Origin of the sequence: Paenibacillus sp. FSL R7-0345 (genome assembly GCF_038595055.1) — a bacterium.
In the GTDB taxonomy this organism is placed as follows: Bacteria; Bacillota; Bacilli; order Paenibacillales; family Paenibacillaceae; genus Paenibacillus_AQ.
The window spans coordinates 5,005,827-5,063,497 of sequence record NZ_CP152002.1; the positions used below are offsets into that span (position 1 = coordinate 5,005,827).

Genomic DNA, 57,671 nt, shown 5'->3' on the forward strand with positions numbered 1-57,671 from the left:
CACTCACAATTATCCAAAATAAATTATATATAAAAGAAGTCTTCTTTAAAGACATCGCACAAGTTGTGCACAATAAAATAATTGGACCAAGATAGGCTATTATTAATTCATTTAGTTTCACTGATTCTTCCAATTTTATTTTTAAAAGCCAAACAACAATTAAATGGAAAACTACAATTAATGCTACTTGAACTGCGACTCTTCCTTTTATATTTTTTCTCTGCAAGTTATCACCACTTTTAATTTTTCTATTTTCACTCTCTTTCTATGCTAATCATTTTAATTTGTATGATATATTTTATTTGCTAATCCCCCACTTTTCTTTAAGAATTGTTTCTCACACGTAATATATCAGAATATTTTTACAGTAATTTAATATCATTATTGTAAATTATTCTCTCTCAATTTTCATTTAAACCTTTTCTCTAAGTATTTGTTATTTAACTATCCTTTAATAGTGATTTTGTTCATCCCTGAAATTGATTTAGCCCTTGACGTTTTTTTGGATTTCGCTATGTTCAGATCTCAAATCCATTTCGTGCCACTTGTATATTCCTTACCTCCGAACATAACGTCGTAGTTAGCAGTTATTCCTTGGATAACGGTAAGCCGCTAGCACCCGTTCAGAACTTTCACTATGTCGATAAACACCTATGTGAAAGTGTTAATACAAAAGCGACTCATCCTAAGATAAGTCGCTCTTAAAAACTATCTTTTCGCTTTATAAAACTCGTGATACAGCTTCATCAGCGCCCTTTTCTCAATTCGCGACACATAACTCCGCGAAATCCCCAGATCCTTCGCAATCTCCCGCTGCGTCCTTTCTTCCCCGCCGGTGTCCAACCCCAACCTCCCTACCACGACTTCCTTCTCACGTTCGTCCAAGTTATCGAGGTTTCGATGACTGAAGCAACTATCCATGTCATAAATGATAGTGATCCCGAGGTTATTTTCAAGGCATTCCATAATCACTCTGCGGGTTTTTGATGAAGAAATGAATTGGGGAGGCTGGATGGTCATAAACAAAGCAGCCGACGGTGTGATCGGCTGCTTTGTTTCATTGGTCGGTCAGGATTGAAATTTACAATTATCAGGAGTATTGTGTGAATCAAGAAGGGGGATGCGATGCTGCCTAATTTCAAGGCAACCAGGGAACCTTCATGCGCTTATTTTATATTCACTCGAATTGGAACTGCAATATTCGCATTCATTGGTCTTGTATTGTTACTCCAACCCTATTTGCATTGAAAGGTTAAGCTAAAGAATGCCATCCTGATGAAGGAAGACGGTACTATTGAAAATAATATCTCGGATACTTGTGATCATTGGTTGTGTTCTTATTTTTGCCGGATGTTCAGACCGAAAACCTGAAGGAGCCCCTCTAGGAGGCGCTGATCCAAAGCTGACTCTTGAACAAATTGTTGAATATATGCAAAATAAGGAAATAATTAAAATTAACATTTTCAAGTCTGAGAGTCACGGCTCCGTCGGCAGTACATTACTCAAAAAGCTGTCCGACGCCGAAGAATTCTCTGTTGTGCTGAATTCTCTGTCCACGGCAAGCCAGATGCTGGGGATACGGGATACAAGCATTCCCGATTATGATTTCGTTATTGTGCTGGATAATAATGAAACGATCACCTTTCATTATTGGCTCAGTTTGGATGATATGCAGGGTATGCTCGCAGACATAAACGATACAGGGACCGTCTACTCGCTACCGCAGGATTCTGTCCAGAATCTGCTTCAGCTGATAGAGTGAGTTAAGATCTCATAAGATTAGCTGCACAACAACAGCGGCAGCCCAAGACTTCATTTACTGAGTCTTGTTCTGCCGCTGCTTAGTTTACTGGAGAGCCTAATACTCATATTTTCACAAAACCCGCATAACTGGAATGTCTATAATCACACTGGTCCCTTTACCCTCTGCACTTATGAACGTTATCTCCCTGGCTTCACCGCCAAAAAACAGACTCAGCCGCTTGTTGATATTCTCAACCCCGTACCCGCTTCCCTGGTAGCCCGAATGCCGCTCCTCCCGTTCGCTTAAGCCGGCCCCGTCGTCTTCAACGGTGATCCGCAGCCTGTCCTGTTCAATCCGGCCTGTAATCCGGATCGTTCCTCTGCGCTCTTCCGTTTCCATAATGCCGTGCACAATCGCGTTCTCCACCAGCGGCTGCAGGGTAATCTTGGGCAGCATGCAGCTAAGCGCATCGTCCTCTACGCTGATCTCCAGCTTGATCCTGTCTTTGTACCGGTTCTTCTGAATGTCCATATAGATGCTGCACAGCCTGACCTCGTCACCCACGCTCACAAAATCCTTGCCTTTATTCAGCACCAGCTTGTAATAATCCGACAGGGCGTGAATCACCCGCTGGATATTGTCTACCTCATCCTTCTGGGCCATCCAGTTCACCATATCCAGCGTGTTATACAAAAAATGCGGATTGATCTGGGACTGCAGTGCCTTCAGCTCTGCCCCCTTCTTCTCCTGCCCCAGCCTGAACTGCTCCTCCATCAGTTCCTGCACACTGTTGATCATATAATTGTAGCTGGAGATCAGATGGCCCAGCTCATCCGTGCGCGGCTCCAGGTCCAGCGTATTCAGCCTCCCCTGCCGCACCTGGCTCATCTTATTCATCAGCAGGAAGATACGCTGTGTTATCGACCTTGTAATCGGGAAAATAAACACAAAAATCAGCAGCCCGATCACGGCATAGATGCCCAGCATCTGAACACGGATCTTCTGGATAATCGACATGGCGGCACTGGACGGAATCACCGATACCAGATACAGGCCGGTCGAATCAATCTGGTTGCCTCGGGCCAGGTAGGTGCCGCTCTCCAGATGAATTTCTGAATAGCTGGGCCCGCTGTTCAGCTTGCCCGGCAGGCGCATCTTCGCCAGCTCTTCTTCAGTCCCGCTGCTGGCAACAAGCTCGCCGTCTGCTGTTTCCACGTAGACCAGCTGCCCGGGTACCGACTGCCGCAGCGCTCCGGTGATCTCCTCCAGGTCAATGTTGATCATCACGAAGCCGACGGATTCCATATAGTCATTCTCATTCCACAATGCCCGGCCCAGCGTAAGATACTTCTTCGGGGTCAAAAAGTTGAATTTGTCCTCGAAGATCAGCCATGTAGATCTCCCCTTTGCAGCCAAAAAGGACTCGGTCCACTTTTGGCCCTGAACCTGGCTGAGCGGCCGGTACAGCGAGGTTTTGCCGGCGGTTACGAATCCGTCGTTGATAAAATACATAATATTGCTGAACTGCGAGTCCGACTCCAAAATTTGTGTGTAGGAGGTAATTTCCTCGAACATCGAGAGCTGCTGCCAGATTTCAAGTCTCTCGGGCTTCAGCGAGAAGATGGACGTAATCTTTTTATTGATCACAATCATGGAGGAAATCTCTTCAATATGTGACATCCGGCTGGTCAGTACGGACAGGGTCTGCTCATACGTCTGATTGTTGGCATAGCTTTGCCGGTCCAGCGCGTATTTGCGGATTTCATGCTGGGATACAAAAAAGGTAATGATCAGCGGGATAATCCCGACCATGACGAACAGCAGGATCAGCTTTTTGCGGATGGACAGATTGCGGAACGGGACAGTAATCCTCATCGCAGCTTGAGCTTTCTGTATTCAACCGGCGTGACGGAGGTGCAGAGCCTGAATACCTTGGCAAAATAGCTCGGACTGGCAAAGCCGCACAGCTCCGAGATTGCGTTCATTTTATAGTGCTCATTCATGATCAGCTTCTTGGCCAGCTCAATCCGGTAATCCCTGATGTACTGGGTAATCGTCATCCCTGTCTCCTGCTTGAACAGCACGTTCAGATGAGCGGAGGACATGAACATATGCTGGCCGATTTCCGGCAGATCCAGCTCCGCCTTGCTGACATGGGCAGCTACATAATCCATCACGCTGATTACCGTATGCGAGTACGCGGCCTCCTTGGCTTTTTCGGCACAATAGCTACTGCAGATGGCCAACATATATTCCTTGAGCTCCGATAATGTATAGAACGCGGATATCCGGGTGTCGATGTCCTTCATCTCATAGACTCCGTCCAGTCCGGCGAGCAGCGCCCCTTTCTCCTGCAGCATCGCCTTGCCCATGGAGGCAAATAACGAATAGACCTGCTCGCGCGGAGGACGCTCCTCCGAGACAAGACGGTGACATAGCGCTTCAATCCATCCGGTCAGCTCGCGCGGCTGGCTTTTCATCAGCATATAGAAGTCCACAAACAGCTGCGGGCTGATCCCGGCTGACGTCACTGCAAACTCCGAATACAGACTGAAACGGGCCTCCGGCTCATAGAAAAAGCTGTTCAGCGCTGTACGCGCCCCGGTATAGCTCCCGCTTACCTCAAACATATCAGCCACCCTGCTGCCTGCTGCAATGCGGAGGCTGTCATGGCTTAGAAGCAGCTGCTTCGCCAGCGCGTGGACCCGCTCCAGCTTCAACCCGTTCAGCGGAAGCACGAATACAAGCTCTCCTCTGCCGGTCACGTTACCGGCAGCCTGCACCCCCTGCCTGTGCCAGAAGGCATGCAGCTCCTCCAGCAGCTCCGGCTCACCGCCAGACTGCCCGCTACTGGACACAATCACACATACATATCCGGCGTTCAGCGGAAATCCGGCCTCCTCACATTGCTTCAGGATCGCTTCACGGCCGGCTGTCCCTTCAATCAGCAGCTGTGCCAGCTTTTGCTGCTGCAGGTTTTTTTTGATGCTCAGCTCATCGGTCAGACGCCTGCTCTTCTGCACGGACTCGACTGTTTTGGAGATGGCCTCCTTCAAATCAGGAATTTTGATCGGCTTTTCTATATAATCGACTGCGGCCAGCCGGATGGCGCTTTTCAGATATTCCACATCCAGATACCCGCTCATGAACAGCAACTTGCAGTCCGGACACTGCTCTCCCAGCTTTTCGGCAAAAGCAATTCCGTTCAGCTTCGGCATCCGGATATCCGTCAGCACGATTTCCGGCTTATGCTGTGCAGCCAGCCGCAGCGCCTGTGCCCCGTCTCTCGCCTCGATAATCTGTTCAATGCCGTACTGGCTCCATTCGACCGCATCAATCAGACCTTCTCTTGTATAATCATCATCATCTGCAATTAGCATCAGCATCGGAATGTTCTCCTTAACCGAGATTTCAAGTGATTCATGTAAGCGCTTGTATAGCAATTCTAGTGTACTACAATTTATTTATTCATAAGCATATTAATTAGCTCCGGTCTGTAACGGCCTGCAAATTTACCAGAAATCTTGTTTTTTTGCTAGGTGGTTGAGATCAGGCTTTTGTTTATGGCTATGTTAAATTCTAATGCTGATATTTGACCATAAGAAAACCGCCTTCGTTGAAAAGGCGGTTTATTGCTATCGTGTCCCGTTAGCGCAACGAAATAATGAGCCTAATCCGATAGTGCCCGCATGATGTTGGATTTCGCCTCTGCCGCAATCGCTTCATTCCCGTCATCGACCGCTTGCATTAAGATCAGCATGGGGATGTATACCGCGATCAGACGCGCCAGCAGCTTTGTTTCCTTGTCCGCTCCTCCGTACGTTTCGAAAAACACGCCGCGGGCGTAAGGTGGTAAAAAGCTATAAGCAACGCTCAAATCGCAAGCCGGATGGCCTACGCTCAGATCGCCCCAATCAATGATGCCGGAAACGATTCCGTTCTCATTCACAAGCATATTTTTGAAATGAAGATCGCCATGCAGCAGTGCATTCACCGGCTCGACACGGTCCTTTTGCAGCCTGCTAATATATGCTTCGATCACACCGGACTCCTCCGGCGACAAGTGTTCAACCACCTTCGATAGAAAGCCCTCCAATTTCACTTTGCGCGATGCTATGTCCGTCAATTTTCGATGATCTTGCTGAACTCCGCACTTCAGCGCCGCCTGCACCGGAAACTCATGCAATCTCCGCAAAAATTTCGCCAGCGTCTCTGCCGATAAAGCCCGGCATTCTTCCGTCAAACCGATTGGGAAATCTCCTGGCATGTAGGCATAACCAAGAAATGGTGCCGGGTATTCGTCACTTGCTTCGCCATAAAACAACGGTTTCGGATAGGGGATGGTCATATATGCCTCCAGCTTCGGCAGCAGCTTCCCTTCCATACGAATCGAGCCAACTGCAAACGTTCTTCTTGGAAACCGGAACACGTACTCGTCACCGATGAGAAAAACCGTATTGTCCCAGCCCCAGCCCAATCGCTTCACTTGCTTCGATGACAGTTGAGGGAATTGTCTGCCGATCAGCGTTCGCGCCTGCTCTTCGTTAACCTCCCACTCCGCATCCCATACATTCGTTCCTCCCATGAATTTTCTGCCTCCTCGTTCCTTACATTATTTAGGGGTATTCGTAAGATTCGCTCATTTATAAGAGAAGAGCAGCCTCTCCACCCTGAAGAAGAATTGCTGCTCTCTATAGAGCCGTCTTTAGCTTGCCGTCCCCGACACAAACTGGTTCTGGTACATCTCATAATAGAAGCCCCGTCGGTCCATCAGCTCCTCATGGGTTCCGCGCTCGCTGATCTGTCCCTCCTGAATGACCAGAATGGCGTCTGCCTCGCGGATGGTGCTCAGCCGGTGGGCGATGACAAAGCTGGTCCGGCCCTGCATCAGCTTCCGCATCGCCTCCTGGATATGCAGCTCTGTCCGCGTATCCACGTTACTCGTCGCCTCATCTAGAATCAGAATCGACGGATTGGACAGCACGGCACGGGCAATGGTCAGCAGCTGCCGCTGCCCCTGGCTCAGGTTGCCGCCTTCGGCACTCAGATACGTATCGTAGCCGTTCGGCAGCTTCCGGATGAACACATCGGCATTGGCGAGCTTAGCCGCTTCCTCAACCTCCTGATCCGTAGCTTCCATCCGGCCGTACCGGATGTTGTCCCGGATCGTCCCCGAGAAAACGTAAGCATCCTGCAGCACAAGGCCGATCTGTGACCGGAGCGTCTGCTTATCCAGATCACGGATATTGTCACCATCAATCAGAATCCGGCCGGACTGGATTTCATAGAAGCGGGTCAGCAGATTGATAATCGTTGTTTTACCTGCCCCGGTCGGGCCGACCAGCGCCAGCATCTGGCCAGGCTCGGCGTGCAGGGAGAGGTTTTTCAGCACCGGCACCTCAGGCTTATAGCTGAAGCCCACCTGATCGAATACCACCTCGCCTCTGATCCGTTTGGATTTCTTGTCCTCCTGCTCCCGGGCCATTTCCGGCTCCAGGTCAAGCACCTCAAACACCCGCTCCGCCCCGGCAACCGCCGACTGGAACAGATTGTACTGGTTGGCGAGCTGATTAAGCGGCTGGCTGAACTGGTTGGAATAATTAAGAAAGCTGACAATAATACCGATCGTGATCATTTCATGGTAAGCAAAAATACCGCCTGACACCGCGATAACGAGGAAGGTCAGGTTGCGCATAGCGTTCATCATCGGGCCCATGGAGCCGGAGAGGGTCTGCGCCTTCACTCCGACGGCCCGCAGCCGTTCATTGATCTGCCGGAATTGGCGGACTGCCTCTTCCTCCCGGCCGAATACCTTGACGACCTTCAGTCCGGAGATATTTTCCTGGACGAAGCTGTTCACCTCGCCGAGATGCTGCTGCTGCTCCGAGAAGTAGCGGCGGGTATGGACGGAGATTTTTTTAATAATAAACGTAATAAGCGGAACGGTCAGTATAGTAATGAGCGTCATCCACACACTCAGACTGAGCATCATAACCAGACAGCCGGCCAGCATCAGCACACTGGCAATCAGCTGGACCACCGTCTGATTCAGCGTATTGGAGACGTTGGCAATATCGTTAACGGCCCGGCTCATCAGCTCACCGTGGGTACGCTGGTCGAAGAACGATACAGGCAGCCGCTGATACTGTTCGAACAGATCCTGGCGCATATTGCGGACCGTGTTCTGGGACAGGCTGGAGGCTGTATATTGCTGAACCCAGGTGAAGAACGCGCTCAAGGCATATACGCCCAGCAAGATCATTCCCATCCGGAACATCCCATCAAACCGGCCGGGCACGATATAGTTATCGAACAGCTTGCCGATCAGATAAGGCCCTGCGAGCGAAAGAGCAGTAATCAGCACGGTACATACAATAACCCAGGTGAGTGCCCCGCGCTCCTGCTTCAGGTAGCCCCAAATCCGCCGCAGTGTGCCCAGCGTATCCTTGGATCTTACCTTCGGCACGCCTCCGTGCATATGGCCCGGACCCTGGCGGAAGCCCATCTGGTCGAACTTTTGCGGCGTTTTGCCCTGATTAGAATGACTGGATGGCTGGTTCGCTGACATAAGGCACCTCCTCTGAGCCGAACTGCGACCGGTAGATCTCCTGATATACCTTGCAGCTCTGCATTAATTCCTCATGGGAGCCGCTGCCTGCGATCTCCCCGTCATCGAGTACAATGACCGTGTCCGCTTCCGTAACGGACGATATTTTCTGGGCGATCAGGAAGGTCACGGCCTCTGCCGTAATATCCTTGAGCGCCCCCCGCAGCTGCCGCTCCGTCCGGGCATCCAGGGCGCTCATGCTGTCGTCCATGATCAGCACCGGCGGCTTGACGAGCAGCGCCCGGGCAATGGACAGCCGCTGCTTTTGCCCGCCGGACAGGTTGACGCCCTTCTGTCCGAGCTTGGTATCATAGCCTTCCGGCAGCCTGCTGATAAAATCATGCGCTTGGGCCATTCGCGCCGCAGCTTCCACTTCGGCCTGCTCTGCACCAGGCTTGCCGAAGGCGATATTGTCGCGGATCGTGCCGGTGAACAGGAAGGATTCCTGCAGAATCATCCCGATCCGCCGCCGCAGCTCCAGCAGCGGAAGCTCACGGATGTCCTGTCCGTCCAGCTTAATCGAGCCTGACGTAACATCATACAGCCGGGGAATCAGCTGGACGAGCGTGGTTTTGCCGGAGCCGGTTGCCCCGATTATGGCCACGGTCTCGCCGCGCTCAGCTTCGATATTAATCCCTTGCAGTACCAGATCCTTCGGATCGGACGAACCGTTATAGGAGAAGGATACATTCTCGAGCTTGACACTGCGGCCTGGCAGAGACCATTCGCTTTTTGCTTCAGTATCCCGGATATGCGGCTGTGCAGCCAGCACCTCCTGAATCCGGTCAGCCGACACCTTGGCCTGTGACACGTTCATCAGCAGACTGCTGACCATCAGCAGGGACGATAATACCTGGACTACATAGTTTACAAAAGCGACCAGATCGCCTGCCTTAACCGAGCCGAATGATACCTGGTTGCCGCCGTACAGCAGCACGGTTACAAGGCAGGCGTTCATAATCAGTGTGACAATCGGCGAGTTCAGCGCAATAAAGCGGGCCGCCCGGATCGAGACCCGGGTATAATCCCCGTTAACCTCACGGAACCGACCTGTTTCATAGCCGGTGCGGACAAACGCCTTGACGACCCGGATCCCGGCCAGATTTTCCTGAATCCGCGTATTCACAGTATCCAGCTTCCCTTGTACCGCCGAGAAAATCGGAGTCGAAAAACGGATTAGCAGCGCGACTACGGCAATCAGGACAATCAGCGTGCCCAGCAGAATCAGCCCGAGCTGACGGTTGATAATCAGCGCCATGACCACACTGCCGACCAGCAGGCTGGGCGCACGGACAAGACCCTGCAGACCCATCTGCACCAGATTCTGCACCTGCACGACATCGCTGGTCATCCGGGTCATCAGCGAGCCGGACTTGAAGGTATCCACATTTTCAAAGGAGAAGGTCTGCACCTTCGTGAACAGCGCTTCACGGATATCGGCGCCAAAATTCTGCGAGGCCCGGCTGGCAAAAAAGTTGCACAGCACCCCGGTAACAAGCCCCAGCAGAGCAACACCCAGCATCAGAAACCCGGTCCGCTCAATGACACTGAAGTTGCGGCTCACAATGCCGTTGTCAACGATATGTGCAGCCAGTGTAGGCTGAAGCAGGTCAAAAAAGACCTCCATCATCATGAACATCGGGGCCAAAATCATAAATTTTAGATACGGCTTCAAATAACGTCTTAATTCCCACATCATTGATCCCCTTCTGCTGTCTGAGACTCATCCGCTTCCCTGCGGCGGAGCTCAAAATGCCGGGTATACTCGTCAATTACCATCTCAATTGCTTTAAGCTCACCGAGCAGTACCTGCTTAATTTCCTGATACTCCGGCGCTTCAACCTGCTGCTTCAGCGTTGCTCTTTTCACCTCAAGCACATTCAAAAACTCCAGCGCCCGCCCGCGGCGGAACGTCTTGGCTCCGTCATGATGCCTGCCTTTATGCCGGCCTTCGCAATTATGGTCACCATGCCCGCCGTGCTCCCACTGTTCTTTCATGCTCGAATCCCTCCTTCGCCAAACCTATATGTATACAAATGTATACATATAGTTGCGAATTGTCAATCAGGATGACAAAAAAAGCCGCACCTCCTGTTAAGGAGAACGCAGCCGTGTTAACATTACTCTTTTCCAAGTGAAAAATCCCCGATCAGTTCCTCTACCGTTTCATCCCCCTGCCCTCCGGAAACCCAGCAGTCTGCCTTAGGCCTGCAAAAGCTGTAAATGTTATATTCATGTTCCTGCTTTTCATCTATATCCTGTAGTGCCGCTTCAATATTGTTATAATCTTCAGTGTTCATAAAAAAGACTGCGCTGAGGAATTTCGCTATGCCAGAGTCCTTTAATTCCTGATTCAGCTGCCTGATCCGCGTGGCTTGTAACGGTTTGTCAAGTGCACCTTCATGTGCCATGAACACATTAATGCCTGCTGAATACGGGTAATCCTTCACTTCTGCTTCGGGAGTGTAGCTGCTGTCCGGGAGTGAGCCAAACGGCCCTTCAAAATAGTCGACATCCAGCTTGGCCGGCGCCTTCCAGATTGACTGAACTTTTTGTTGGACCAGCTCGGCGAGCTTATCGGACATTATCAGATTGATATAGCCGTCTTCAATGACATTTTCCTTCTCCCAATACTCCACCCTGAACTCCGTCTCCGGTTTCCCGGCAGGGTAAGCTGCAGCCTGGACTCCGGCAACCTCTCCGCTTGTGAACGCGCCTACCCGGTGATAACGCAGCTCCTCCACCTTTTCTATAATAAAAGCTTCAGCATACTTCTCTTCCAGGTACTCTTGCATTTCAGAGGCCTTCTGCTTCTTCTCGGATTCGGAGTATCCGCTGCTGCAGGAAGTTACCATTAAGGCTGCTAGAGCTGCTGCTGATATTAAAAACCATTTGAAAGGCTTCATGTGTCCCCTCCAACGTGTCTATGTAGATTGAGCATATGCTTTCTGGTGCTGGTATTGGTTCAATCCAACTAGTTGGATTTTCGCTACTAAGTTTCAGCATTTTCCGATATTTACTACTATTAGTTGGAAAAACGTCACCTATTTCAGTCCATTAGCCGGATTAGGGGTAATTTCGGTGATATTAAGTGACGTTTTTCCAATTAGTTTTCTGATAGCGGCTTTTGCTGGAGAATTAGATAGCGAATTTCCACTTAGTTCGGATGTAACAACAACCAGCTTCACATACACCTGCGACATTTTCTCGCACGGATAGCTGTGACAACAGTTGAAATGAGCGGACGCTGTCCGCCTTATTTCAGCTTTGCTACGATTTTGCCCCGGATATGCCGCTCGGACAGGCGTTCCAATGCAGCCGGAACCTGCTCTAGCGGGATGACTTCCTCCAGCAGTGAGGAGATCTTACCTGCAGCCAGCAGCGCGAGCATTTCGTCTCCGATAACGGACAATTGCCGCAGGGCCTGCGGGTCGCCGGACTGATGTGCGGCACCCAGCGCAACCTCGTGGACGGAAAAAGCTTTGGTGAACGGCTTCACCGACGCATAATCCGGCGCCCCGGCAATATGCACTACGTGACCGAAAAAGGCTATCAGCTCCAGCCCCTGGGTTGCACTCTGTCTGCTGATCGAATCAATTACCGCATCCACGCCTCTGCCGTCTGTCAGACGGAGCACCTCTGCGGCTACGTCTGCTTTGCGGTAGTCGATCACATAGTCCGCGCCCAGGCTTTTCACGTACTCATGATTGTGACGCGATGCGGTGGAAATTACCCGCTTACCCGCCAGCTTCGCCAGCTGGACCGCAAATCCGCCGACGCCTCCCGCGCCGCCGTGAATCAGCAGTGTGCTCAGCTGCGTAAGCGGCAGCTTGCCGTGCACCGCCTGGTAAGCCGTATAACCGGCTGTCGGGAGCGCGGCAGCATCCGCAAAATTTACAGTATCCGGTATCCGCGAGAGCGTGCTGGCCTTTGCCAAAGCAAATTCCGCAAATCCGCCTGTACGGGTGAGATCCCCGTGATATAAGACACGGTCACCGGCCTTCCATTGCTCCACACCTTCACCCACTTCGGCGATTACCCCAGCCACATCCAGCCCCAGCACATGCGGATAGGTCCAATTGGGGTTGCCGCCGGTGGCGGTTTTATAATCCACGGGGTTAAGCCCGGCTGCATGCACCTCTACCAGCACTTCACCAGTCCCCGGCTCAGGTGCGCTGATTTCACTAACCTTCATCTCATTCCATTTTCCTTTTTCCAGCAGTAAAAGAGCCTTCATCTGTAGATCCTCCTTCGGAATGCATGCAATGAACCCATTGTAGCAGAATTTTCCTCCGGTATCCCGTTGTGGAGGGAGCTGCCGGGAGTGTGGCCGTGCTGTATGTTCGTTTAACGATCAGCTGGGAGCATCAGGCGGGTCGGGTTGCTGGCTGGGCTGGGATCTAGGGCCGGGACGGCCGGAATCAAGGACATTTTTGTCCTTCATTTCGCACATTTAGCCGAGTGCGCCGGAATCAAGGACATTTTTGTCCTTCATTTCGCACATTTAGCCGAGTGCGCCGGAATCAAGGGCATTTTTGCCCTTCATTTCGCACATTTGGCCGGGTGCGCCGGATTCAAGGGCATTTTTGTCCTTCATTTCGCACATTTGGCCGAGTGCGCCGGAATCAAGGACATTTTTGTCCTTCATTTCGCACATTTAGCCGGCTCGGCCGGATTCAAGGGCATTTTTGCCCTTCATTTCGGCCGCTAAGCCAGGTCGCCAGATATTTCTTCCGCCCAGTGCACCCACACCAGCGAATAAACATCCGCAGCACATACATTTCTGCCCAAAATATAGTACGTGCTTCCACTACAGCTTCATTAGCACTCTTACCCAAAGGCTTTCTTCCTTTAACAGTTGTATATAGACATTCCCTTACCCTCATCATATTTGCCCAATGAGCATTTTTGCACTTTGGGCAAAAATATGTTTTAATAAACTTTAGAATTTAAAGTATTACTCTGCATTTAAAGTATTACTCTACATAAGAAAGGAGGAAATGAGCGTTGAACCCCAAGCTGACGCTGCGTGACCAGAAAAAGGAAGCTACCGCTTATGCTTTGTCTGTAGCAGCTTTTGAGCTTGCCCTGGTACATGGCATGGACGGCTTCATTGTCGATGATGTTGTCCGGCAGGCGGGTGTCTCCCGGCGGACCTTTGCCAATTATTTTTCCTGCAAAGAAGAAGCGGTTGCAGAATATTTCATGAACACGGCTACCAGTGAGGACGAAAATGACCTGTTATCACATTTGCCTCCGGATGCGACACCGCTGGATGCCTTGTACAGCCTGCTCAAGCTGCAGTTCACTTCAGAATTTCTGCGCAGATTGCGGCAGTTCGCATCACTGGCCAATCAGTATCCGTCGCTGGAGCCGTATATCCTTAGCGTGTTCCGCCGTCTGCAGATGGCTGCTCAGGAAGTGCTCGAACGGTTCACCAATGGCCGTTATTCCGACGGGTATACGCATCTGCTGGCCGGTGCATTTTACGGAGCTTTTGTGCCCATACTCGACGGACGGCTCAACGTCCTGCTGCCGGGTGAATCGCAGGAGGACCGGCCCGGCTCGGTATCTTTTGATCAATATTTGACTTCCATGTTCGATTACTTACGCAACGGCTTTTAAACCAGAGACAAAAAGGAGAAACCATTACATGTCTACATTTCTGTACCGATTGGGAAAATCGGCTTATTCCAAGCCCTGGTACTTCCTCGGAACCTGGATCGTCATTCTCGGTGTGATTGGCGCACTGCTCGGCGTTAACGGCATCCAGTCCAGCTCCGAAATGAAAATTGAAGGCACCGAGTCGCAAAAGGTGCTGGATATGCTGGCCGAAGAGCTTCCGGCTGCCGCCGGCGGCCAGGCCAGCGTTGCCTTCACCGCACCGGAAGGCGAACGCCTTGATACGCCTGAACGGGCTGCTCTGATCCTGAAGGCAATTAATGATGTCTACAGCATGGAATACATCATTAACCCTGCTGATCTGGCTGCCCAAGCAGCAGCCGCTGCTGCACAGGCTGCAGGCGCCGACCCTTCCGCTGCCGCAGGCCAATCCGCTGCCGCTGATCCATCCGCCGCTGCAGGCCAAGGCGCCGCTGCTGATCCATCTGCTGCCGCAGGCCAAGATGATGCTGCCGCTCAAGCCGCTGCTGAACAGGCAGCTGCCGCCGCGCAGGCTGCCTCAGCTGCTCCTTACGGTCCGCTGATGTTTGACGGCGTTATGGTTCCCGGCGTCATGCTGTCCTCCGACGGCAACATTGCCCTGTTCCAGTTCCAGTTCACCGTGCAGCAGACTTCACTGCCGTCCGAAGTACCGGACAACGTGATCGAAGCTGTAACTGAAGTCGAGCAGGCCGGCTCCGGCATTACAGCAATTCCGAGTGACTCGCTGAAGACCACGCCTTCCATCGGTTCCACTGAAGCCATCGGGGTTGCCGTGGCTGCAGTCGTATTGTTCATTACCCTTGGTTCGGTTGTTGCAGCCGGGCTGCCGCTGATTACCGCACTCCTCGGAGTTGGTATTAGTGTCGGCGGCGCATTTGCCCTCGGCAGCGTAATCCAGATGAATGACATTACGCCTGTTCTAGCCGTGATGATTGGTCTGGCTGTCGGAATCGACTATTCCCTGTTTATCGTCAACCGCCAGCGCCGCCTGATTCTCGATGAGAAGCTGAATGCGCGTGAAGCGGCCAGCCGGGCTATCGGTACTGCGGGCAGCGCAGTATTTTTCGCCGGATTAACTGTCATTATCGCCCTGTGCGGGATGCTGGTTATCGGCATGGAATTCCTGTCCACCATGGCGCTTGTTGCTGCTGTCAGCGTACTGATTAACGTTCTGCTGGCACTGACCCTGCTGCCTGCGCTGCTTGGTCTCGTAGGCGAGAAGATCTGTACTGCCAAAGCGCGCTCCAAGAGTACTGCTGCCGGCAACAAAGAGCATCACGGCTTCTCGCACCGCTGGGCTAACGCCACAGTAAAATTCCGCTGGCCGATCATTATTCTGGTCGTGCTTGTACTTGGAACAGCTGCTATTCCGGTAACCAAAATGGAGCTCGGTATTCCGTCCGGCGCCTCGGCGAATCTGGATACTCCGGCCCGCCAGAGCTACGACGTGATCTCCAAAGGCTTCGGCGAAGGCTTCAACGGCCCGCTGCTGCTGGTTGCCCAGCCGAATAACCCTTCGGACAAAATCTCGATGGAAACTCTGGGCAAGCTGACTCAAGAGCTGCAAACGCATGACAATGTTACACTGGTATCCCCGATGGGAGTGAACGAAACGGGCGATATCGCCATTATCAGCCTGATTCCAAAAACTGGTCCGACGGATACAGAAACAAGAGATCTGGTACAGGATCTGCGCGATCCATCCTACAGTCTCGCATCCGATAACGATATCACCCTGGGTGTAACCGGCTTTACCGCCATTAACATCGATATGTCATCCAAGCTTTCTGATGCTTTCCCTGTGTACATCGGTATCATTGTTGTTCTTTCACTGATTATTCTGCTGCTCGTGTTCCGGTCGGTTATTGTACCGATCAAAGCAACCGTCGGCTTCATTCTCAGTATCATTGCTACCTTCGGCGTGACCACAGCCGTCTATCAGTGGGGCTGGCTGCATTCCCTGTTCGGTTTTGATACCGGCGGGCCGCTCCTCAGCTTCATGCCGATTCTGGTGACGGGTATCCTGTACGGTCTGGCGATGGATTACCAGGTGTTCCTGGTCAGCTCGATGCGTGAAGCTTACGTTCACGGGCGCCGCGGCAATGACAGCATCGTGCACGGCTACGATCTTGCCAGCCGCGTCGTGCTTGCCGCAGGAATTATCATGGTTTCCGTCTTCGCCGGCTTCATCTTCGCACCTGATGCGATGATCAAGCAGATCGGCTTTGCCCTGGCCTTCGGTATCCTGATTGATGCCTTCATCATCCGGATGACGCTCGTTCCGGCCGTTATGGCCGTATTCGGCGACAAAGCCTGGTGGCTGCCAAAATGGCTGGACCGCCTGCTGCCGAACCTCGACGTTGAAGGCGACAAGCTGATCGCCAAGCTAAATGCCGAGAATGGCGTGAGCGGACACAAGTAATAGCAAAAACAAGTAATAGCAAAAGGACGGCATCATCGCCGTCCTCCCAATAAACAGAGCCTGCAGACCGTGTCTGCAGGCTTTTTTTAATGAACCTCACCGGAAGCCCTATGCCGCAATAGAGACAAAGACAGGCTCTTCTTGTCATCCGTATAAGGACCTTTATTCATATTGGACCGGAATTTCTTTTTTCATAATAAAATCATCCATGACGAATCCATTCCCGATATCCGCAACTTGTTCCCGTACAGTCCGGAACCCTTTTTTCTTATATACCGCAATGCTGGATTCGTTATGACGATTGACCGTCAGCCAAATATGACTCAGGTTCCGGTCTTTATATAGCGTCTCCAGAAAAGCCAGCGCCTGGCTGGCATAGCTGCGCCCCCGGTGCTCCTTGCCTATATAAAACTTACTCAGGAAGAGCTTGCCTGCTTCCGGTCTGGCCGAAATATATCCGACCGCAGAGCCGTCACTTCGGATGATGTAATATTCATAGCCCTGATTAAAGATCTGATCCGTAATCGCTTGAACGGACTGGAACTTTTCAATCATGTAATCAATCTGCTCCATTGTGATAATGGAAACATAATATTCGCGCCATATTTCGCCCGCCAACCGGGCCACCTCAGCAGTTTCTTCCGCTGTATTGACCTGTGAAAATATAAGTCTCATGACATTAGCCTGCCTTTCCCGGATCTCTTGCCCGATCATATTAATAGATTATTATAAGTTCATAGAAGCTCACTCGCAACTTTGTCTACATATGACGTCAAAAAGCGCAGCCTGCAGATCCCATCCGCAGGCTACGCTTCTAACACCATCTCACCGTTACATCACGCGGCTCAAGACTGCTCCGCCCCCCACGCCCGGATCAGCCGGGCAAAGACCACAGCCGCTTCCGCCCGGCTCGTTTCTCCCTGCGGATCAGCGTAATCGCCCGGCTTACCGCTCAGAATACCCGCCGCTGCCAAAACCTCTACCGCTTCCTTCGCCCATTGACTCACACTGCCGGCATCGTTGAAGTCCGGCGGAGTAATGGCATGCGGCGTATAGCCCTTGCTTGCTGTATAGTTATGCAGCATTACAGCCATCTGCTCACGTGTAATCACAGCATCCGGGCTGAACAGCCCCTGCCCCGTTCCGTTAACGATGCCGCTTTGAGCGGCCCAGGCTACCGCAGAGGCATACCATTTCCCGGCTGGCACATCCGTGAATACCGGTGCTGCATAGCTACCAAGGTCCACTCCCTCCAGATTAGCCAGCACCCGGGTGAACATCGCCCGGGTCATCGGCATCCGGGGGTCGAACAGCTCCTTGCCAGTACCTCCGAACAACCCGCGCGCCGCCACAAAAGCTATATCCTGGGCAGCCCAATGGACAGAAGGCACATCATGGAACACCTGACCGTTATATACAACATCGTAAGTACCCGTAGCCGCGGCGGTAAAGGTCACGCTGTTGCCGGCTGCTGCAGCCAGCGGCAGGATAACATCTTTTCCGTTTTCTTTTTTAACTACGGTATACTCGTTAATATTACGGCCTTCGCTTACTTCAACAGGCAGCGTAATGGTCAGCGGATAACCGGGCTCCGAATAGACTGCCGGTTTGCCGTCCTTCAGCAGCTCCACGGTATAGCTGGCTTTGCTGATACGGAGCACCAGCGAATCGCCGAGCTTCTTTTTCATCATCTGCAATGTAGCGCCTGGAAGGGAAACCGTTCCGTATCCGCTTTTAATAGTAAGCTTTGCTGTCCCCATCGCTGCTGCGGAGAACTGAACCGTCAGGTTATCTATGTCTTCCGCATTGATGATCAGTTCGCCGCCGCCGCCGAGAGCCGTCCCGATTTGTGCGTCACCCAGGAGCAGGCTGTAGCCGCCATTCTCATTTTTGCTCAGCGTACCGCTTATCCCGTTCAGGGAAATCTTCGGGTTATCAGCGGCTACTTCTGCCTGCACACCACCGGGCATTGCCGGGTTCTCAGGCTGGCTTGGAACGGGCTTGCCATCCGGCAGCGCAATATCCTCTGTGTTAAACATGAAGATTAGCCGCTCGCTCGTGGTGATATCCGGAATATCTGTGATCTGCGAAAGTGTTTTGCTTCCCAGGCGAATCGTCAGAACAGCATTGCTGCCTGCTCCGGCCGCCTCCTGATAGACAATCCGGTTATCGTATTTGGCAGAAGCCAGGTAGAACGGGCCGACTCCGCTGGAGCGCAGGATGAACCTTTCATTGTCACCAATCTCTGCGGCATCCGCCTTGATGAGGTTGTAATCCCCTGATTTCTCTTCTTTTACCGACAGATACTTGTTGGTCTCAAGCAGCAGAATCGAATACGTGCCGTCATCGCCCGCAACCAATCGGAAGAAGGGAGCATCCTGTTTCATCGAGCTTGTAGTTAGCTCACCATCGGCGTTGACCGCATAATACGAGTTCAGGGTCTCGGCGGTTTTTTGACCGTTAACGGTACTCCAGTTTCGCTGATACAAGGGCTCCCAGCGCGTCCGCATCTGAAAATACGGCCCGGCCACCGCAGTCTGCGGCTCCCCGTTGTAATAGGTCAGCGTGCCAAAGTTCAGGTTGTCAAAATGCACCATGCCCTGGGGACGCATAGCCGCCGCCGCCCGGGCCGTCCAGGTCATATCCACACCGTCTGCCTTGCTGTAAAGCGCCAGCCCCTGCTCAAAAACAGGTCTCAGCTCACCCCGGTTCAGCCCGTTGTTCTCCATATCAAACCCTGTCCCGTAATACCCTCTCCCGGTATCTCCGAACACATTCGGCATCGCTGTAAAAGGAACTTCCACTCCGGACAATTCCTGCGAATACAGATTGTATTGGGCAGAATACTCAAAAGCCTTCGCCAGCCTGTTATCATAGAGGGAAGCCAAATCCTCATTCTGGTTGCCGGCAATCAGGCAGATTTCCGCCATATAACCAAGCGCCAGCATCGCATGGGCCTGATCACGGCCAGTCTCCATCGTCTGCCCTGCATCGTTCACGTAAGCGAAGATAGAGCCGTTTGTATGAATATCCTGATAAAAGCCCATCGCGCGCTCAAAGATCCCGGTATTATCACACAGCACACCAATCGCCATCATACTGACAATAGCAGCCGCATCCCAGTTACCGTTGGCCAGCATCGGAACCGCCGCATCCTGGATGACAGGATAGACCACATTCAGCATCATATCCTGCAGCGCCGCAAAGTCCTCATCACTGTACCCGCTGTACCCGCCGCCGTAATACCGGATAATCTCCGCAGCACTGGCATACTTGTAGGCATTGATGCCCGCTCCCAGAATTCTGTCCCTGCCGTCAATTACCTTCAGCGCTTTTGCCCACTCACTCAGCAGGCCTGACGCCATGTCCGCATATTGGTCGTCTCCCGTAATCACCCACTGCAGGGCGTTGAAGTACGCGGCATTGCCTCCTTTTTCAAAATAGCCAATGTTCCCGGAATCAGAAGGAGCCCCTCCACGCCCGACCTTGGAAAACACCTTGGTCTGATAACCGGAGCTGGCTACTCCATAAGGAACACTGTCCACCAGTCTGCGGTAATCGGAGTACCATGGTTCCTGTTTGGCCTGAACATGTACCTTCATGTCCTCCAGGTCCTGCATGCTCAGCAGAATCCCCGGATGGCTGAAGATACGGACATTCACATCCGCCTTCGCGCTATAGCCGTCTCCGTTAAATTCTACCGTATAAGCATGAGTGCCGGCGCTTAAATCCTGCAGCTTTACCTGCATGAGGCCATCCGAATAAACTGCGTCTGTTACCGTACCGTTGACCTTATAACTGGCAGGGTCCGTATCCCCGTTCACGGGCTTCCACAATAAATTTGCAGTATCTCCGGATACCTTCTGGCTGATTTCCAGCGGATCTTTTCCGTTAACCTGTTCAAAATAAAACCGGTACTCCGTATTCTCAGCAGCTCTTCCGCTGCTCTGCATAGCCCCGTCCGTCATGGTCACATTAAAGCGGCTGAAGTTGCTGTCATCCCTCATGGTGGACAAATGCGAGAAGATCCGGTAAAAGCCGGATTCCGTATATTGATCCACATAAAAGCGCTCATTCCACCCCGCTACTACTGCCGATGCTTTAATCTCAAACGTCCTGTCCGTGCTGACGCCGCTCGCCGCGCCGCTGATCATATTGAAATAGCGGTGGGTATTGTCCAGAAACTCTTTTTCCGTAAAATAGTTCTGGATGGTCAGATATTTCCCGGTATCCAGCGACTTTATGGAATAAGCCGTTCTGGTCGCTCCGGCCTCAGGCTCCTCAAGCTCCACCGTCGCAAAATAATCAAGCACATACAGGGCAAACGCAGATGCCTCGGCGGGATCGGATGTAAGCGACAGCTTTTCCGTAACCGGGTCTACTTTTACATACTGCCCATCTCCATTCCTCATCTTTAGAATCATCGCCGCAGTCTGGCTGTTACTATAGTAATCTCCCAGGTCTGGACCGGTAATTTGGGACGGCAGCTCCATAACCGCCAGATTGTCCATCGCTGTCTGCAGTGTTAACCGGGCCTCGTCAACCTCTGCCTGCGTTGCATCGTTTATACTTAATGCTCTGGCCTGATGAAGCGCCGCCATAAATATCGCCCAGCTTTCCCGTGTGTATGCGGTTTCAATTAATTGCTCTGCTTGCGTAATCAGCCCGTTCAGAGCCGTTCTGTCACTTCCATCGTTTACAACCGGATCACCCAGTGTAACATTCAGGACAGGTCCCGGAAAACCGGATGTGTTTCTTGAGGAAAATAACTCACTGGCACTAACTGTATTGTCCTCCGCTTTTGCCGTTGTGAGATGAATACTTACTACTTTTCTTCCGTTGTTTAGCGCATTTTGAAAAATAGTAGACAGATCTAGCGTCAGATTCTCTTCACTGGTCGACGAGACTGCTCTGGTGACCGCCGGAGAGCCGGCAATATCATACGGACGGGTGTTATACGTAACATTGGTGACGGTCCATTCCTTATCCGTATTACGCAGGACCGATTCACTTTCTGTAAACACCAGCTCATTCGGCGCATGCGATTTTCTGAAGCTCAGCTGCATCGTCATTTCGCCTGTATCATACCGGTCCGTATCAATGGAGGATAAATCAAACTTCAGATAAGCATGACGGGACTTTCCATAGATTAATTTGGCTGCACTCAGGCTGGTTCCCAGGGCATTGCCCTGACCGTTAAAATTGGACACAAAGGCATCCTGCGCCGCCGGAAAAGATAACGTTGTCCCCGCCGCAGCCGCAGCGTTAATTCCCGGGCCCGTAAAAAAGGAAGTCACCGGCAGACAGATACACAGCAGCGCGGATAAGAATGGCTTCAGGTAAGGTTTCATGATCGCTCTCCTTTTGTGTTGAAATGCAAGGCTGTTTCTTTATGAATACGCTTGCAATAGTACCATAGAAAGCAGGCGCCCCATATGCGGCTTTTTTAAGCTTGATGCGGTTTTTTTTAAGAAGCTTCACCGAATGAAGCCTTGTTCGTTAGTTATGAAAATCAAAAAGAAGCACCCCGTAGCCTGCCGGCTTCTGGGGTACTTCTTTTTGATGGAGTATTTACCGCCGCACCCGTCTGGCAAACTCCACGAACTGGAATTTGTCCAGCCGGTGCCTGGACTCTGTATATTGGAACAGCACGGTGTTCTCCAGGTATACATAGTTCCGCACGACCACGATATGCGTGTATTTCTTCAGATCAAGCAGCCGGTGGTCCTCTTCTGTAGTAGGTTCCACGGAGATCAGCTTTTTGGCATAGCTGATCTTCAGCCCGAGCTCCCCTTCCAGATATTCATAGATCGAGCCTGCGGCTATTTCCCTGCTCAGAAACGGCACAATATCCGCGCGGAAATAATCCTTGTCCAGAATGATCCGTTCCCCTTCAATCTCTCTGGCCCGGGTTACTTTCCAGACCGGGACCTCCTGCGGAATCTGCAGCTGTCTGGCCAGCATGGGGCCGGCGGGCTCCTGCAGAGTCTCTTCAACCAGTGTCCGCGACGGGACGCCCAGTGTGTCAGACATCTCTTTAAAGGAAATCAGGCCGGTCACCGGAAAATCCATCCGGGTCATATCCAGCACAAACGAGCCGCGGCCCTTGATTTTGTGAATGTATCCTTCCTGGAACAGCAGATTAAGCGCTTTGCGCACCGTCTCCCGTGAGGTGCCGTAGCTTTCAGCAAGCTCACTCTCGGACGGCAGCTTGGCTCCGGGCAGCAGCTGGCCGGAATGAATCCGGCTGCTGTATTCATTATAGATTTGCAGATAGATATTTTCTCTCAATGTTGATCACCGTCCTATATTGTATCATGCAATGCCGCTGGAAGCATTGATTCAATTCGGGGCACGGCGTAACAGAAAAACAGCCCCGGAGGGCTGTCCATCTGCAGTCATTCTTTACCGGTAAGGTTAGCTTAACCTTTAAGATGAATAGTCAGGATACCGGTCTGCTTGGCCGTTGCCGGTCCGGTCTTCTCCTCAATCCGCTCCACCATATCCTGCCCGGCAGGAATAATGATCGGCGTAATCAGCGGATAACCCGCGGCGCGGATTGCATCCATATCGAACTCCAGCAGCAGCTCGCCTGCCCGGACCTTGTCGCCGATATTTTTGAGCGAGTTAAATCCGCTGCCTTTGAGCGCTACGGTATTAATCCCGACATGGATGAGCACCTGAACACCGCTGGCATGTTCAAGAATCAGCGCATGCTTGCTCTTGATCACATGGGCCACTGTGGCATCAAACGGTGCATAAACCTTCCCGTCAGTCGGCTCAATAGCGATCCCGTCACCCATTTGCTTCTCGGCAAAGGCAGGATCAGGAACCTGTTCCAGCGGTACTGCTGTTCCGCTCAGCGGTGCGGCCAGCTCCAGGATGTTCACCGGCTCCTGCGACGCCTGGACAGAGCTGCGGCTGCTGAGCTCACTTGCTCCGCTTACCGCACCAGTCTGGACAGCTTCAGACTGCTCATTCTTTTTAGCGCGCTGGACAGCTATACGGCCATACAGCATAGTAGCGGCAAACGGCAGGATCAGTACAATCGCCATCCCGATGAAGAACACACCCCACTGGTTCGGGAAAATTGACAGGAAGCCGGGAATCCCGCCTACCCCGATGGACGAGGCACGCACATCATTCAGGGTCAGCAGCATACCGGCCAGACCGGAACCGATCAGCCCGAAGAAAAACGGATAACGGTAGCGGATGTTAACCCCGAAGATCGCCGGCTCCGTAACCCCGAGGAAGGCCGAGACAGAGGCGGTTGCGGCAAGCCCTTTGGTCTTCTGCTCCCGGACGATGAAGAACATCGCGAGAGCCGCAGCCCCCTGGGCAATGTTGGACAGCGCGAGCATCGGCCAGAGGAAAGTGCCGCCCTCACTGCCGATCAGCTGCACATCGACGGCCAGGAATGTATGATGCATCCCGGTGATGACCAGAGCGGAATACAATCCGCCGTAGATCAGGCCTCCGAGCAGTGCAAAGTGGTCGAAGATGTAAACCAGACCGTCCGTAATCGCGTTACCGATGGCAAACGTAAGCGGTCCGATGATAGTGAACGCCAGGAAACCTGTAATTAAGAGTGCTACCGGCGCAACGACCAGCAGTTTAATCGAATCATGAACACGCTTATTCAGGAATTTTTCAATGACGGCCAGAATATAAGCCGAGACGAGCACCGGCAGCACCTGCCCCTGATACCCGATCTTCTCGATATGCCAGCCGAACAAATTCCAGGTCGGCACAGTGCCTTCCAGCGAAGCGTTGGCATAGCCGTAGGCACTCAGCAAATCCGGATGTACGAGGATGAGTCCCAGTACAATCCCGAGCAGCGGACTGCCCCCGAAGCGCGTAACTGCGGCCCAGCCGATCAGTGCCGGCAGAAACGTAAACGCCGTGCTGGCAATGGTATTGATAATGGAAGCGATGTCGCTCCAGGCCGGATAGACCTGAACCAGCGACTCTTCGTCAAAGAAGATGCCCGGTCCGGTCAGGATATTATTAATCCCGAGCAGCAGACCCGCGGTAACGATAGCCGGTAGAATCGGAATAAAAATGTCGGCCAAGGTCTTGATCGCCCGCTGCAGCGGGTTCTGCTTACGGGCGGCCGCCGATTTCACCTCATCCTTGGAGGCGCGCGACCCGCCGGTGATCTTGATCATTTCATCGTAGACGGTATCGACCGTTCCCGGTCCGATTACGATCTGGAACTGCCCCTGGGTCGAGAACTGCCCTTTGACCAGGTCATTGCGGTCAAGCGCTTCCTTGTCCACCTTGCTCTCGTCATAGAGCGAGAATCTCAGCCGGGTTACACAGTGTGTGGCAACCTCGATATTCTCCTTGCCCCCGACGGCCCGGACGATATCCTCTACATTTTTGCGGTCTATAGCCATGTGATCACTCCTTACCTGATTCATTAATATTGATGCCGAAATGCTTTCCGTTTAGCGGATCAGCCACATGTAGGATGCATATGGACTAAGCGGAAGGTCCTGTGCCAAGGCCGGAGCTTCTGACGTATTGCCGATCAGCAGCTGCTGTCCGGTTACACAGCCCAGCTCTCCCCATTGCTTGTCTCCGAAGCGGAAGGTGACTTCTTTTCTGCTGAAATTCGAAACGACCACCAGTGTCTCTCCCTCTGCCTGTCTGGCATAAGCGAACACCTCAGGATGAGCCTCATCCAGTCTTATGAAGTTCCCCAGAACAAACACATCATGCTCCTTGCGCAGGGCAATCAGTTTGCGGTAATGATGCAGGATGGAATCGGGATCGGCCAGCTCTTTGCGCACATTGATATCGGGATACCGCTCATCGACCTTAATCCACGGGGTCCCTGTAGTGAAGCCGGCATTATGGCTGTCATCCCACTGCATCGGTGTCCGGGAATTGTCACGTGAACGCTCCTGAAGGATGCTGAGCGCGGTCCCCGGCTTTTTACCCTGCTCCTGCAAAATCCGGTACATGTTCAGCGACTCAATATCGCGGAATTCCTCAATCCCCTTCCAGATCGGGTTCGGCATGCCGATTTCTTCGCCCTGGTAGACATAAGGGGTACCCTGCATGCCATGCAGCGTTGTCGCCAGCAGCTTCGCGCTTTCCACACGGTAGGCCTTATCGTCGGCGAATCTGGAAATGGCCCGCGGCTGATCATGATTGTTGAAGAACAAGGCGTTCCAGCCTCCGCCCTGCTGCATTCCGGTCTGCCACTGCGTGAACAGCCGTTTCATCGCCTCAAAATCATACGGCATCAGCTCCCACTTCTGCCCGTTCGGATAATCCACCTTCAGATGATGGAAATTGAACGTCATGGAGAACTCCCGCTCCTCAGGACTCGAATACCGGATGCAATGCTCAAGCGTCGTCGAGGACATCTCACCAACCGTAACCATCTCATAAGGCCCGAACACCTCATCGTACATCGCCTTGATGAATTCATGAACCCGCGGTCCGTCGGTGTAGAACTTGCGTCCGTCTCCCGGCGGCACGCTGCCGTCATCATCAGGGAAGCGCTGGTCCTTGGAAATCACGTTAATGACATCCATCCGGAAGCCGTCAACGCCCTTTTTCGCCCAGAATAGCATCATATTATTCACTGCCCGGCGTACCTTTTCGTTCTCCCAGTTGAGATCTGCTTGAGTTTTGTCATACAGGGTAAGAAAATACTGTCCCGACGCCTCGTCGAACTGCCAGGCCGGCCCGCCAAACTTTGACTGCCAGTTGTTCGGCAGCCCGCCATCCGGTCCCGGGTCCTTCCAGATATAATAGTCGCGGTACGGGTTGTCCTTGCCTGAAGATGCCTGCTTGAACCATTCATGTTCAACCGAGGTATGATTGACCACAATATCGGTCATCAGCTTCATACCGCGCCGGTGCAGCTCCTGCACAAGCTCGTCGAAGTCCTCCATCGTGCCGAAATCCGGGTTGATCGCCTCATAATCGGCCACGTCGTAACCGTTATCATACTGCGGCGAGACATACACCGGCTGCAGCCAGACAATATCAATGCCAAGCTCCTGCAGGTAATCCAGCTTCTCTGTAAGCCCTTTAATATCTCCTGTTCCGTTGCCTGTCGTATCTTTAAAACTTTTAGGGTATACCTGATATACCGTGGACCGGCGCCACCATTCCGAATACCGGGTCTGTGTCAAATGAAGCACCTCCAAAATTTGGTTCTCTCCCAATCATTAAACTTGTATATACAAGCTTAAACACTTCACATAGTTTAAACCTGTATATACAGGTTGCCAATATGTTTGAGGATGGACAGCCGATACGGGCTGTTTTGATTAGGTGGATGGGCGCACTTAAGGGGATTTTTCCCCTTGGGGAGGCTCGTTTGCGGACAGATGAGGCGATTCAAGGGGATTTTTCCCCTTGGGGAGGCTCGTTTGCGGACAGATGAGGCGATTCAAGGGGATTTTCCCCCTTAGTGAGGCTCGTTTGCGGTAGTTGGGGCGATTTAGTGGGATCTCCCACTTTAGCCCGGGGTATAGGTTACACATACGTTACACAAAACAAAAGCCGCCTCCCCAAGGAGGCGACTTTTTGGTGCGAACAGTGACCAACTAATTTTCTTCTAACACTGTAATCTCCCGTAGCGCTGACGACAGCTGCTCATTCACAGTTGGACTCAAGGGTAACAGCGGCAGCGGAAGAGCCGGCTCTGAAATAAAGCCTAATTGCTGTGCAATTGCTGAGGCAACACGCAGACTTCCATATTGGCGGAATAAGCCCCATAGTGGTTCGAGCAATGATGAGATTTGTTCCGCTTTCTCTTCCTCCTCCCGTCCAGCCTGAGTCAAACGGGTCAGCTGCATGCAGGTTTTTGGAAGCAGGCCGCCCAGCACTGAGAACCAGACCTCACAGCCTGCCTTTAAACCAGCTGCTGCAGTTGGATCTCCGCTAATTCCAAGCGCCACACGGAATGGAACGAGTTCACACAGATTCCCTATACGGAAACTGGCTGCTTCAGCCCCGGCAGGAACCCCGGGAATTTTTATTGCGCGGACATGGGGAAGCTGAGCAATTCTGCCGTGCAGCTCGTCGCTGAAACGAAAATGTGTGGTATTGGGATTATCGTATACGCAGAGCGGCACGGACAAATTGCTGTTCACCTGTTCATACAGATGATAAACCTCTTCATCCGTTAAAGGCTGATACGATACCGGAGATAACATAAGTGCACCTGCTCCAGCTTTCTGCGCATCCTCTGCCAAGTGCAGCACATCAAGCGTCCGGAGCGCGCTTATGCTTGTCATTACAGGTACTCCGCCTGCAGCCTGGACAGCAAGCTGTAAAACCCGTTCACGCTGTGCCCGGGTAAGATAGGCATAATTCCCTGTTGAACCCAACACTCCGATCGAGTCCACACCTGCTGAAACCAAGCGTTCTATCAAAGGGGTGAACTCTTTTTCGTTAATACCTGTTTCATCTAATGGGGTAAGCGGAAATGCGGATAAACCTTTAAACATCAGTCTGCACTCCTCCGGTAATAGTCTAGTAACATTGAGCCATTATATGAATGGATTGGCTCCATTATAAGAGCCAATCTGCAAATAAATTACCGGTCCACTCTGCCATCATACAAATTACGCAGGCCACACTTCAGGTAGACAGTACACTCCCCGCTACAATAAAAAAACAGCCGCTTACCCGAACGGGAAGCGGCTGTCTGTCTTTCTCTATAATGGTTACTCCGCCCCCGGATAACGTCCCCCAAATGCCTTAGGGCTGACCGCGTCAATCCGCGCCAGGTCGTCAGCAGTAAGCTGAATCTCGTCAGCTCCCGCATTCTCCTCCAGGTATTTCCGGCGTTTGGTTCCGGGAATCGGTACCGCCCCTTTGGCCATAGTCCAGGCAATGGCGAGTTGGGCAACCGAGCAGTTCTTTTCTGCGGCAATTTCTCCAAGCTTGTCTACAATATCTACATTCTTCTGGAAGTTGTCTCCCTGGAAGCGCGGCAGGATTCTGCGCATATCATCTGCCTTGAAGTCCTCAAATTTCTGAAGCTCTCCGGTGATGAACCCTCTGCTTAACGGGCTGTAGGCCACAAAAGTAATGCCCAGCTCATTGACTGCAGGTATAATTTCTTCCTCGACATCACGGCTCCACAGGGAGTATTCCGTCTGCAGCGCAGAAATCGGATGCACGGCATGCGCACGGCGAATGTTAGCAGCATCTGCTTCGGAAAGGCCCAGATAGCGGACTTTACCTGCTTTTACGAGATCAGCCATCGCCCCTACAGTCTCCTCGATCGGCACATTGGGATCTACCCGGTGCTGGTAATACAGATCGATATAATCGAGGCCAAGACGGTGCAGGCTCTCATCGATGGCTCTTTTCACGTAATCCGGATGTCCTCCGATAAACTCCCAGTTCGGTCCGAATGTAAATTTGGTGGCCACTACAGCCTGCTCTCTCCTGCCCTTCAAGGCTTTGCCCAGCAGCTCCTCATTATGTCCATTCCCGTAAGTGTCGGCGGTATCCAGCAGCGTAACTCCCAGCTCCAGCGCGCGGTGAACGGTTTTTATGGATTCTTCATCATCTACAGTGCCGTATATGCCCGGAGACATTCCCATCATGCCTAATCCCATAGAAGAAATGACCAGCTCACTATTTCCAAGCTTCTGTGTTTTCATATCCGTTTCCCTCTCTTTCATGGAGTAGCTTCGAGAGATAGCTTAGCATACGAATTATACAAAGTAAACACTTTTAATGTTTTTTGTATATTTTGTACACATTCAATCTATTAAATAAATTTTCAGGTTATAATACAGCATGAGGGGGTTTTGGATTGTGAACAAACCGGTAAGGAATTTGGATAAAATAAAAGAAACACGCTCCAGGCTGATTGCCAAGCTGCTGCCCTATTTGCGGAAAAACGGGCTGCAATCCGTACGGATGGACGAAATCGCCAGAGTAACGGAGGTCAGCAGGGCTACTTTATATAAATACTTTTCAACGAAAGAAGAAATCATCGGCTACATTGTCGAGGGCTTTGTTGGGTACATGAATGAACAGCTGGCTTCCTCCCCGCTGGAGTCTGAGGAGAGCTTCGGCATCCGGTTTCAGCAACTGTTTGAGCAGTCCGTCTCGCTGACTGTCTATTTTACAGAGATCTTCCTGAAGGACCTCGAAACCAGCTACCCCGAATGGCACAGCCGTTTCACTGAAGGCATGCAGCAGCGGGAAGAACAGATATTGGCCTACTATCAGGAGGGAATCCGGCGGGGCCTTTTTCATAATCTGAACGGTAAAATCCTCATTATGCAGGATGAGCTTCTGCGGGGAATGTTGAATGTTAAATATCTCATGACCAATCAGCTGACGGTGGAGCAGGTATTAACGGACTATTATCAGCTCAAAAAAATCCAGCTGTTTAAGCCGGACAAGCTATCCGCCATTAACGATGGCCTGATGAAGCCGAGAATTGAGCATCTGACGCATAAGGTTACGAGCAGTCTTTTTTAAACAGCAAAACACGCAGCCAGGGCTGCGTGTTTTTGTGTGGCAGACAACAGGAAGGGGATCAGACCTCCAGCCACCCGTTCCCGATCACTTTTTTATACCAGTAAAAGCTTGCTTTCGGCGTCCGCTTCAATGTGTTGAAGTCCACATGAATCAGCCCGAAACGTCTGCTGTATCCGTCGGCCCACTCGAAGTTATCCAGCAGCGACCAGGCCATATAGCCCTTGACCGGCACACCGTCCTCCATGGCCCGCTTCAGCTGAAGCAGATGTTTTTTCAAGTATCCGGTACGTTTATCGTCCCGCAATCTGCCTTGGACCGGATCACCGTCATAACAGGCTCCGTTCTCCGTAATATATACCGGGACAGCACCGTAGCGTTCCTTAATATGCACAAGTACTTTATACAAGCCCTGCGGATAGATCGGCCAGTTGAAGTCTGTCCGCTCATAGCCCTCGTCAATATCCTCCAGCTCGAACAGTCCGTTTCCCTGCTTATAACGTCCCAGCGAACCGGTGTAATAGTTAATTCCGAGGAAATCAACCGGCTGCCGGATATCCTCCATATCGCCCGGCTGAATCTGCACGCTTGCTCCTTGGGCTGCGAAGGCCTCTGCCATAAACTCTGGATATTCACCTTTGAAAAGCGGGTCCAAAAACCACTCCACCATCCAGCCGGTTCTGCGGCCGCAGGCAGCGATGTCCTCCTGCCGGGAGCTGAACGGCTCGCGCCAGCTGACATTCGGCGCGTAGCCGATCTCGCCGGGAACGCCACTCTGCCGGAACTGCTGCACCGTTCTGCCGTGGGCGATCATCAGATGGTGAGCGACATCCAGCGCACTCTGCAGATTCTGCTCGCCGGGAGCCAGATCACCGATGTAGTGGGCTTTGAAGGAGACACACCACGGTTCGTTGAAGGTGGTCCAGAGCTTTATTTTGCCGGCAAAGGCTTTGAACATCGTATCGGCATACCGGACAAACGCCCCGATCGTATCGCGGTTCTTCCACCCGCCCTTGTCCTGAAGCGCCTGCGGAAGATCCCAGTGATACAGGGTACAGAACGGTTCGATCCCGTTCTCCAGCAGCTTGTTCACCAGCCGGTGATAGTAATCCATTCCCTCCCGGTTCACTTCACCTGTCCCGTCCGGAAAAATCCGCGGCCAGGATATGGAGAACCGGTAGGTGCGGAGGCCAAGCTCCTTGATATAAGCGATATCTTCCTCATAACGGTGGTAGCTGTCACAGGCGGTATCGCCGTTGTCGCCGTTCCGGACCTTGCCGGGCGTATGCGCATACGTATCCCAGATCGAAAGGCCGCGCCCGCCTTCGTTCCACGCCCCTTCAATCTGATAGGCAGCCGTAGCCGCCCCCCAGCGGAAATCCTCTGGAAACTGTATAATCGGCACCCCGTTCACTCCATTTCCCTGTAGATAAAATAATCAAAGTCGGCATGCCGGCGTGTTCCTCCCAGATCCTGCACACAGACCCCGATAAAGGTTCCGGTAAAACGCAGCGGCTCCTTGGCCTCATCCGAGAGATGGGCGATGTGGATCTCCCCGCCCGCTGGAGACCAGCTGCCTGCTTCAACCGCATAATAGAATTGCAGAGTATCCCGGCTGACCACCGCTCTGAGATACACCGCACCTGCGTCCGGCAGGGGAAGGTCCGCTTCAAGCAGCTCGTCATATACTCCCCGGTCGGACCGGATAATCCCGATTACTCGGCCGTGCTGTTCCAGATGTGTGATCCGTAAGTACACATAATCCTCTGTGTTGTAATAGAGGATTAGACCGGCCATCTGCTGGAAGCTGTCCGGTGCGAATTCAACCACCGTCTCCGCTTCAACGCTGAATGCCTGCTGCCGGCGGGCAACCAGGCTCTGCCGGTGGCAGGAGCTCAGCGACTCCATGCCCTTCAGCCGCAGGAAGCCCGGCCGCTCGCTGAGCGAGAGCCAGTCCGGCCCCGGTGGAATCCGCAGCGTGTTCCACTGGTCTCCCAGCTGCCGCCCGTCGAATTCATCCTTTTCCGGCTCCGCTGCGAACAGGTAAGGCGGCAGGGCTGGTGCCTTTACCCGGGCAGATGGGACATTCCCGCCCCCTTCCAGGCGCAGCCAGTCCTCTTCATCCCAGTAGCACTTCTGCAGAGCCGTTTCCCGGCCCAGAATACAGTGAAAACCGTCTACAGGCCTTGCACACAGATGGGCCATGTACCATTCCCCGGACGGGGTTTCTATCAGCGACCCGTGACCGGCCTTCTGGAGCAGCAGCTCCGGATGGCCGCCGCTGCTCAGCATCGGGTTATGCGAATCTACCTCATACGGTCCCAGCAGGGTAGCAGAGCGGGCCATCGTAACGGCATGCTTGTACCTTGTTCCGCCTTCTGCTGTCAGCAGGTAGTAATAACCGCTGCGCTTATACAGATGCGGGCCTTCCGTAAAGCCGATCTCCGTACCTTCAAAAATCGCCGTAACCGGGCCAATCAGCCGTCTCTCCGCCTCTGAATATTCCTGGATAACGATGCCGCCGAATTTGTTCTTCCCCTTGCGGAAATCCCAGCGCATGTTGAGCAGCCATTTCCGGCCGTCCTCATCATGGAACAGGGACGGGTCGAATCCGCTGCTGTTCAGATAGACCGGATCGGACCACGGCCCTTCTATGCTGGAAGCGGTCACCAGATAATTATGGGTATCCTTGAAAGCACCCTTGTGCGACTTCACATCGGTATAAATTAAATAGAACAGGCCGTTGTCATAGGTCAGGCAGGGTGCCCATACGCCGTCGGAGTCCCCGTTACCCGCCATATTCAGCTGGGATATCCGGTCCAGCGGCCGTTTCAGCAGCCTCCAGTTCATCAGATCCCTGGAGTGGTAAATCTGCACGCCCGGAAACCATTCAAAGGTGGACGTAGCAATGTAATAATCATCCTCTACGCGGACTATCGACGGATCGGGGTTAAATCCGCGCAGCACAGGATTCGTAATGACGTTCATCCCTAAGCCTCCTTCACCAGACGCCGCAGCGGCGTTACTGTCACCGGGCCGATCAGCCCGCTCGGGTCCTGCTGGGCAAAGGCAGACAGGAAATCCTGCTGATCCTTAGCCAGCGTATTGGTAACCTCAACAACGAGCGTATTGGTTCCTTGGCGGATGGCCCCGGTTACCTCCATCCGGTACGGAGGACAGATACACAGGCCTGCAGGCTGGCCGTTGATCCATGCTTCCGCCGTTTCGTAAACTTCTCCCAGCTCAAGTAATATGCTGTCAGCAGAATCCTCCCACTCGAACTCCGTTTCATACCGGAACGTTCCGGAGAATTCCGGCAGCAGGTCCGGTGCGCTCATATTTTGTAATGTTTTTAACGTGACCGGCGCGTCAAACGCAGGATAGGACTCCGAAACAGCTGTGGAAACCGTCCATTCGCCCTGCAGCGTTAGCTCCGGCCCGTCCGCAGTCCATGCCCGTTCAGCAGAGCAATCTGCAAGTACAGCGCCGTAAAGCAGCACGATGGATTCATACGGATGAAGCTCAAGCTCCACTGTTGCTGCTCCTGATTCGCCGCTTGGCTCCATCAGCGTTAACTGGTTGCGGAAGGCGTCATAACCATATACCGCGCCCTCTCCAGCAAGAGGCAGGGTAACCTTCGTGGAGATGACTTTATGCGGGCTTTCATTAAAGAACATAAAAACATCCGAATCCTCATGTACATAATGGTAATTCCGCAGATACGGCTCGTATCCGTCTGCCTTAATTTCGTAATAGCCAGCGGCGGTAAGCATGTCTGCAAGCCCTTTTAATCCGCTAATCTTCACATTCGGGCAGGCAGAAAGGAATGACAATGCAGCGGACACATCTGTACCCTCACTGGAGCGTACCGGAAGTCCATCTACAAAGTACACAGGCAGCCCCAGCCCCGCATAATCCGCCAGCTGCCGGAGCAGCTCCGCCGGAAGCGCCTCCGCATACGGGATAATTAGGCACTGATATTCCTCAAGGTTAACATGCAGCTTACTGTCTTTAACCTTCGCCTCATCCAGCAGAATATCAGCCGGAAGCACCTCACAGTCGATCTGATGCTGCAGCAGCACCCTTACCGGCTTATGGAAATACATCGCTTCCCCTGACCACTCCGCTTCCCCATGGTACAGGACGGCTGCGGTTGCCACATGTCTGCCGCCTGAAATCAGATGGCTGATCCGGTTAATGTACCGGTTCAGATAACCGTAGTAGCGGTACTGCGGGTTCTTCCCGCCTGCATACATATGAGGGCCGCAGTCCGGGTCCGGGAACGGCTTCTGGGTAAAAGCATGCGGCACAAACCGGTTCACACCGCGCACCAGCATATGATCCGTCAGCCACTTCATCAGCTTCAGGCCTTCGGTCCAGCCGTAGGCACCATAGACCTCGCACATCGTCCGGCCCTGCTTCTTCGGATCAATATGCCCGAGCGATACCCCGAGCTTGGCCAGGCCATAGTGGAAAAATTCACTGTCTGTCACGCCTGAAGCCGAGCGGAAGGAAATTTCATCGAAGCCGGGAACGATCTGCCACAGCACCACATCAAGGCCTGACATATCCTGCCCCCACATGGACCGGAAGAAATGTCCTGCGCCGGGACCGAGTCTGGCGTGAACATTGTTATCTTCAAGCACATGTCCGATATACTCCACCCCGCGCGCTCTGCACCAATCTCCAAGCTGATTACAGAAATTCTCCGCATACAGCCTGCTGACAATATTCATGTAGCTGTAACGGACTCTGTCCGATTGTTCGCCCGCGTCATGCCAGAGGAGATGCAGCTGGTTGCGGTAATCCCCGCCCAAAGCCTGCTCCAGCAGAGGCGGCATGTCACTGCTCCAAGGGAGCGATACTCCGGCTTTGCCCGGACGGGATTCGAAATCAAATGTCGTCTTGTCATTGTAAAAGCCCGGTTCATCCGAGAAAAAGCCGGCAAAGGTCTGCCCGAAATCATCCTTATAACGCTCATAGATTGCCTCATAAACCGTATCGAGCAGGATCCGGACAGATGCCCGGTCCAGCGGGTTCAAGTAATCCGCCTGCTTTTCACTGCCGCCCTGGTTGTCCTCCGAAATAACAAAGACCCGCCAATATCCTTCAGGAATATCCCAGTAAACGATACCTGCCTGTATGCGGTCTGTAAGGTCGATGGATTCACTGAGCAATGCCCCGCTTACAGGGTCGCGGCGGACGGCGGTCACAGAGATCAGCTTGTTCCGGCCGCTGGCATTTGTTCTGAGAGAGATCGTCGGCCGGAGTCCTGTCATCAGCAGCGTATCGACCAGCAGAGAAGCCCCCGGCGCAGGTCCAACCGTATCCACATAACGTTCACCCAGGAATTTGCGGTGCAGCTCCTCCGGCGCCTCCTTTACCTTGCCTGCCGCATGCCCGGTCGGAAAATGGTCATCATCCAGCAGCCACACCTTCATTCCGCGCTTGCGCGCCTCGTCCATAATAATGTCCATATCCAGCCACCACTTCGGTCCGAGAAAATCCGGATGCGGCCGGGCCTCGATACAGACCGCCCCGATGCCCGATTCGTGAACCCGGGCCATTTCCTCCCGGATCATCTCTTCTTCTTCCCCATGCTGCCAGAGAAACGGAAGAATATAATTCTCTTCCCGGCCCTGAAGCACTTCTGTTATACGACTGCTCATATATACCTCCTGCAGACTAAATTCGTATGCCTCATACTTTTCACCTGATTATCCTTTTACCGAGCCGATCATCGCACCTTTAACGAAATACTTCTGCAGGAACGGATACACCACAATAATCGGAACAATGGCAAAAATTACGGTTGCCGCTCTTAACGTGCGCTCGTTGTAGTTGAGATTGGCTGTTGAAGCGGCACCTGCCATAATCACGCTGTCGTCGGTAATGAACTGGCGGATCTTGATCTGCAGCGGGAACCAGCTGGTGTCCTGCAGGAAGAACAGCGGATGCTGGAACTGATTCCACAGTACCACGCCGTAGAACAAGGCGAGCGTTGCAAGCACTGCCTTGGACAGCGGGAGCACGAACTGGAACAGCATCCGGAAATATCCGCAGCCCTCCAGGAAGGCCGCTTCCTCCAATTCCTTGGAGAACTGCTTGAAGAAGGTCCGCATAATGATCAGATTGAACGGATTCAGAATATGCGGGATGATCAGCACCAGCGGATTATCATACAGGCCGATGCCCCGTACCGTCAGGAAGTAAGGCACAATCGGCGCTTTGAAGATCATCGCGATAACAACAGCCATCATAATGACCGAACCCCAGCGGAATTCCGGCTTGGACAGCGGATAAGCGAACAAGGCGGTCATCAGCAGGGCCAGCACCGTACCGCTGAGCGTTGTGGTAAGGGTCAGAAAGAACGATCTCCACAGGTCGGGACGGTCGATAATATAACTCCAGGAGTCAAACGTAAATTGCTTCGGCCACAGGGTGACCAGGTTCATGTCCACCGCACTTTTCGAGCTTAACGAAGTTGAAATAACGGACACCAGCGGAATCAAGGCCACAACCGAGAAAAGAATGAGCAGCCCGGTGATTACTCCTACAAATACTTTTTCGCTTCTTGATGTAAGCATCTTACCAGAGCCCCCCGTCTGAAACCTTTTTAGACAGCTTGTTGAAGGTGTAGACCATTATAAATCCGATAACGGACTGGAACAGGCCTACTGCCGTGGCGAAGCTGTATTGCCCTTGCTGAATACCTGTGCGGAATACATAGGTATCGAGAATATCCCCGACGTTGTAGGTCATCGGCGTCAGCAGGTTGTAGACCTGATCGAAGCCGAGATCCAGGAAGTTCCCGATATCCAGCAGGAACAGTACAAGCACCGTAGGCAGAAGAATCGGGAAGGTGATATGCCGGATCTGCCGGAATCGGGAGGCTCCATCGATCATCGCTGATTCGTAGAGCTGCGGATCAATGGCACTGATGGCCGCCATATAGACGACGGTGCCCCAGCCTGCATCCTTCCAGATGGAGGCGAGTACATAAATCGGCCGGAAGTATGCGCTTTCCTGCATCGCCAGGACAGGCTCGCTGCCGAACCATCCGAGGACAATGTTAAACATCCCGCTTAAGGAAAAGAAATCGAAGAGAATACCGCCTACGATAACCCAGGAGAGAAAATGCGGAATGTACAGCGCAGTCTGAATTCCTTTTTTGAGCGCCGATTTCCGGATCTCATTGATCATCATGGCCAGCAGCACAGGAATCGGAAATACAATGGTAAGCTTGAACAGGCCCAGCAGCAGCGTGTTGCTGAATACTCGCAGGAAATCGGGATGCTTCAGCAGGGTTTCGAAGTGCTTGAACCCTGCCCAGGGGCTGTCTATAAACCCCTGGAATACGGAATAATCTTTGAAGGCGATTACAGCACCGGCCAGCGGAATGAATTTGAATACGATCAGAAAGATCATTCCCGGGATCGCCATGACATACAGCGGCCAGTACACCTTCAGTTGATGAGATGCAATAAATTTCAAAGTGTTCCCCCCATTATCCAGACGTTGAATTCGTTTACAATGTAACTATATGCCCAGTCCGATAACGTCTCAATTGGGCGTTTTTAAGTTCATTCAGGGTCATTTTCAACAGAATGAAGACGCCGCCTCCGGCTAGACCGCCCGGTGTATCCAGCCCTCAGTGATACCGGTTTCATTGAACGCGTCTACCCGCACATATACCGGCTGGTCTGCGATCAGTGCACCGATCATTACATCTTTGCACCCGAATACCATATGGCTGTGATACAGCTTGTCCGCTGCATAACCCCAGAGCACGTTGTATCCTGTAGCTGTACTCCCGTCCCAGCGTACGTGAAGATCAAGCTTATTCTCGAGCACAGTTACTACTCCGCTAGTCTGTTCAGGCAGCTCTCCCGTCCCCTTCCCGAACACCCTGAGCCCGGATATGCAGGCCTGCTGGCCGAACGGCAGCTCCATTACGGTGCACCGGATAAACCGGGCTGTGATTCCTTCTTCCCGCACAATCAGATCATGCGGCAGATCTGTAGCAGCTTCTGTCTTATCCTCCATTACAAAATACTCCACGCCGTCCAGTGAGCCTTCCAGCAGCCAGCGGGTGAAGAACTGCTTCCGGACAATATAGCGGTTCTTCTGCAGCACGGCTTCTGCCGGAAGGTCAACCTGCAGCCGGTCATCCGCAAAATTGATCTGCACCGCATGTACGCTGCATTCCTGCTTCAAATCCAGTTCCAGCCACTCCCCCGGTTGGCTGGAGCCGGCTCTCCACCAGGTCTGAACATTTTCATCTGCCGCCCTGGAGGGCTCATAACCCGGCTCTGAGGATGAAGCTGCGGCCGGCTTGTTATAAGAGAGCAGCATCCATTCAGGCTTGCTCCATGGGTCCATCCGCCTCTGCTCCAGCCGGTACGGCCAATCGCCGAAGCGCTGGTTGCAGAACAGGTCGCCGTCACTGTCGAACCCCGCCGGCCACAAGCCTATCCTTCTTTCAAACAAGTGGTTCATGCTGATCCGCATCGTAGAAATATGCCACAGATTGCCGTAATGGTCCGCCTGTGTAGAGCCATGCCCGGCTCCCGGCATAAAGCCGCCGGGCTTATAAGAGAAGGGATTATTGTCCGCCAATCTGAACGGGCCCAGCGGTTTATCTGAAATATAGACCGCATCCGAGTAAATATTATGCTCCGTACCCGGACTGGCATATTGCAGATAGTAAGTCCCGTTATGCTTGTCCATCCACGCTCCTTCAATATAAGGAGCGGTTCCATCCTCAATATGATTTTCGCCCTTTCTTTCATAACCCAGCTCACCGGAGTTTCCATGAATAAGGGCAATGGGGTCTGATAACGGCTGCATGTCCCCGGGATTAAGCTCTACGCCGTAAATAGGCGTAACATTGGAGCATCCCCAGTAGAAATACAGTCTTCCGTCCTCATCCTGGAACAGGTTAGGGTCCCAGAAGGGAAAGCTCCCTGGTATTTCTTCAAAATCACCGTTCACCGGATCTTTGGTTCTGTAGAACGAGCAATTTTTGGATTTATCCGAGGCGGAGAAATACAAATAGTCACCGATGACCCGCACATCAGGTGCGTAGTCGTACACAGGCACACCCTCAAGCGGATGGAAGGTCCAGGCGGTGAGATCGGTGCTTGTCAGAAATCCCGCAGTCATAGACGGAAACAGATAGTACGCTCCGTGAAAAATAATCAGGGTAGGATCAGCCGCTTCCCTGAATGCCCCTCGCTTGCCCATAAACTCAACTATCTGGTATTTGTATTCGATGTTTAGCGGATTGCACAGGTAAGTCATGTAGCTCCACTCTCCTTGATAAAAATAAATCCGCCCGGCAGCAGACGCCGGGCGGACTTTTGCAGCAATAGCGCCTATTTCTTGATCTTCGCGTACCATTCTCTGGCCCGCTTGGTTACCTCTTCGCCGCCGGACTTGTTCCATTTCTCGACGAACTCGTCAAATTTGCTGATTGGATACTGCCCAAGGATAATTTTGCTGGCATACTCTACATAGAGTGTACGGTTGTTAATATCCGGATAGCCGTCGTATACGCTGGCCGGCATACCGTCACCGGCGATCACCTTGGCATATTTCTGGGCTTCCTGCATATTGCGGTTCACCTGGTCAATTGCCCACATCCGGTCTTCGGAAGCTGTGCTCTTATTCAGATCCATCATGAAATCAAGCGTAGATATTTTGGCATACGGATCGAGAATCAGATTTTCCTGTGTACTCTTGTCGTCCGGCAGTCTGGTTGCCTGGCCGTCCTTCATCGTATAGTGCATGCCTTCTACTCCGAGATACAAGTCCTTCCAGACCTTCGGATCATACATATTGTTCAGCAGCTTCAGGGTAGCCATCAGCTTCTTCTCGTCCTTGTTGTTCTTCACTACCCAGGCAGGAGGCGTAAAGCGTTTCCATGTATAGAAGCCTTCATAGCCCTCAACCTTCGGAACCGGCAGCACTGTAAATTCAGCCTTTACCCCTGTGTTCTTGAACAGATTTTCCAGAGGCAGATAGCCGGATTCAACCCAGTGGAAGTAATTTCCGACTTTATCGGCATGGATTTTGCCGTCCCACTTATCTTTGGAATTCAGCAGCGATTCCTTGTCCATGAGGCCTTCCTGATACAGCTTGGCCATGTACTCTAGCGCAGCCTTCATGTTCGGGGTTACGGCAGAGTAGGTCAGCTCACCGTCATAGATATCCCAGTCCGGATAGCCTTCAAACATCGCTACACCATACATTGCGAACAGATGATCCATCCAGCGTGCCTGCTCCCGTCCGCCTGTAGGAAGCTCATCCTGCTGTCCGTTACCGTTCGGATCCTGATCCCGGAATGCAATCAGAACTTTTTCGTACTCCTCCTGGGTTGTCGGCATCTGCAGGCCCAGCTTGTCGAGCCAATCCTGGCGGATCATGCCGGCATATCTTCCGTAGTCCACCATCCCCGGGATGTAATAGATCTTGCCCTGGCCCGTAGGGTCATTGGCTTTGACGATATCCCACATGTCCTGCGGGATGGCATTCCACAGGTTCGGCGCGTATTCAGGCAGCAGATCTGTCAGATCGGCGAGCGCACCGTTTTTCGCCAGGCTGTCTTCCAGTCCCTGCTGCGGCAGGAACAGATCCGGCATTTCGTTGGCGGCAATCTTCAGGTTCAGCTGGTTCAGGTAATTCGTCCCCCCGTTCCACTCCACATACGGATGAAGGACGCCGACGCCAAGCTTTTCCTTGTAGAATTCGTACAGCTTGCTCCCCTTCTCAATCGGCTTGTAGCCAATGTTGGTGCCCCAGACCTCGATGTCAACAATCTCGTCTCCGGCAGCACTCTGGTTTTGGCTCTGGCTCTGGTTATCAGCGGCAGAATTTCCGGCATTGTTGTTACCGCCACAAGCGGTTACAGCGGTAATGGCCAGGGCACCGGTTGCCAGTATTAACCCGATCTTTTTAAATTTCATGTTTCTCCCCCTTAACAGGCTATTTATTGAATCCGCTTACAATAGCAATAATATAATTTGCACAACTGCTCTACAATTAGTCATTTTTAAGTTTAAACATGCTATTTTTAAGTTAAAAACCACTCCTGCAGGAAGTGGTTTTCCCCGGTCAGCCGCCCGGCAGATTCCGCCGGAACTCCCGCGGCTTGCAGCCTGTCAGCTTTTCGAACATTCGGGCAAAATGCTGGGTATCCGTATAGCCGACCCTCTGGCAGACCTCATATACCTTCAAATCTGTATTTTCCAGCAGCTCCTTTGCTTTGTCGATCCGGGTTTGGGTCAGATAATTCAGATAATTTCCGCCCGTCTTCCGTTTAAACAGCTGGCTCAAATAGTACGGGCTGATAAAGAACCTCGCAGCCAGATCGGCCAGACTGATCTGTTCATTGTAATGCTTGGATACGTACGCCTTAATCTCGGAGATGACGTCTTTTTTGCGGGACAGATCATGCTCCGCCTTGAATGCAATTACCCCGCGGATGACCTGGATCATCCATTCCTCCAGATACTCCAGTGTCTGAAACCGGGAGATTCCCTCCAGAGACAAAATATGGCGGCCTACCAGCTCATTCTGCTGCAGCTGCTGGAAGGACAACTTCCGGATGCTGGACAGCAGGATATTCAGGCACGATTGCTGCAGCTCCGCCGGATTCATCCCCGGCCCCTCAGCCATAACGCGGAACATCTCTCTGATGACAGCCACACATTCGTCCTCATTCATGTTATCCAGCGCCTCTTCCAGCCTGATAATCAGCTCTTCCGGGACCGGCTGGCTGCAGCCGGCGAGTTTGATTATCTCACTGTAGGAGATGACCGGATCTCCTCCCTTAATCACCTTATAGCTCAGTGCATTACGCGCCTCTTCAAAGGATTGGCTGATGCCCGAAGCCCGCTTATAGACGGTACCGAGGCCGATGCAGGCCGGAAGATTCAGCTCAGAGGCCAAGGCCTGCTTCAGGCCCTGCACCGCATGAAGCAGGCGTACGTACGGAATGGTACTGTTATGGGCAATGACCACCGCAATCTGCGGCCCCATGTAACGGAAGCGGTACACTTTATGATAGTGCCGGAGCGTCAGGTCAATCAGCCGGAAAAGCGGCTGGAAGCCCGTTTCTTTCAGCTGACCGGTGCTGCTGCCGAAATCCAGCAGCAAGGAAGTGAACCAGATTCCTGCTGTAGGAATCTGCGCTTCGCGCAGCAGCTCTGCCTCAAGCTCCGTATGATCAGGCCCGATATCGATGATGTCTCGCAGTGTTTCCTCCTGCATCCGGCTGCTGACCTCATGCTTCAGCTCATCCAGCTTTTGCGTTCTGAGCTTGTCAGCCCGGATCGTCTCGATCACCTGGTTCACGCTGCTGCGCAGCTCCTCCTCCTCAACGGGCTTGTTGATGTAGAACTGCACACCCAGCTTCATTCCTCTTCGTGCATACTCAAAATCGGCATAGCCGCTCAGCAGGATAAACTTCGTTTGTATACCGGCATCCACTGCCATTTTGATCATATCCAGCCCGTCTGCTTTGGGCATGCGGATATCCGTAATGGCAATGTCCGGCTCTAGCCGCCGGATCAGCTCGAAGCCTTCGAGTCCGTTGTATGCTGTGCCAGCCACTCTGCAATCGGGAAGATAGCGCCCGATAAGCTTTTTAATGCCCTCCACAATGCCCTTCTCATCATCGATCACAACAATTTTCATCCCTGGTCCCTCCTGCTCCCCGGAATCAGGACTTCAATGGACGTTCCATCCTGGATTCCGGCAACAATCGTCAGATAATATTTTTCTCCATAATGCAGCTTGATGCGTTCTGCGATATTTTGCAGGCCAAGTCCCTTCTCCGGCTGATCATTTACATCCTCAAGCTTGTACTTATGGGAATCCGCCCCCTCCAGAGCAGCAAGCAGCTGTACCTGCTTGTCCGGACTCATCCCGGCACCGTCATCCGTTATCCGCAGCAGCATCTCCCTCTCATCTGTCCAATGACCTTCGATGGTAATGGTCATAATGCGGCTGTAGTCTTCAAATCCGTGATTAATGCTGTTTTCCACGATCGGCTGGAATACAAGCGGAATGATGCTGCAATCCAGCATCTCATCAGGAATGTTCAGCTCAAGCCTGAAGGAATGGTCAAACCGGATATTTTGCAGCTGCAGATAATTGGCCGTATACTCCAGCTCATGCCTTACGGAGTGCTGCCTGCCCTCTTTATTCAAGGTCAGCCGGAACATGCGGGCCAATATTTTAATCATGTCTGCCGTTTCGTCGTCATCCTTGACCAGCGCCTTCATCCGGATCGATTCCAGCGTATTGTAGAGCATATGGGGATTGATCTGATTCTGAAGCGCGATAAATTTAGCCTGGCGCTGCTTGATTTCCCCGATGTATACATCCTCAATCAGGGTTCGGATCGTTATAATCATCTTGTTGTAGCTGTGCACGAGACTGCCGATCTCATCACCCCCCTGCTCTTTTTCGATCGCAAGATATTGTCCCACCTCAGCTTGCTTCATGCTTCTGCGCAGCGCCTTAATCGGCCTCGTTATCGTATAGCTCAGACCAAAGGAGAACAGCATGATGACCAGACAGCTTGTCAGAATGACGATGACAGTCATGACCTTAATCTGATTAATCTTCTGCAGCAGCATGGAGCGGGGAATATCCGTCCGGATCAGCAGCTCTCCCTGGGCTGTACTGCTCAGCAGCACAATATGATCCTCATCCTTCTTGTCCTGGAGATATTGCTCGCTCGAATCCAGCAGCTGCTTCCAGGACAGCCTTCCGCTCGCTGCATCAGAGTGGTAGACGATCTGCTGCTGCAGGTTCGTTATGACAACACTGATCCCGTACTTGTCCCGGGCCAGTATAAACTCATGATCGAGCTGCAGCAGGGTAAACGGGTCCAGATCAATCAGCAGCATGCCCGCATAGGCCCCGTCCGAGCTGAACAGCACTCTTCCCGCAGTCACTACCGCACCTTCCTCTTTATCCTCATAATAGGAACGGTCATGCAGGCCGGTTATAAAGAAGGTCTCGCCGGAGTCCCGGAGCCTCGTATACCATTCCTGGACGAGTAGCTCCTTTTCATCAACCTTGTTGGTTGAATTACTAAACTGATATACACTGTCATCCCTGCTCACCAGCATCACGCTGCTCATTTCAGATTTAAGCAGAGCTAATCTCATCAGGAGCCGCTGCACCGCCAGCCGCTGGTCAATCACCTTGTCAAAAGGCAGATTCTCCGCCTCGCCGAGACTGTAAATAAGATCGTTATCAACCAGCACCGACTTCGTAACCTCTTCGTATTCCTTCAAAAATTCGTTCAGGGTTGTCCGGATCTGCGACGTATACAGTGAAGCGAACTCCTCGGAGGAATCCTCCAGTCCTCTGGCTGACTGCTGAAATATGAACGCGCTTACAAATGACAAGGGAATAACACACACCAGTAAATAGCCCAGCATCAGCTTATTTTGCAGCTTCATATTTCGTACTCTGACAACCCGTTTGTGTATCCAGTGATTTCGTTTCATAGGTGACCTGCCTTTGTTATTGTTCCGTTTATATTACAGGATGTGCGCAGCCTTGTGCTTCTACTTGAAATATACTATCATCAGTCAATAAAAAAACAGGGGTTTTTAAGTGTTTTTGGGGGTAAATTCATGATCTTTCCTCCGGGTAAAAATACCGGAAGCCGGACCCTGTAGGGCCCGGCTGTATATTGGTATAGTATTATTCACCCTCGGCCTACTCCAAAATCTCCGGATGCTCCCACTTCGTTGGAGTCAGCTTGCCCGCACTGGCACCCGCATCTATAGGAATAGCGGCACCGCTGATATAACGCGCCAGATCAGAGGCCAGGAACAGGGCCAGATGGCCGATTTCGCGCGGGTCGCCGAGCTTGGCGTTCGGGGAGATGATTTTGGCAAAATCCTGAATAACCGCTTCAGGGGCCTGCCCCCAGATCGCCGTCCGGAAGGTGCCCGGGCAGATGGCGTTAACGGTAACATTGTACGGGGCATAGTCGAGAGCTGCACTCTTAGTCAGACCCACAACCCCGTGTTTGGAAGAGGTATACAGTCCCATTGAGCTGTTGCCTAGTATGCCGGCCAGAGAAGCAATATTGACGATGAAGCCGCCTGGGGATTTGGATTTCAGGATCGCCTGAACCCCGTGCTTCATACCGAGGAACACCCCTTTTAAATCTACAGCAGTAACCCTGTCGAACTCCTCTGCCGAGTATTCATGCAGCGGCCGGTTGGGGGCGGCAATCCCCGCATTGTTCACCAGACCGTCCAGACGGCCGTAGGTGCTAACCGTAAATTCGATCATATCAATAATATCCTGCTCACTGCTGACATCGGCTCTGAAAAAGGAGGCTTCCCCGCCCTGCGACCTGATCTGATCGACGGTCTGTTGCCCTTTCTCCGCATTGATGTCTGATACGACAACCTTCATTCCGTTCTCTGCATAACATTTTGCAATCGCCTCACCCAGTCCGTCTGCTGCACCTGTTACGATCACTGTTTTATCCTGTACACTCGTAAAATCCGTCATATTCTCTTCTTCCTCCTGTTCTAGATTCCGGCAGCCCGGCGGCGTGCCTCAAGCTCTTCCTGTATTTCAGCCATACGGTCCTTATCCAGCTCATAATATCTCATCGCAATCAGCGAGATGATCCATGCTAACAGCATCACTCCGCTCGCCAGAAACATGGTCATCCAAAAGATTTTGCCGGAGTAAGGGGTGTCCACATCAGGAAATGCGGTTTTGAAGCCGATAAAAGCCAGCATAATTCCGACAAAGGTCTGCTGCAGCGAGGATACCGCTTTATCAATGAATGCGTATACAGAAGAAATCAGGCCTGGAGCATAATGGTTGGATTTATACGCGCTGTAATCAATCACATCTGCCAGCATCGGCATCATCAGACCGGAACCTACATACCTTACCGCTCCGCCGACCAGATACAGCACCATAAAGCTGATCGTCATAAAGCCCATATTGTTCATCCGGATCTGAGCGGGATCACCCAGCCACAGCAGCAGCAATAATAGACTGTAGCTGATGATGCATAACCAGGTAGCGATGACAAAGCCCTTCTTGGAGCCGAATTTCATGGAATAACGGATTCCGAACACCAGCACCAGAATATTCGGAATCATCCCGATTGCGTTGGTTGTGCCCATCAGACTGTAATTACCGATTACGATGCCGAACAGCATAACGTTCACAATCTGGTTGCCGGCAATTTGCAGGCTGAGCTTATCAATCGACGCAGCAACAACATACATCTGCAGTGGACGGTTACTCTTCAGGAGCGGCCAGATTTCTTTTACTTTAATGGCTTTGTGTTCTTTGCCTGTGCCGTAGTTTTCACTGCGGTCCTTGGAGGCAATGCCGATAATGGCCATAATATAGGCGATGCCGGCGATTATTACGGTTGAGAGGGTCATTTCCTGGAACAGGCCGACTTGGGTATAGCCGCCATACTTACCGGTCAGATAAAAGGAGAGATAGACAGAGGCGCCTGTGTAAAAAATCATTGTATAAATCATCGTAAGCCCGCCGAACAGCGGACGCTGCTCCGGATCGTTTGTAATGACCGCGTTACCGATATTGAGTGAAATCTGGGACATCGCATAGCCGATAATAAACACGAAATATAACAATATAAAATAAATGATCTTGAAGCCGTCAGGCACAAGGTGATTGGTATAAAACAGCAGCAGCGTTGAGGAAGCCATCAGGATATAGGCGATGGCCAGAGCCGGCCTGACCTTTCCGAATCTTCCGTTGGTTCTGTCCAGCAGAATGCCCATCACCGGATCTGTAACCGCATCCATAATTCTGGAGCCGGTAATAATCAATGAAGCCACCACCGTGCCCAGCCCGACAATGCCGGCAGCATAATAGGATACAAGACCCATCAGGAACATAAAGGCATTATGGCCGAATCCGCCGATCGGATAGACTGCCATCTGCCAGGCTTTTGCACGGCGGTACTTTTTCTCTCTTTCTGCTTTACCGGCGGCTCTTTGCTGCTTGATGACCTGTTTGTTTACAATTTGCCCCACACTTACACACTTCCTTTCAAGATTCCGAATCAGATGAACGGTAATCCAAGCCAGTAAGCACTCCCGGGTATTTCACGTCCTGGTTACAGCATTATGATAACGCTTTCTTTTTAGGCTTTATGGTACTTTAGTCGTTTTTTTGGTGCTAAAATTCATTATTTTTTCGATTTAGATTGAGCCTTTTTTCACTTGTTAAGGGTGGGTGTAATACTGGAAAAACACAGCAAAAAACCGGCTCCCTCTAAAAAAGCAGAGGCCGGTTTATTCGGAATTCAGGCAATGATATTAGTATTGTCCTGTCATTTTAACTTCCCCGGTAATACCTGTCGGCTGGAAGAACGGGGCTTTGATAAAAGCGGCAAAGATGCTGCCCTGATTGTGCGGCGAGAAATGCTGCTCACGCTCCAGAGTGGTTGCCACCTCGATCCGTACCTTATTGGTTCCCGGGTGCAGCAGCCGGCCGATATCAAACCTGAACGGCGGGGCTACCTGAATTCCTGCGGACTGGTCATTGATAAACACCTCTACGCCTTCAAAAGCATCCTCAATCACCAGCGCCGCCCGGCTCCACGCCGGAACTTCCAGCTCGGTCTCATACCGGATAAAGCCTGAAAATTCAGGGTACTGCAGGCCTACACTGGTGAACCCGGAAATGGCCTGCTCATCATGAAAATGCGGATATTCAATAGCAGAAGCCAGGCTCATCCTCCAGCCGTCCGTCAGGACCAGCTCCTCTTCATAGGCAGGCGGCGGGCTAATCCCTGCATCTCCGGCGGCGTCAAACACAACGACCACACTCTGATACGGCGGAACTTCCAATTGGAGCGCGGTTCCACCTTCTCCCGGCTCAGCCAGCACTTCAAACAAGGTATTATTCCAGACATCGTAACCATATGCAGCACCTGCAGATGGTACCGTAACCGTTCCGCGGAAGGTCTCTGCCATATTTTCATTGGTAAAAAGATAAAGCTCGCCCTGCTCCCGGTAATGCAGATAACGCAGCATCGGAAAAGCCGGCGTGACCGCCAGCTCGGCAGCACCAAGGTTCTGCAGCTCAGCTGCAAGGGTATCCAGCGTAATGGTCTTGCAGTCCGACAGCCCTCTCAGTAATTCCTGCTCCCCATCCAGGATGCCGCTTGGCAGATCGTCAATGAACAGCACGAGGCAGCCTGCCTGCTGCAGCTCCACAAGCGCCTTGGCTGTATCCGCTGTGATATATTCCGCATACGGGATGATTACAGCCTTGTATGCCTGATTATGAATCTGCAGGGCATTCCCCAGCCGGGTGTGGAATCTGTCCCGTTCCGTGAATACATCTGCAGGTATAATATCAAAATCAATCTGCCGGTCCAGCAGGACATGTGCAGGCTTCTGGGTCAGCATATATTTTCCCGCCCACTCCGCCTCGGCATGATACAGAATCGCAGCCGGGGTTACACGGGTACCGCCGCTGATCAAGGCGCACATCCGGTTCAGGTATCTCATCAGGGCCCCGAAATGGCGGAACTGCGGATCATGGCCGTTCGCATAGAAATGCGGCGGGCAATCCGGATCAGGATAAGGCTTGGCGGAAAAAGCATGCGGTACATAGCGGTTCACCCCTCTGACCAGGAAATGATCCACCAGATATTTCATCATCCGCACGCCTTCGCCCCAGCCGTAGGCGCCGAAGATTTCACACATCGTCCGGCCCTTTTTGACCGGATCGATAGCTGCAAAGGAGCTGCCCAGCTTCCCGAGCAAATAATGGAAGAACTCCCCGTCGCGCTCACCGATTACCGTTCTTTGCGGATAAATCTCGCCGCCCGGCATGACCTGGCCGCCGATATCATCGATGCCTGACATATGCTGCCCGGACAGCCCGCGGAAATAATGCCCCAGGCTGGCGCCAGGTCTGGCATGCATGTTATTGTCTTCAATTAGATGGCCGATGTACTCCACATTCCGCGCTTCGCACCAGTCTCCGACCTGTCTGGAGAAATTAGCCTCCACCAGCCGGGTTACTGAATCCATATAGATATAGCGGACCTCTGCCGTCAGATGCGGATCATTCCCCTTTTCCCACAGCAGCGGCAGTTTGGCTCTCCAGCCTTCGCCCAGCCGGGCATGCAATTGTTCTTCCAGCTCATCACTCCAGGGCAGATCCTGATCCGCCCCGATCGGTTTGTTATCATTCATCTTACCATTGCCCAGCTCCGGCTCATCGGAGAAGAAGCCGGCAATCGTGACACCAAACTCTTCCTTATAGCGGGCATAATGCGGCTCATATACCGCTTCAATCAGTTTAGCTGCACTATTCTTCTTCAGCATATTGATGTAGCCGTCACGGCTGCCGGCATTGCGGGTCAAATAATTCACGTAGATCGTCCACTTGCCTTGCGGAACATCCCACACCAGCTCTCCGTCCTTGACCAGCTCTGTAAGGTCAACAAGGGTAGCCGTATCAAACCCCTGATCTACACGGACGGCACAGACGCTGAGCAGGGTATCATCGTCGAACTTCCGTTTTTCCTTTTTGGCACGCATGGAGAACATGCTGCTCTCGAACGGGTTCTTAGTGAATTTCGCGTGTCTGGCAACATTCAGCTGGGCTGACTTCACCGGTCCGGACACTTCTACAGAAGAATAGTAGAGATACTGCCGGCAACATTCAGCCGGGGCCTGCTCAAGAGCGCCGTTGGCATAGCCGGTCGGAAAATGGCTGTCATCCAGAATCCACACCTTCATCCCGCGCTGCCTGGCCTCATCCAGAATGATATCCAGGTCATGCCACCACTGCGGGCCGCAGAAATCAGGATGGGGCCTGCTCTCCACACAGACTGCCCCTATACCGGCTGAGTGGATCGCTGCCATATACTCTCTAAGTACTTCCTCCTCTTCCCCGTGCAGCCACAGAAAAGGAAAGATGTAGTTTTCCCCGTCCCCCTGGAGCAGTCGCTGTATTTTGTTATTCATGAGATACTCCCTCTGCTTCAGGCTGCTTTTTGATCTGGATCAGCTGCTGATTCAGTTTGCTGATCGCTCTTTTATTGAACAGTAAGCTGTCATTATCCATCGAGGCCAGGGCATCCACCTTGAAGTTCTCCATCATGCCGTACATCGGGATTTGGGTCAGATCACCGAGAACACGGATGACGATCTGCTTCGTTGCTTCATTCGTCATCAGATCCTGCAGTGTATCCCCTGAGGAATAAACACCCTCCGGAATCTCCACCTCAACCAGCGGCTCATTGTCATCCTGCTCCGGCAGCGTGAACCAGTTGGCCACCATCTCCCCTTTATCCTCGACCGGTGCGGAGTAAGAAGGATTGGCAGCCGCGACCTTTTTAATAACAGCCCGGTCTGTAAAACCTTCCTGCCCGTTATCCGCCACGACCTCAATCATGGTGTATCCTTCGCCCAAAAGCACATCCTTGAACAGCAGAATCTTCTCTGCCCCGGATAAAGTTTCGTTCTTTACACCATTTATAATCAGCGATACTGACCCGCAGTTTGTGTATACCTTCAAATCAGTGCTGTCCCCGGTACGCTCCAGATGGCGTTTGCCGGCAATATGGACGAAAGGCTCCTTGGACCAGTGTGCTTTGTACATATAAAAGGCATCCTTTTTCACCTTGCGGTCATAGGTTATAAGCCCTTTGTTGTTGCGCCCCTTCACACCGCCCTCATCCCGGACATTGGCCCCGAAGTCGAACATGTTCCACACATACGTTGCCCACAGGAAAGGACGTTCGGCAAAAATCCTCCAGACCTTTTCGTGATATAGCGCATGGTATTCCTCGGTGTAGTCTTTTACTACAGGCTCATCGCTGTGATATTCGATAATGCCTTCAGCGCCATATTCGGAAATGCTGAGGCAGGTGTCCGGATTGGTCTGATGGAACTGGTCGATCCACGGTGCAAAATCCTCCGCCTTCCCGTTATACCAGCCATAGTATTTGTTATAGCCGATCACATCGGTAAGATAGTTGTACTCATCCTTATCATCGACAATGAACATGTTCGCCATCGTTGTCAGCCGTGTCGGATCTTCCTGCCTGGTCAGCTCGTTCAGCTCACGGACGACCTGCCGGACCTGCTCCACATTTTTGCTGCCGATCTGGATTTCATTCTGGATGCCCCAGAAGAGTATAGACGGGTGATTGTAATTCTGGCGGATCAGCTCAACCATTTGTGATTTGGCGTTGGCACCGGTCAGATCGGTCTCCGACATGCGGGTGATGAACGGAATTTCCGCCCAGACGACCATTCCTGCACTGTCACACAGATCGTAGAAATACTGGTCATGCTGGTAATGGGCCAGCCGGATGGAGTTTGCTCCAATTTCCCGGATCAGTTCCATGTCTTCCTCATGCTGCTGCGCCGTAATCGCCCAGCCCATATCCTTGCGGTCCTGATGCCGCGAGACACCCTGCAGCCGGACCGGTCTGCCGTTCAGATACAGCCCCTCAGCCGGATCAACGCGGAAATAACGCACCCCAAAAGGAATAAGCAGCTCATCTATCGTATCGTTATAGCGCTGCAGGGAGACCTTTGCCTGATACAGATGCGCATCTGGAACGGCATCCCATAGCAGCGGTTTAGGAATCGTTATGGCCAGGTCTACCGCTGAAGTGTCTCCAGCAGCAAGCTTGACCTCGGCACCGGAGACTCCGGCAACAGCCCCGGCCTTATCCAGCAGCTCGACCCATAGTCTGGTCTTCCCTTCCTCGGGAGAGTCGTTGGCAATCCGGGTATGAATCCGTAACTGCGCAGCTTCAGCCGTTACTTTTTCCTGCACGACATATACACCGGCAGAGCCGTGATCCAGCAGGTCGATATGCACCGGATTCAAGATGATCAGATTTACATCGCGGTAAATGCCGCCATAGAAGGTAAAGTCGGCGCGCAGCGGGTAGACATCCTCCAAGGCGGAGTTATCCACTTTTACAGCCAGTAGATTAGGAGCTCCAAATTGCAAATATGCTGTCAAATCAAACCGGAAAGCGGAATATCCTCCGCGGTGCTGGCCGATATGCATGCCGTTCAGATAGACATCCGCCACGCTGTTGGCACCCTGAAATTCGATATACACCCGGTTATGCTGTTCAGCGGCCGGCAGGGTCAGCGTCTTCCGGTACCAGCAGGCCCGCCGGTCATATTCATTGCCGTTAGCGCCATCAACCGCATTCCAGGTATGCGGCAGGGAAACTTTCTCCCAGTCCCGGTCGCTGCAGGCCGGATCGGCACCCTCTATCTCACTTTGTTTCGAGAATCTCCAGTCGGCATTCAAATTCAATATTTTACGCATTCCAAAATCCCTCCGTCCCATTTCCCTTTACCCTCTATCCGTTCCAGTCCGCTTAGAGCAGCTCCTTCATCTTATCGGCAATCAGCTCCGCGGCCCGCCGCGGGTTCAGGCGGTACAGCTTATCCATCATCCGGGAATCCTTGCCGGCCAGCACACGGTACCGGTCCTTTTCGATTCCTTCTATAATAATTGCTGCCGCCTGCACGGGGGTCAGCAGCTGGGCGACCTGATCCTTGCTCATTTCTTTGTTGCCTGCGTCGGCAAGGCCGGAGTTCTGCATAATGTTGGTGCTTACACCGCCGGGAAAAACCACAGTCACCTTTACCTTGGTGTCTTTCAGCTCGGAGCGCAGCCCTTCGGTCAGCAGCTTGACCGCTGCCTTCGATGCCCCGTAAATGGTCTGCCCGGGAACGGGCAGGAACCCGCCCATGCTGGATACATTTGTAATATGGGCTACGGGTCTGGCCAGTAAATGCGGCAGAAAGGTTTTGACCATGTAGAGCGTTCCGTAGAAGTTAATATCCATTACCTGTCTGATTTTGTCATAACCGAGTTCATTTACCGGCACGAACGGGTGAATGATTCCGGCATTGTTGATGATCCCGTCCACAGCTCCGTGCTGCTTCAGCACCTGCTCCGGCAACGCTTCTACTGCAGCGGGATCTGTCAGATTTACGAGATGTATGGATAATCTGTCGCTGGCGGCGCCGGTTTGCTTCACCGTTTCTTCCAAAGCGTTGTGGCTTATATCAACAGCGGCAACACGCGCCCCTTTGGACAGCAGATTGCGTACTAATTCCCGGCCGATGCCGCCTCCGGCTCCGGTAACAACAATAACCTTGCCTGATACCTTCATGTCTGCAGCCACCTTCTTCTTTCATAGTTACTGATTACCGCTGCTATAAGCCGGCTTTACTAATCGCGCCCAGCACAGACAGGCTCTCTTTCGGATGTCTTGTCTGGGTGGAACGGTCCACGGCAATCAGCCCGAAGGTCTGGTCATAGCCCAGCTGCCATTCGAAATTATCGAGCAGCGACCAATACGTGTAGCCGATAACCGGAATCCCCTTGGCAATACGGTCCTGCACACCCTTCAGCGCCTCTCTGATGAATGTAACCCTGTCTTCATCATTGTCACCGGATAAGCCGTTTTCGGTAATGAAGATAGGCTTTTTCCAATGCTCTGATACGAAATCCAGTACATTCCCCAGCGCCGCCGGATAATTTTCATAGCCCATTTTCGTCAGTTTGGCTGCTGCATCCGGGGGAACGACACCGTCCGGCCCGTGGATTTTGCGCGAGTAATTCTGTACACCAAGGAAATCATCACCCTGCAGATACGGCAGATAGACTAGGAAGTCCTCCTGCTGTTCCAGCTGCACAAACGGCTCTCCGCCCGGCAGGGCCTGATGATCATATAGTGAAAAGGTGATGCCTACCTGAATGTCCGGATACAGCTCCTTAATAATGCGGCGCGCTGTCTCATGGCATTTCATAATAATATGTTCACCCTGCTCCGTTCTTGGAGAGAGAAAAGGCTGCACCTGACCCGGAGGGATGCCGAAGATTTCCCCGAGCTCACGGTAATAATGCTCCATCCGGGTGCCCAGATCCGTATTCAGCCCCACCTGGACTTCGGCATTATTCTTCTGCTTGGCGCCGCCGCCCATCATCCGCTTCATAATCTTGGTGATCTGCTTGCCCATATTGGCTTCATTGATCGTACAGATATAAGGAATCAGTCCGCCCAGTTCTGAGACAACATGTCTGCAGTACCGGCCAAAGGCTTCAATAGTCGCCTCATTCTCCCATCCCCCTGCGCTGACAAGCCATTTAGGAGAGGAAAAGTGATGCAGCGTCACCACCGGCGTAACCCCCTGCTGATGGCAGAAATTCAGCACATCCCTGTAATGCCCGATTTCTTGTTCGTTGAATTCACCCGCTACCGGCTCGATTCTCGCCCATTCAATGGAGAACCGGTAAGCGTTGCAGCCGGCCTCCTTCAGCAGCAGAATATCTTCTTCATACCGGTTATAATGATCCACTGCATCTAACGAAGGTTCCTTGTATACGGAATGAGGTGCATGCTCCATCGCCCAAAAATCACTATAAATATTATGGCCTTCCACCTGATGGGCAGCTGTAGCCGCCCCAATCATAAAATTCGCCGGAAACTTTCCCATTTTTCTGTCCACCCTTTCCAAGGTACATGATAAAATGTAACCGCTACCAATTGTTCGGATCACCTTACAGCTAAAATCATATCATTGCTGCAAAAATCCTTATGGTATTTTGGTACTCTTTTTTGTAATATTGAACCAGGAAGTAGGAAAGGGGAATGGCCCGGCATGAACACCGAGGAGCATTTTAAGCTATGTGACCTTATCGCTGCCACATTTGATCTGCACGTCTTCTATATCGATCCCTCCGGAAAAATCACTTATGAATCCTCCAACAGCAAGCTGCTGAACCCGCTGTATGAGAACCAGAAAGAGAGTTTGTTTGCACGCCTGAACTTCTATGCCGGCAAGCCGTACGATTTTCCGCTGCTGCAAAAGTCAGCCTTTTCCGAGAAATTCCTGCTCATCAGCGTGTTCAGCCAGCAGGTGTTCGAAGGCACAGTGCTCATCGGCCCGTCCGTTTCCTATCCGCTGTCTGCCGACCGGGTGAGCGGGATCATCAATGATTCCCTGGCTTTCTTTTACCGCGATAAAATCATCCAGTACTACAGCTCCATCCCTGTCGTTCCCCTTGAAAAGCTGCTGAATATCGGCACGCTCGTTTTCCAGCTGTTCAACCAGCGCTATATTGCGCCGGAAACGGTCTGGTCGCGGAACGGCGAGTTAAGAGAATCCCATGAAAAAATGGAGAAGAACGAGCTGGTGGTCTCCCATAATCTACAGGCAAGCATCTATCATGAGCGGCTGTTTGAGAAAAAAATGCTGGAGGTCATCCGGGAGGGCCGGGTCGAGGAGCTGCCCCAGCTGCCTCATCTGAAGGAAGAGGAAATTGCCAGCGTACTGTCCAAAACCAGCTATTTCCGGTCCAATAAAAATCACATCATCACCCTCATCACCCTGGTATCCCGAGCTGCGATTGACGGAGGGCTGCATGAGGAGATCGCTTTCAGCCTGCATGACCGCTTTATTCAGCAGCTGGAGGAGGCGAACACCCTGGAGGGCATCCGTGAACTGGCCAAGGAAGTGCTCTATACCTATGCGGAAAAGGTCCGGGAGGTCAAAAACGAACGCTTTTCCAAAACGGTTACGACCTGCAAAGATTACATATACAAGCATATTTATGAAAATATCAGCCACGACGATATCGCCCGCAAGGCCGACCTCAGCCCGAAATATCTGTCCGTCCTGTTCAAGCGGGAGGTCGGCATCACCGTCAGCGAATACATCCAGAACACCCGTATTAATGAAGCAAAAAAACTGCTCGCCCACAGCCAGACGCCCATCTCCGAAATCTGCACCCTCCTCAACTTCAACGACCAGAGCTATTTCACCAAGGTGTTCAAAAAGGTGTCGGGCGTTACGCCTATGGTTTACAGGGAGCGGTATCATCTGCTGAAGCGGAAATAGGACTGCAGCGGATAACCATTTTCAGCAAAAAGAAACCCGCGCTTTCGCGCGGGCTCCAATCTCTGAACCAAGCCAACCTCAACCCACTCCCCGTCACCCGGGATTGCAGTTTCCTCTGCCTGCCCGTTGCGGGCATACTTCAGCACACCCTGCCCATGCGTGCTCCGCACCCTGATCTTTTCCTGATCCATGTAGACCTCAATGTCCCCCGGACCGGCTCCCCAGGCATCCTCTGGTGACAACGCCTCCGCCTCTGACTCCCCGGAGACTGCCTCCAGCGAATTCCCCATCCAGGCGCCCAGCTCAGCAGCAAATTCCGGCAGTACGCACAGATTATACGCGATCAGCGGATTCCGGGCAGAGGGGCCGGCTGGCCGGAAAATATGCGAGGTGCCTACGGACAGGAGGTACAGGCAGCACGGAGCGGCGGCGAACCGCTGTTTATTTTTACCGGAGAGCCGGGCAGCTATATTGCCCTTGAAGACAGGGGGCTGGAGCTTCTCTGATTATATGCAGCATAAGCGGATCGAGCTGGCCTGCCAGCTTTTAATCGGGACGGGCCGCAAAATGCCCGACATCGCCAAAAGCATCGGCTACCAGGACACCGCGTATTTCCGCGAGATTTTTCGTAAGCTGATGGGGGGTAGTCCGAGTGAATACCGGAAGGCTCCTGGTATATCCGGGCCTGTAAGCCATACAGAACAGCAGCAATAGTACAGAGCAGTCCAATCCAATTGCCAGAGCAGGCAGCCTGCCGTTCATCATCTTTAGTGGCTTTTTAGGCGGTCGTCACGGATGGTTGTAATATGTCTGGCAAAATAATAATATTTCCCGATGGCTACAGTAATCAGCAGAATCCGGAATACCGTACTGTCAGTAATAATAAAAGCAATAAGCAGCATAGTCAAAGCAAAGCCCTGGATAAGCACCTTATCTTTCAGTGTCATGGAGCGTGAGTCGGCAAAGCTCTTCAAGTGCTTTTTATATAGTCCGGTAGATAAAAACCACCCGTGAAACCGCTCTGAGCCGCGGGAAAAGCAAAAGGCGGACAGCAGCAATAATGGCGTTGTAGGTAATACAGGCAAAAACACCCCTGCAGCACCGAGGCCCACACACACAAATCCAACAAATATATAGATGTATTTCAATCTTTCCGCCTCCGTACGATATAGAGTTGAACGCTCCAGAAAATTAGCTATACCATACATATCACTACTGAGAATATTTCTCAATGATAATTGTAACAAAGTATCCGCTATCCCTCTGTTGCCACGGCAACAAAACGGAGAAGAAGTATGGAGAATACGAGAATAAGGCGGTAAACAGCATTGCGGAGGTATTGTAAGCGCTTGGCGGGCGGCGGCATTTGGGGAGTCGGTTTAACAGCTAAGTTATAAAGCAACGGCAGTCAAAGACTTGTTAAACTAAGTCTTTGACTGCCGCTGGTACTCGACTATCTTTTTCCGTTTGTTCAAAGAACCGTTCATCCACAAATTATCACTTCACTCTTTCGGAAATATTTTCACTTATTTCTTCAGGATTTTTAACACCAATGATCAACTTTGATATTTTGAACTTACCAACTTTAAAGCTATCCAAATCTAAATGAAGAGTTTCAACCTCATTTTCAAAAAAGTGCAGTTGATAACCACCATTTGATCTAAATAACCCATTTCTCATTCCCCGAAATAAAGCACCATATAGTTTAAAAGCATCTGGTATCGGTCTACCCGTTGTTATTCCTGTGATTGAAGAGTATGGAATTTGCAATCCGTTATCTAATTTTAAAAAAGGTGAGTTTCCAACGTCGAT

Annotated in this window: 42 protein-coding genes and 1 pseudogene (2 of these 43 cut by a window edge); 7 read left to right on the forward strand and 36 right to left on the reverse strand. The window is 52.1% G+C overall.

Going from position 1 to position 57,671, the window contains the following annotated elements:
• Together NST84_RS21705 and NST84_RS21710 are read right to left on the reverse strand one after the other, a co-directional pair.
• Positions 1 to 226, reverse strand: partial view of a hypothetical protein gene (locus NST84_RS21705; RefSeq protein ID WP_342562220.1) — the 5' portion only. 206 nt of this gene lie to the left of the window's left edge; 226 of the gene's 432 nt are visible here — the first part of the coding sequence; the start codon lies at positions 224 to 226; its stop codon lies beyond the left edge, outside the window.
• A gap of 482 nt (positions 227 to 708) precedes the next feature.
• Positions 709 to 903 (reverse strand): annotated as a pseudogene (locus NST84_RS21710) (sigma factor-like helix-turn-helix DNA-binding protein); the annotation flags it as partial.
• A gap of 526 nt (positions 904 to 1,429) precedes the next feature.
• Here NST84_RS21710 and NST84_RS21715 point away from each other — a divergent pair.
• Positions 1,430 to 1,762, forward strand: coding sequence for a hypothetical protein (locus NST84_RS21715; protein ID WP_342562221.1), 333 nt, complete (start codon positions 1,430 to 1,432; stop codon positions 1,760 to 1,762).
• A gap of 111 nt (positions 1,763 to 1,873) precedes the next feature.
• Here the strand turns inward: NST84_RS21715 and NST84_RS21720 are convergent, their stop codons facing one another.
• The 9 genes from NST84_RS21720 to NST84_RS21760 form a co-directional block, all read right to left on the reverse strand.
• Positions 1,874 to 3,619: a sensor histidine kinase gene (locus tag NST84_RS21720; RefSeq protein ID WP_342562222.1), complete on the reverse strand. Its 1,746-nt coding sequence runs from the start codon at positions 3,617 to 3,619 to the stop codon at positions 1,874 to 1,876.
• On the reverse strand, positions 3,616 to 5,130 hold the full coding sequence (locus tag NST84_RS21725) for a response regulator (RefSeq protein WP_342562223.1): 1,515 nt from the start codon (positions 5,128 to 5,130) through the stop codon (positions 3,616 to 3,618). The genes NST84_RS21720 and NST84_RS21725 overlap by 4 nt, the downstream gene beginning before the upstream one ends.
• A 284-nt stretch (positions 5,131 to 5,414) precedes the next feature.
• Positions 5,415 to 6,329, reverse strand: a complete 915-nt coding sequence (locus NST84_RS21730) for a phosphotransferase (protein WP_342562224.1) — start codon at positions 6,327 to 6,329, stop codon at positions 5,415 to 5,417.
• Positions 6,330 to 6,449: 120 nt separating this feature from the next.
• The gene (locus NST84_RS21735; RefSeq protein ID WP_342562225.1) at positions 6,450 to 8,312 is read right to left on the reverse strand and encodes an ABC transporter ATP-binding protein; all 1,863 of its coding nucleotides are present in this window, start codon (positions 8,310 to 8,312) and stop codon (positions 6,450 to 6,452) included.
• Positions 8,281 to 10,047, reverse strand: coding sequence for an ABC transporter ATP-binding protein (locus tag NST84_RS21740; protein ID WP_342562226.1), 1,767 nt, complete (start codon positions 10,045 to 10,047; stop codon positions 8,281 to 8,283). Before NST84_RS21740 ends, NST84_RS21735 begins: the two co-directional genes overlap by 32 nt.
• Positions 10,047 to 10,349, reverse strand: coding sequence for a hypothetical protein (locus NST84_RS21745; RefSeq protein ID WP_342562227.1), 303 nt, complete (start codon positions 10,347 to 10,349; stop codon positions 10,047 to 10,049). Before NST84_RS21745 ends, NST84_RS21740 begins: the two co-directional genes overlap by 1 nt.
• A gap of 122 nt (positions 10,350 to 10,471) precedes the next feature.
• Positions 10,472 to 11,146 (reverse strand): hypothetical protein, encoded by a 675-nt coding sequence (locus NST84_RS21750; RefSeq protein ID WP_342562228.1) that lies wholly within the window; start codon positions 11,144 to 11,146, stop codon positions 10,472 to 10,474.
• Positions 11,147 to 11,607: 461 nt separating this feature from the next.
• Positions 11,608 to 12,588 carry a zinc-binding dehydrogenase gene (locus NST84_RS21755; protein WP_342562229.1) on the reverse strand — a complete coding sequence of 327 codons (981 nt, stop codon included), beginning with the start codon at positions 12,586 to 12,588 and terminating at the stop codon, positions 11,608 to 11,610.
• A 267-nt stretch (positions 12,589 to 12,855) separates the two neighbouring features.
• Positions 12,856 to 12,999: a hypothetical protein gene (locus NST84_RS21760; RefSeq protein WP_342562230.1), complete on the reverse strand. Its 144-nt coding sequence runs from the start codon at positions 12,997 to 12,999 to the stop codon at positions 12,856 to 12,858.
• Positions 13,000 to 13,358: 359 nt separating this feature from the next.
• On the opposite strand from NST84_RS21760, the gene NST84_RS21765 reads away from it, so the two are divergent.
• Both NST84_RS21765 and NST84_RS21770 read left to right on the forward strand, forming a co-directional pair.
• A complete protein-coding gene (locus NST84_RS21765; protein WP_342562231.1) occupies positions 13,359 to 13,976 on the forward strand; it encodes a TetR/AcrR family transcriptional regulator in 618 nt (205 codons plus the stop codon).
• Positions 13,977 to 14,004: 28 nt separating this feature from the next.
• Positions 14,005 to 16,437 carry an MMPL family transporter gene (locus tag NST84_RS21770; protein ID WP_342562232.1) on the forward strand — a complete coding sequence of 811 codons (2,433 nt, stop codon included), beginning with the start codon at positions 14,005 to 14,007 and terminating at the stop codon, positions 16,435 to 16,437.
• Positions 16,438 to 16,599: 162 nt separating this feature from the next.
• Here the strand turns inward: NST84_RS21770 and NST84_RS21775 are convergent, their stop codons facing one another.
• The 7 genes from NST84_RS21775 to NST84_RS21805 all read right to left on the reverse strand — a co-directional run bounded on the left by NST84_RS21775 (position 16,600) and on the right by NST84_RS21805 (position 29,081).
• A complete protein-coding gene (locus tag NST84_RS21775; RefSeq protein ID WP_342562233.1) occupies positions 16,600 to 17,112 on the reverse strand; it encodes a GNAT family N-acetyltransferase in 513 nt (170 codons plus the stop codon).
• A 170-nt stretch (positions 17,113 to 17,282) separates the two neighbouring features.
• Positions 17,283 to 21,788, reverse strand: a complete 4,506-nt coding sequence (locus NST84_RS21780) for an S-layer homology domain-containing protein (RefSeq protein ID WP_342562234.1) — start codon at positions 21,786 to 21,788, stop codon at positions 17,283 to 17,285.
• A 220-nt stretch (positions 21,789 to 22,008) separates the two neighbouring features.
• Positions 22,009 to 22,728, reverse strand: a complete 720-nt coding sequence (gene treR, locus NST84_RS21785; protein WP_342562235.1) for a trehalose operon repressor — start codon at positions 22,726 to 22,728, stop codon at positions 22,009 to 22,011.
• A 131-nt stretch (positions 22,729 to 22,859) separates the two neighbouring features.
• Positions 22,860 to 24,836, reverse strand: coding sequence for a PTS system trehalose-specific EIIBC component (gene treP, locus NST84_RS21790; RefSeq protein ID WP_342562236.1), 1,977 nt, complete (start codon positions 24,834 to 24,836; stop codon positions 22,860 to 22,862).
• A 51-nt stretch (positions 24,837 to 24,887) separates the two neighbouring features.
• On the reverse strand, positions 24,888 to 26,591 hold the full coding sequence (gene treC / locus NST84_RS21795; protein WP_342562237.1) for an alpha,alpha-phosphotrehalase: 1,704 nt from the start codon (positions 26,589 to 26,591) through the stop codon (positions 24,888 to 24,890).
• A gap of 417 nt (positions 26,592 to 27,008) precedes the next feature.
• Positions 27,009 to 27,914 (reverse strand): dihydrodipicolinate synthase family protein, encoded by a 906-nt coding sequence (locus NST84_RS21800; RefSeq protein ID WP_342562238.1) that lies wholly within the window; start codon positions 27,912 to 27,914, stop codon positions 27,009 to 27,011.
• A gap of 219 nt (positions 27,915 to 28,133) precedes the next feature.
• Positions 28,134 to 29,081, reverse strand: a complete 948-nt coding sequence (locus NST84_RS21805) for an aldo/keto reductase (RefSeq protein WP_342562239.1) — start codon at positions 29,079 to 29,081, stop codon at positions 28,134 to 28,136.
• A 157-nt stretch (positions 29,082 to 29,238) separates the two neighbouring features.
• Here NST84_RS21805 and NST84_RS21810 point away from each other — a divergent pair, with 157 nt between their 5' ends.
• Positions 29,239 to 29,913: a TetR/AcrR family transcriptional regulator gene (locus tag NST84_RS21810; protein WP_342562240.1), complete on the forward strand. Its 675-nt coding sequence runs from the start codon at positions 29,239 to 29,241 to the stop codon at positions 29,911 to 29,913.
• Positions 29,914 to 29,971: 58 nt separating this feature from the next.
• Here NST84_RS21810 and NST84_RS21815 read toward each other — a convergent pair whose 3' ends face one another.
• From NST84_RS21815 to NST84_RS21885, 15 genes are all read right to left on the reverse strand, one after another.
• Positions 29,972 to 31,315 (reverse strand): GH1 family beta-glucosidase, encoded by a 1,344-nt coding sequence (locus NST84_RS21815; protein WP_342562241.1) that lies wholly within the window; start codon positions 31,313 to 31,315, stop codon positions 29,972 to 29,974.
• Positions 31,316 to 31,320: 5 nt separating this feature from the next.
• Positions 31,321 to 32,898, reverse strand: a complete 1,578-nt coding sequence (locus NST84_RS21820; protein WP_342562242.1) for a glycoside hydrolase family 43 protein — start codon at positions 32,896 to 32,898, stop codon at positions 31,321 to 31,323.
• A 2-nt stretch (positions 32,899 to 32,900) separates the two neighbouring features.
• Positions 32,901 to 35,579, reverse strand: a complete 2,679-nt coding sequence (locus tag NST84_RS21825; protein WP_342562243.1) for a glycosylhydrolase-like jelly roll fold domain-containing protein — start codon at positions 35,577 to 35,579, stop codon at positions 32,901 to 32,903.
• A 48-nt stretch (positions 35,580 to 35,627) separates the two neighbouring features.
• A complete protein-coding gene (locus tag NST84_RS21830) occupies positions 35,628 to 36,497 on the reverse strand; it encodes a carbohydrate ABC transporter permease (protein ID WP_342562244.1) in 870 nt (289 codons plus the stop codon).
• Position 36,498: 1 nt separating this feature from the next.
• Positions 36,499 to 37,404 carry an ABC transporter permease subunit gene (locus NST84_RS21835; protein WP_068724901.1) on the reverse strand — a complete coding sequence of 302 codons (906 nt, stop codon included), beginning with the start codon at positions 37,402 to 37,404 and terminating at the stop codon, positions 36,499 to 36,501.
• A 132-nt stretch (positions 37,405 to 37,536) separates the two neighbouring features.
• Positions 37,537 to 39,312 carry a family 43 glycosylhydrolase gene (locus NST84_RS21840; RefSeq protein WP_342562245.1) on the reverse strand — a complete coding sequence of 592 codons (1,776 nt, stop codon included), beginning with the start codon at positions 39,310 to 39,312 and terminating at the stop codon, positions 37,537 to 37,539.
• Positions 39,288 to 40,877: an ABC transporter substrate-binding protein gene (locus NST84_RS21845; RefSeq protein WP_342562246.1), complete on the reverse strand. Its 1,590-nt coding sequence runs from the start codon at positions 40,875 to 40,877 to the stop codon at positions 39,288 to 39,290. Before NST84_RS21845 ends, NST84_RS21840 begins: the two co-directional genes overlap by 25 nt.
• A gap of 148 nt (positions 40,878 to 41,025) precedes the next feature.
• On the reverse strand, positions 41,026 to 42,609 hold the full coding sequence (locus NST84_RS21850; RefSeq protein WP_342562247.1) for a helix-turn-helix domain-containing protein: 1,584 nt from the start codon (positions 42,607 to 42,609) through the stop codon (positions 41,026 to 41,028).
• The gene (locus tag NST84_RS21855) at positions 42,606 to 44,390 is read right to left on the reverse strand and encodes a sensor histidine kinase (protein ID WP_342562248.1); all 1,785 of its coding nucleotides are present in this window, start codon (positions 44,388 to 44,390) and stop codon (positions 42,606 to 42,608) included. The genes NST84_RS21850 and NST84_RS21855 overlap by 4 nt, the downstream gene beginning before the upstream one ends.
• A gap of 262 nt (positions 44,391 to 44,652) precedes the next feature.
• Positions 44,653 to 45,462, reverse strand: a complete 810-nt coding sequence (locus NST84_RS21860; protein WP_342562249.1) for an SDR family NAD(P)-dependent oxidoreductase — start codon at positions 45,460 to 45,462, stop codon at positions 44,653 to 44,655.
• Between the two features lie 20 nt (positions 45,463 to 45,482).
• Positions 45,483 to 46,982, reverse strand: coding sequence for an MFS transporter (locus NST84_RS21865; protein ID WP_342562250.1), 1,500 nt, complete (start codon positions 46,980 to 46,982; stop codon positions 45,483 to 45,485).
• 285 nt (positions 46,983 to 47,267) lie between these two features.
• The gene (locus NST84_RS21870) at positions 47,268 to 49,937 is read right to left on the reverse strand and encodes a glycosyl hydrolase (protein WP_342562251.1); all 2,670 of its coding nucleotides are present in this window, start codon (positions 49,935 to 49,937) and stop codon (positions 47,268 to 47,270) included.
• Positions 49,930 to 52,272: a glycoside hydrolase family 2 TIM barrel-domain containing protein gene (locus tag NST84_RS21875; RefSeq protein WP_342562252.1), complete on the reverse strand. Its 2,343-nt coding sequence runs from the start codon at positions 52,270 to 52,272 to the stop codon at positions 49,930 to 49,932. The genes NST84_RS21870 and NST84_RS21875 overlap by 8 nt, the downstream gene beginning before the upstream one ends.
• Positions 52,273 to 52,324: 52 nt before the next feature.
• Positions 52,325 to 53,128: an SDR family oxidoreductase gene (locus NST84_RS21880; protein ID WP_342562253.1), complete on the reverse strand. Its 804-nt coding sequence runs from the start codon at positions 53,126 to 53,128 to the stop codon at positions 52,325 to 52,327.
• Positions 53,129 to 53,171: 43 nt separating this feature from the next.
• Positions 53,172 to 54,455 carry a family 1 glycosylhydrolase gene (locus NST84_RS21885; RefSeq protein WP_342562254.1) on the reverse strand — a complete coding sequence of 428 codons (1,284 nt, stop codon included), beginning with the start codon at positions 54,453 to 54,455 and terminating at the stop codon, positions 53,172 to 53,174.
• Between the two features lie 165 nt (positions 54,456 to 54,620).
• On the opposite strand from NST84_RS21885, the gene NST84_RS21890 reads away from it, so the two are divergent.
• Positions 54,621 to 55,859: a helix-turn-helix domain-containing protein gene (locus NST84_RS21890; RefSeq protein WP_342562255.1), complete on the forward strand. Its 1,239-nt coding sequence runs from the start codon at positions 54,621 to 54,623 to the stop codon at positions 55,857 to 55,859.
• Here NST84_RS21890 and NST84_RS21895 read toward each other — a convergent pair.
• Positions 55,838 to 56,149, reverse strand: a complete 312-nt coding sequence (locus tag NST84_RS21895; protein ID WP_342562256.1) for a hypothetical protein — start codon at positions 56,147 to 56,149, stop codon at positions 55,838 to 55,840. The genes NST84_RS21890 and NST84_RS21895 overlap by 22 nt on opposite strands.
• Positions 56,150 to 56,242: 93 nt before the next feature.
• On the opposite strand from NST84_RS21895, the gene NST84_RS21900 reads away from it, so the two are divergent.
• Together NST84_RS21900 and NST84_RS21905 are read left to right on the forward strand one after the other, a co-directional pair.
• Complete coding sequence (locus NST84_RS21900; protein WP_342562257.1) at positions 56,243 to 56,365, forward strand: hypothetical protein; 123 nt, start codon at positions 56,243 to 56,245, stop codon at positions 56,363 to 56,365.
• Positions 56,366 to 56,369: 4 nt separating this feature from the next.
• Positions 56,370 to 56,573, forward strand: a complete 204-nt coding sequence (locus NST84_RS21905) for a helix-turn-helix domain-containing protein (RefSeq protein WP_342562258.1) — start codon at positions 56,370 to 56,372, stop codon at positions 56,571 to 56,573.
• 53 nt (positions 56,574 to 56,626) lie between these two features.
• On the opposite strand, the gene NST84_RS21910 is transcribed toward NST84_RS21905, so the two are convergent.
• Positions 56,627 to 57,067 (reverse strand): YbaN family protein, encoded by a 441-nt coding sequence (locus NST84_RS21910; protein ID WP_342562259.1) that lies wholly within the window; start codon positions 57,065 to 57,067, stop codon positions 56,627 to 56,629.
• A gap of 289 nt (positions 57,068 to 57,356) precedes the next feature.
• Positions 57,357 to 57,671, reverse strand: the 3' portion of a protein-coding gene (locus tag NST84_RS21915; protein WP_342562260.1) for a hypothetical protein. It continues 39 nt past the right edge of the window; the window shows 315 of its 354 coding nt (coding positions 40-354); its start codon lies beyond the right edge, outside the window — the gene reads right to left on this strand; its stop codon occupies positions 57,357 to 57,359.

What these genes read in the sequence shown, in the direction of transcription:
- NST84_RS21755 (WP_342562229.1), bottom strand. Translation starts at nt 12,588, where the DNA reads ATGAAGGCTCTTTTACTGCTGGAAAAAGGAAAATGGAATGAGATGAAG.
- NST84_RS21895 (WP_342562256.1), bottom strand. Translation starts at nt 56,149, where the DNA reads ATGGGGAATTCGCTGGAGGCAGTCTCCGGGGAGTCAGAGGCGGAGGCG.
- NST84_RS21780 (WP_342562234.1), bottom strand. Translation starts at nt 21,788, where the DNA reads ATGAAACCTTACCTGAAGCCATTCTTATCCGCGCTGCTGTGTATCTGT.
- treP (WP_342562236.1), bottom strand. Translation starts at nt 24,836, where the DNA reads ATGGCTATAGACCGCAAAAATGTAGAGGATATCGTCCGGGCCGTCGGG.
- NST84_RS21720 (WP_342562222.1), bottom strand. Translation starts at nt 3,619, where the DNA reads ATGAGGATTACTGTCCCGTTCCGCAATCTGTCCATCCGCAAAAAGCTG.
- NST84_RS21880 (WP_342562253.1), bottom strand. Translation starts at nt 53,128, where the DNA reads ATGAAGGTATCAGGCAAGGTTATTGTTGTTACCGGAGCCGGAGGCGGC.
- NST84_RS21800 (WP_342562238.1), bottom strand. Translation starts at nt 27,914, where the DNA reads ATGTTTAAAGGTTTATCCGCATTTCCGCTTACCCCATTAGATGAAACA.
- NST84_RS21805 (WP_342562239.1), bottom strand. Translation starts at nt 29,081, where the DNA reads ATGAAAACACAGAAGCTTGGAAATAGTGAGCTGGTCATTTCTTCTATG.
- NST84_RS21825 (WP_342562243.1), bottom strand. Translation starts at nt 35,579, where the DNA reads ATGAGCAGTCGTATAACAGAAGTGCTTCAGGGCCGGGAAGAGAATTAT.
- NST84_RS21910 (WP_342562259.1), bottom strand. Translation starts at nt 57,067, where the DNA reads ATGTATGGTATAGCTAATTTTCTGGAGCGTTCAACTCTATATCGTACG.
- NST84_RS21725 (WP_342562223.1), bottom strand. Translation starts at nt 5,130, where the DNA reads ATGCTGATGCTAATTGCAGATGATGATGATTATACAAGAGAAGGTCTG.
- NST84_RS21740 (WP_342562226.1), bottom strand. Translation starts at nt 10,047, where the DNA reads ATGTGGGAATTAAGACGTTATTTGAAGCCGTATCTAAAATTTATGATT.
- NST84_RS21855 (WP_342562248.1), bottom strand. Translation starts at nt 44,390, where the DNA reads ATGAAGCTGCAAAATAAGCTGATGCTGGGCTATTTACTGGTGTGTGTT.
- NST84_RS21775 (WP_342562233.1), bottom strand. Translation starts at nt 17,112, where the DNA reads ATGAGACTTATATTTTCACAGGTCAATACAGCGGAAGAAACTGCTGAG.
- NST84_RS21875 (WP_342562252.1), bottom strand. Translation starts at nt 52,272, where the DNA reads ATGCGTAAAATATTGAATTTGAATGCCGACTGGAGATTCTCGAAACAA.
- NST84_RS21870 (WP_342562251.1), bottom strand. Translation starts at nt 49,937, where the DNA reads ATGAATAACAAAATACAGCGACTGCTCCAGGGGGACGGGGAAAACTAC.
- NST84_RS21730 (WP_342562224.1), bottom strand. Translation starts at nt 6,329, where the DNA reads ATGGGAGGAACGAATGTATGGGATGCGGAGTGGGAGGTTAACGAAGAG.
- NST84_RS21750 (WP_342562228.1), bottom strand. Translation starts at nt 11,146, where the DNA reads ATGCAAGAGTACCTGGAAGAGAAGTATGCTGAAGCTTTTATTATAGAA.
- NST84_RS21745 (WP_342562227.1), bottom strand. Translation starts at nt 10,349, where the DNA reads ATGAAAGAACAGTGGGAGCACGGCGGGCATGGTGACCATAATTGCGAA.
- NST84_RS21770 (WP_342562232.1), top strand. Translation starts at nt 14,005, where the DNA reads ATGTCTACATTTCTGTACCGATTGGGAAAATCGGCTTATTCCAAGCCC.
- NST84_RS21840 (WP_342562245.1), bottom strand. Translation starts at nt 39,312, where the DNA reads ATGGTACGCGAAGATCAAGAAATAGGCGCTATTGCTGCAAAAGTCCGC.
- NST84_RS21905 (WP_342562258.1), top strand. Translation starts at nt 56,370, where the DNA reads ATGCAGCATAAGCGGATCGAGCTGGCCTGCCAGCTTTTAATCGGGACG.
- NST84_RS21760 (WP_342562230.1), bottom strand. Translation starts at nt 12,999, where the DNA reads ATGAAGGACAAAAATGTCCTTGATTCCGGCGCACTCGGCCAAATGTGC.
- NST84_RS21885 (WP_342562254.1), bottom strand. Translation starts at nt 54,455, where the DNA reads ATGGGAAAGTTTCCGGCGAATTTTATGATTGGGGCGGCTACAGCTGCC.
- NST84_RS21820 (WP_342562242.1), bottom strand. Translation starts at nt 32,898, where the DNA reads ATGAACGTCATTACGAATCCTGTGCTGCGCGGATTTAACCCCGATCCG.
- NST84_RS21830 (WP_342562244.1), bottom strand. Translation starts at nt 36,497, where the DNA reads ATGCTTACATCAAGAAGCGAAAAAGTATTTGTAGGAGTAATCACCGGG.
- NST84_RS21890 (WP_342562255.1), top strand. Translation starts at nt 54,621, where the DNA reads ATGAACACCGAGGAGCATTTTAAGCTATGTGACCTTATCGCTGCCACA.
- NST84_RS21850 (WP_342562247.1), bottom strand. Translation starts at nt 42,609, where the DNA reads ATGAAAATTGTTGTGATCGATGATGAGAAGGGCATTGTGGAGGGCATT.
- NST84_RS21860 (WP_342562249.1), bottom strand. Translation starts at nt 45,462, where the DNA reads ATGACGGATTTTACGAGTGTACAGGATAAAACAGTGATCGTAACAGGT.
- NST84_RS21845 (WP_342562246.1), bottom strand. Translation starts at nt 40,877, where the DNA reads ATGAAATTTAAAAAGATCGGGTTAATACTGGCAACCGGTGCCCTGGCC.
- NST84_RS21900 (WP_342562257.1), top strand. Translation starts at nt 56,243, where the DNA reads ATGCGAGGTGCCTACGGACAGGAGGTACAGGCAGCACGGAGCGGCGGC.
- NST84_RS21735 (WP_342562225.1), bottom strand. Translation starts at nt 8,312, where the DNA reads ATGTCAGCGAACCAGCCATCCAGTCATTCTAATCAGGGCAAAACGCCG.
- NST84_RS21715 (WP_342562221.1), top strand. Translation starts at nt 1,430, where the DNA reads ATGCAAAATAAGGAAATAATTAAAATTAACATTTTCAAGTCTGAGAGT.